The organism is Puniceicoccaceae bacterium, assembly GCA_040224245.1.
Taxonomy (GTDB): Bacteria; Verrucomicrobiota; Verrucomicrobiia; order Opitutales; family JAFGAQ01; genus JAKSBQ01.
Genome location: JBEGIR010000087.1, coordinates 1 through 57,671 on the forward strand (window position 1 = coordinate 1; position 57,671 = coordinate 57,671).

Below are 57,671 nucleotides of genomic sequence, written 5' to 3' on the forward strand. Positions count from 1 at the left end.
ATTTTGAGTCCTTTCGAGCTTATAAAAGCGAATTCTTTCTGGTTAAATTCTGTCATCGCTGGAGTTGTATTTTATTTTTCCTAACCACTGTTTATCAGTGACTTACACTCCATGCGATATTTTTTTGTGAGAAATCCGGGCTAGATGAATCCATTTGGGGCAGAAAGAAGCGTTTTCATCCTATACGTATTAGTGTGATCATCGAGTGACAACTCACAATCTCAGTGTTCAAAGCTGGATAGACCTTGAATCAGAGAATGGTACTATTTAAAATTCGCATGTTCCTTATATGGACCCGATTCCATTATTCGATCACCTCTATCAGGAGTTAATCCGCATTACCGGAGAACAATCATGAGCCTAGCAAAACTCATTCGACTTGCATTGGAAAAAGTTCTTCCGGGTTACCCTCGGCGAAACCCAGTACCCGTATGGAAACTTCCCGTCATCGATCTCGCAACCCGAAAGGACCCATTCGCCAAAGATGATTGGAGGGAAGCATTGCACATGGAAAATGCATTTGTCGAAGGCAAGGAAAAGCGATGATCACCTTCGCTACCCTCATACTTTCGAATTTCCCCGTGAAGGGTTTGCACACGCGACCACCCTGGAACGCACTCCCGATTCCTACAGCAAGCCGTGCACCTGCATCGTGCGCATCACATCGTGCAGCACATTGCGCCAGATGATGTAACCCAGGTCGTTCATGTGCAACTCGTCGTCGAGGAAGGTTTCCGGGATGGGTTTGCCGTCAAAGCCGAGTGAGGCGGTCCAGACATCGGCAAAATACACGTTTGGGTGCTGATGAGTCAGGACCAGCAAGGCGGTGTTGGTTGCTTCATATTCGGCCTTGAGGTGCCAGCGCTTGAGGCTGGGTTTGGGCGAAATGAAAACCACCGGAACGGTTGGATGGACCTCCCGTATCTTTGCCAGAAACTGCTCCGCCTCCTGCACGATATGCTTCGGCTCCTTACCGCTGGCGGTATCGTTGTCGCCTTCGTAGACAAAAATCGCAGCGGGCCGGTGCGGCGGCACAAGATCATCAAACCAATGCAGGGCATCGGAAAAATGGGAACCGCCAAATCCCCGGTTGATGGTGGCATGCCCGGGAAATGCCTGCTCAAGCGTCTGCCACATGCGAATGCTCGAACTGCCCACAAAGAGCAGAGAACCCTCCTGCGTCGGTTGCTGCGCATCGGCCTCACGAAAGGCGTTGATTTCCTCTTCGAAACGAAGTGCATCCTGCGCGCTGGCGTGAAGCATCAGAGAGCCGGTGAAGAGCGCAGCCATCAGGCGCAAAACTGGAGATAGATTTGGAGCTTGGGATATCGGTTTCATGATGAATGTAAAGGTTCAGAATAAGGCTTGTGACTCAAGGGCTAACGCTCAAGCGCAGTCGGTCATCCATGCGTCGTCTCCATAGACAACGCACCGCTGAAAATTAACTAAAGCGCTCTTATACTTTCGACAACACGCTCCTGCAGCTCGTACTGCTGGCGCTGAGCGACTAGGCGCGCTTTCGCAACAGCACCGTCAGCATCAGCACCGAGGCCAGCAGCATGGATGTGATCAATACCGCTGCAAAGCGCTTCGGTTCGCCCTCACTCACTGCCATCCAGGTAACCACGCTGCGCCAGCTGAAGGCTGCCAGCAGCAAAACCGTTGTTCCCGTTGCAGCCATCCATGCTGCCCGGCGGCCACCGCGAAGAAACCAGATGCCCCACAGGATCGACAGGGAACCAAAGGAACCGCCCGAAATAAGGGCGGTCTTCGCTGCTGCCGGATTCGAAAGGTAGCCCAGCAGGCCACAAACGATGAGAAAACTGCCAAAACACAAGAGTGCGATTCCAGGATGGACTGTGGGTTGCATGCACGGATCAAATGCCAATTTGCGAAGCCCGCAAGTGCTCGACAACGGATTTTGGCGCAAATTGCGCTGAAGCTGACGAAAGACATGAGCAGTAGCGGTTATCCCGGGCACAGTGGGAGTCGTCTGAATTTTTCCAAATTCAGCTACGGGAACGTTCACTCGATTCAGAAATGCGGTAACGAATAGCCAATGTTTCACCGAGTCTTTTGATCGTCAACATGCTGTCCTCTCTGGCACATCCAAGGTCAACAAACCGCGATCCGTCAAAAAAATCGGACGATGGGCATTGAACCCTCCAACGACTTTCCTTATCCTGAACGCGTTCTGTATATCCCGACCCTATGAATCGACGAACTTTTGCCAAAACGGCACTGGCCAGTGTGGCGTCTTCGGGCGCACTGCTTTCCAGTTCCATCGCAGCCAGCACTTCGAGTGCTTCCACCGCCAAAGGTGGCTCATTCAAGCTCAAATACGCACCAAGTTTTCACCACTTCCGGCACAGCGCCGGAAAGGACCCGGTCGAGGTGCTTCACTTCATGAAGGACCATGGGTTCGAAGCCATTGAGGACAATCCCATGATGGGCCGTCCGGTTGAGGAACAACTGCGCATCGGAAAGACTCTGGAAAAACTGGGTATGACCATGGGGGTCTTTGTCACAGGTTTTGACTTTGGTACTCCAATTTTCACGGGCAACCGCATGGATGCCAGCAAGCGCGACCGGGACCCGAAAGCCGTGCGTGAACACCTCAGGATGAAATGCGAAGCTGCGGTGGAAACCGCCAAACGCGTGAATGCGAAATGGACTACCGTGGTGCCGGGAGCCGAAGATCCGAGCCTGGAATACGGTTACCAGTTCCAGAATGTGGTGGACAATCTGCAATTCTGCGCATCGATCTTTGAACCGCATGGCATCATCATGGTGCTCGAGCCGCTCAACCACATGGATCACCCGGCCCTGTTTCTCAAGCGCATCCCCCAGGCCTACACGCTCTGCAAATCCGTGGGCAGTGCCTCCTGTAAGATCCTGAACGATCTCTACCACCAACAGATCACAGAGGGCAACCTCATCCCCAACATTGACCGCGCCTGGGATGAGATCGCCTACTTCCAGGTAGGCGACAATCCGGGACGCAAGGAACCCACAACCGGAGAGATTAATTACCTGAATGTATTCAAACACATCCACTCCAAGGGATTCACGGGCATCGTCGGCATGGAGCACGGCATCAGCCAGCCCGGTCAAGCAGGCGAGATGCGACTGATCGAAGCCTACCGTGAGGTCGATGCATTCTGAACCCCCACCTGAACACCTTTTCTACACCCAAACCCACACCCTACAGGAGATCCCATCATGTCATCCCTACCCCTGAACCGTCGCGAATTCATCAAACGCAGCGCCGCTGCCGGAGCCGGTACCCTGCTGGCCGCCCAACTGTTTGGGGCGCCCCATGTAGCGGGTTCTGACAAGCTCCGCTTTGGCCTCATCGGCTGTGGTGGCCGAGGAACCGGAGCTGCTGCAGATGCGCTCATGGCAGACCGCTCCGTTGAACTGATTGCCGTTTCCGACCTGTTTCCGGACCGTGTCGAAGCGGCACTGGACCAGATCCGTGAACGGTTGAAAGGCCATTTAGGGGGTGATAGCGCTGCGATCGAGCGCGTGATGAAGGAACAGGTAAAGGTGTCTCCATCCCATCAGTTCAGTGGTTGGGACAATCATGAAAAACTCTGCTCCCTCGCCGAGCTGGACTACATCGTGACTGCCACTCCGCCTGTCTTCCGCCCCCATGTGGTTGAAGCCGCTGTTCGCCATGGCAAACACATGTTCATCGAAAAACCCGTTGCCGTGGATCCGGTCGGTGTTCGCAAAATGTATGCCTTGGGCGAACAGGCACGGGCGAAAGGACTTTCGGTGGTGGCGGGAACTCAGCGACGCTACCATCCAGGTTACCTCGAAGCCTTCAAGCGCGTGCAGGATGGACAAATCGGCGAGATCGTCTCTGCACAGGCCTACTGGCTCGCTGATTATTTTGTCGGATTCCCGCTCCGCGGGGCCGAGGATCGACCCACCAACGACATGGAATACCAAGTGCGCAACTGGCTGCTCTACGTCTGGGGTTCGGGTGATCACATCGTGGAACAGCACATCCACAACATGGATGTGGTGAACTGGTTTGTTGGCCGCGTCCCTGAAACCGCCTACGGAGTTGGAGGACGTGCGGTTGAGTTTGACTCCCAGCGCTACGGTGACCGGTTCAGCCACTTTGCCATCGAATACGATTATGGCAAGGATCTGCTCTGCAGCAGCATCTGTCGTCAGGAGCCGGGTACCAAGTCCCGCGTGAGCGAGCGCATTCAGGGCACCAAGGGCACGCTCTTCCTGAATGACCGTGAGCTGGAAATGACGGGTTCCAAGCCCTGGAGTTTCAAGCGTACTCCCGGTTTTGTCAGCGAGTTTGTGCTCGAGCACAAGGAACTCATCCGTAGCATTCGCGAGGGCCAGCCTATCGATGATATTCCGGATGTCACCGATAGTACACTCACGATGATCGCCGGCCGCAGTGCCGCCTACACTGGCATGCAGTTACAGACAGAGTGGATCAAGCAGCGCTCCCAGGAAAACCTGACCCCCGACACTCTGGAGTTTGGCGAGGTTCCCGTACCCGAGCTGCGCATCCCCGGTCAACACAAGCTCGTCTGAGCCTTTTCACCCCCATACCCATGGCCCAGGTGACGATACAGGTCGTTCACCTGGGCCGTTATACCCGGATGTACCGATCCACTTCTTTTCCCCTTACGCAGAACCGATACCTGTAACCCCTATGAACCCATCCCTCGCTGCCCTGCTGGACCGACGCACTTTTCTAAAATCCGGTAGCCTGGCTTGAAGCTGGTGCCCTGCTCATGAGCCAACAGGAGCTGCTCGGTGCGCTTGAACACTACGGCAAAAACGGACCGGTGGACAAACTACCGCAGTTATGCCCACGAGTCCGACAGTCGCGACCATTGGGACATCACCCAAAATCCCGGACTCATGCGCATCGCGTTCAATGCTGAAGAAGGACGAATCGATGCGTGGCACGGTATCCCCTGGCAGCGGGGTGCGCATTGAGGAATTGACGATCTCAAATCTCATCCCACCCAACAGGCGTAGTGTCCGGATAAAACGATCTCTGGGAAAAACCATCCGGGTTGTACCACTTCCCGCCGACGGCTCACAGTGGTCCTACGACAACAGCCACTGCTTCATTTTCCAGTCAGACGCTCATTTTCCACCTGCACCCTGGCAGCCACACACCGGAACTTGACCTTGTGGAAAAACAGGACAACGATTGTCACTATGCCCCCATTTGCCCCAGAGGACCACCTGTGGTTCACGGAGAACCTGTACCCACACGAGCCGTTTTTACGGGCGTGGTTGAACAAACGGTTCCCTGAACTGCCTGACATTGACGACATCATTCAGGAAGCTTACCTGAAGGTGTATCTTGCCCACCGAAAACGCCCGATCCTGCGACCCAAATCTTATCTGTTCGCCACCGCGCGCAACCTTTCTATCAATGCGCTGCGCAGTGCGAAGGTTCGGTATGAAAATGTTTTGGTCAAATCCGAGTTCGACAATGTCAAAGACAACGGAATGGAACTCTTTGATATCGTACAACGCGAGAGTGATCTGGAGCTGCTCACGCGTGCGATTCAAAGCCTGCCAAATAAATGCAGGCGCATCTTTACATTGAGGAAGGTTTATGGGTTGTCGCAAAAGGAGATTGCGGAGCAGTTGGGTCTCTCGGTTCACACCGTTTATACCCAAGTAGCCATAGGCTTGCAAAAATGCTCCGAGTATGTTCGCCGTGAACGTGGGGAAATCAAATATGGAAATGGGAGACATCAGAAAACCCGGTGACCTGGAGGATCTTCGCGCGCAAGCGTCGGAGTGGGTGGCTCGCCACGATCTCGGCCTGACTGAGGCCGAGCAAGAGGCATTCCTGGACTGGCTTGCCATTGATCCCCTGCACTCGGAATTGTTCGAAGAACAGCTGGCACACTGGCAGGATTTTGACGTGCTGGAACAATGGCGACCCCGTCACAGCGAAGTTCCCAATCCCGACTTGCTTGCACTGCCCCACCAAAGCTTCCGCAGCCACCGGATTCTCTACGCAGCCAGCCTACTGGCAGCCATGCTGGTAATCGGATTTGGAGTCTGGTGGGCCATGTCTCCCGACACTCCTCTGGCAACTGACATGCACTTATTGGCCGACGGTGAGTATGCCATGGGATTTGAGCGTCACACGCTGGAAGACGGTTCACAGGTACAGTTGAACCGTGGCTCCCAGGTTGCTGTGCTCTACTCTCCCCATCAGCGCTCGGTCGAACTCCGTTCAGGCGAGGCCCATTTCACGGTTGCGAAGGATGTGACACGCCCATTTGTGGTGGAGGTCGACGGCATTGCCATCCGGGCCATCGGCACAGCATTCAGCGTCGACCGCCAGGCACAGGGCGTGGAGGTACTCGTTACCGAGGGGCAAATCCAGCTCGAATCGTTTCGCCCACACAGTGCAAACACAAACAGCCATGCGGAACAACGCACGTTTGACCTCTTTGCGGGGCAGCGCACGTTCATCGACTTGGCGACCCCAGTGATGGATCCCGTCATCGAGTCGGTTTCCATGGATCAGATCGAATCCGAACTCGCGTGGAAGGATAAAATCCTCGAGTTTAATGGCGCTCCTCTGTCTCGCGTGATTTACGAAATCAACCTGCGGCATGGGCTGCAGATCCAGATCATGGACAGTGAATTGCAGAATCGCCGCATCACAGCAGCAATTCGAGCCGATAACGTGGAGGGCTTCCTCGAATTGCTCGAAGTCGCTCTGGGTATTCAGGTGAAGCACGCTTCGGACGGAATCATCTACCTGCATCGTTAGCATGCTCAGTGGGAGCTAGCCACTCACAACCCACCCCTATAGAAGGAATCACTCTCTTTTCTACGGATTCCAACTCTCCGGTCCGAAGTTCAGAAAAAGCCAATCCATCGAAACCGACGTTTTTGCAGACTCCCCATCGAAAGGTAAATCCCTCTCGCCGCCGCATGTGCGCTGAAAGGACCCGGCAGGGCATCGCACACATCCTCGCCCGCCTGGAACATCAGCGGTCACTTGGCTTGTACTGGATAGCCGCGATGCTGATCGGTCTGTCGCTGAATGGCTCGGAGCCGGAGCGTCGCAACTTTGTGATCGAAGCGGGTTCCGCTGAAACAACCCTTCGCCAGGCGGCCATTGAGGCGGAGGTGGAAATCCTCTATGACCTGAGCACAGTACAGGGATTGACGACGCGGCCCATTGAGGGGAGCTTTACCCCTTTCGAAGCCCTCGAGGCCATGCTTGCAGACACCTTCTGCCGCGTGGTAGCCGTACACAACGGACGTGCCTATGCCATTGTTCGGGAGCCATCTGCCGACACCTCACAGTCAAGCGACAATGGCGATTCCCCAGTGAACAAAGAGGGTTCCCCTTCGGACGAAGCATCGGGATGGCTGGAACGCCTCACCCGTGGACTTTCCGCTGCAGTGGGCGCCGATGGCACCAGTGAACGGTACGGAGGAGACGGCTCCATCTTCGAACTCGCGCCTTTTGAGATTGAAGCCAGCGAAGAAGCCGGTTACCTGGCCACCTCTTCTCTCGCCGGAACCCGCATTCAGGGCAACCTGTCGGACATCGGCGCATCCATTTCAGTGCACACGGAAGCCTTCATGGAGGATCTTTCGATCACAGACAGTGAGACCCTGCTGCTCTACGGGCTGAATACGGAGGTTGGCGGATTCAGAGGGAATTTTGTGAACCCAAGTTCCGAGGGTGTGGAAACCACCAACCTGAGGGAACCCCAGAGCAATACCCGAGTGCGCGGGCTGACTCGTGCAGACAATACGCTCAACTACTACCGTACCGATGTGCCCTGGGACAGTTACATCATACGCCGGATCGATATTCAGCGCGGTGCAAACTCAGTGCTCTTTGGGCTGGGAAGCCCGGCTGGCATCATCAACGCCACCCCCATCGAAGCAGAGTTCTTGGATTTGACGCGCATGCGTCTGCGCGTGGACAACCACGGCTCCATGCGGGTAAATCTTGATTTCAATCGCTCACTGCTCGGGAACTCGCTCGCCGTTCGCATCGCACTACTGAACGAACAGCAAAAATTCCAGCAACGCCCCGCTTTTGAGGAAAAGGAACGAGGCTACGCAACATTGACCTGGAAACCTGAAGCGTGGAACCAGGGTTCACGCAGCTTTCAGATCCGGGCCAGTGTGGAGATCGGAAACACCCGTTCCAACCGTCCCCGTATGATGGTACCAGTGGATTACCTCTCGATGTGGCTGGCTCCCAAATCTGCCAGCGGATTTGAGGGAGAATTTTCGGATGTTGGGAATTTTGGACTCAACCAAACCCCTTGGGATCAGTATAACGACTTTCTTTCTGGCAGCGGAGAACCCAACCAAAATCCATGGACGACTACGTTTTTTGATGGAGTCTCACCGGTCATCCTGTTTGACGGAGCCACCATTGGCCACATCACGGAAAGAGGCAGCAACGACCGTGGTAGCTGGTTCTTTGATGGTGAGATGGCCAATGCAGGAGCGACCGAAGCCCTCCGCAATGATGGCAGTGCTTCGCTGGATGGCACCTCTGTACACCGTCACATCAAGCACCCGGAGCAGCGATCACTCAACGGATTGCAGCGTGCAGCAATCGAATCCAATCTTCCTTTTGCGGGGTTCTGGAAGGATCGCTCGATTGCAAACACCGAGGTCTTCGATTTTTTCAACAATCTGATTGATGGAGATTCGAAGCGTGAGTTTCGAAACTGGGAGCTTTGGCAGCTGGATCTTGCCCAGACCTTCTTCCACGACCGGGTGGGATACAGTTTCAGCGCCTTCTCACAGCACTATGATGCAGAAGACTACGCCGCTCTGGGGGTGCTCTCTCCTCCAGCACTCTCCGTGGACGTTGGCTTGTGGGATCGCACCTCCCAGCCCAATGCACGCGTGCCCAATCCACGCGTTGGTAGAGTGATGGTCCGCTCGGAAAATCCCGGTGGAAGTTCCTTGAATCGAGATCGCAAATCCCTGCGTGCCCAGGGATTTGTGCGCCTTGACTTCGCCCGCTCGCACGATGCCCTCTGGCGCAAGGCCCTCGGTGCACACGAATGGCTCGCCGTCATGCAAACCCGCAAACTGGACGAGCAGTCAAGCATCTTCCAACTATTGGGCATGGGGCGGGATTTCCTGCTCGAGCGAGGCGAGAATGTGTGGCCGCTCCATCAAATTCCAGCAGAGGGTTCGCGTTTTTCAGAATACAATCGAACTCTCGGGGAAATTCGTCCAAGCACGATCTTCTACCTTCACTTCCGCCCGGACTACACTGGCATCCATCGAGTTGCGGCCAGCCTGAATGATCTTCCATACGGACTTGTCTCCATCGCAGGATTTGATGCCACACCGTTGCCAGGTCTGGATGCACACACAGCTGCACTGCCATGGACTGGTAGTCCCTTTGCATCCGAGCAGCTGAACCAAGAGATCCGCAGGTTCCAAGCCAGTAACCCCGAGTACTACCGTGGCTGGGTGGACTCCATCGGAACCTACACCATTGCCAACGCGTACCGCAGTGAGGCGGATCGCGAGTATCTCACAACCACACGCAACTATTTCAGTGAGACCGTGGATTCGACCGCAGCGGTCTGGACGGGGCGCTGGCTTGAGGGCAGCATCGTGGGAATGCTCGGATGGCGCAAAGACCATGTCACGGAAAAATGGTATGAACACGATTTTCGGACGGATGGACCTCAGATCGATGTGCGCGCCAACGAGAACTCGCGCTCGACACGGGTTTCGAGTCAGAACACCTCGCTCAAGCTCAACCTCAGTTCCCTCCTGAAATGGAGCGAATCCCTACCCTTTGATGTGCACCTGCTCCATGCAAGGGGCGAGGTGCAGACGCCCGACCCCACCCGGGTGGATGTGTTTGGTCGCACCCTACCCAACTCGAGAGGCAGCACTGAAGACACATCCATCATGCTCACCTCCGCCGACAATCGCTGGTCGATGCGCGCAACCTACTACCAAACCGAGGTGAAAGATGCAGTCTCCGGGTCGAGTTTGAACAGCCAGAAGTTCCGCATTCAGCAGGTGCTTCAGCAGGGTGCCGTTCGCGCAGGTTACATTGAGAGCCACAGTCAAAGCTACACCGCAGACTGGCTGTCGCTCAGTGCTTCCGCCGCCAATGCAGGCTATGCCACCGAAGCCGACTATCGCAGGGAGGTCATGGCTCCGGCATGGCGTGCCTTTGAGAGGCACCTTTGGGAGCAATTTCCCATCACACGTGCCTGGTATCAGTCCGATTTCGAGCCAGGCGATCAGAGTCCCCCGGTCGTGTTGTTCCCCGACAATGCGACACTTGTGGAGGATACCCGTTCAGTGGGTTGGGAAATCGAATGGATCGGGAACCTGAGTTCCAACTGGAACCTCGCTCTCAATCTTTCCAAAACACGGGCGAACCGGGACAACCTTCCGGGAGCTGAGTTCCAGGCGGTGACCGACTACATCGCCGAGGCCATGCAGGGACCGGCTGGTGAGTTGCCCATCTGGTGGTACGACGGCCCCGGCATGGCCATCCATCTGGCTCCCTTTCTCGGAGAACTGGCCAAGGCCAAAGCCCTGAATGGATCGGCACAGCCGGAAATCCGCGAATGGAAGGGCAGTGTCGTAAGCAACTACCAGTTTCGATCCGGACACTGGACAGGATTTGGTATCGGTGTGGGATATCGCTATGAGGACTCTCAGATCTTCGCCTATGGCCTTTCGTTGGACGAAAGTGGCAACACAGTCGTCAACCTGGAGGAAACCTATCGTGATGATTCACGACACACTTTGGATTTGTGGGTTTCCTACACACGCTCACTCACCCACAGCATCGGCTGGAAGATCCAACTGAACGTGTTCAATGCCTTTGGAAACAACGAAACCGTACCCCTGCACCGCAACCCTGACGGCAGCATGGGTCTTCTTGGCATTCGCGAGGGCACGAGTTGGGCACTGACCCATACGCTCTCCTTCTGATTCTTGGCCATCGTAGCGTGACTGAACTCAATGGGGTCGGATGAATTCAGTCGTCCGGGCCAGACGAAGGTGCCCAAACCCATGACACGCTTATTCCTCCCCAAACGACGATTTCCGGACCTTTTATTCCTCTCCTGAACATTTCTTTCATGAATTCCGGAAGCTGACCTGTCACAGGGGAGTGCTGCAGTGCGGACAACGCGTGTTCGCCTTGTGGTACAGACCTTCGGATCGACCCCACCCAACGGATTCAACACCCTGCGGCTGATCCGGTTCGATGCCCCCTGGCGGATCGGGTGTTTGCATTCGTGCACCCCAAACCCGACCGCAAAAAACTGAATGATCAAACAAACTCAAAAACACAACATGTTCATAAACCCTAAAACGCTCAAGCATTTCACTGCATCCGCAGTGTTTGCAGTGCTCAGCCCAGTCATGGCGTTTGCCCAGGACACCGGAGCTGATGAAGAGGAAGTCTACATCCTCTCCCCATTCGAAATCACGGCAGCCGACGAAGATGGCTACCTGGCCACTTCCTCACTGGCCGGCACACGCATCAGTGCTGACCTCAGTGACATCGGTTCTGCCATTTCAGTCTATACCGAAGAGTTCCTCGAGGACGTCGGCGCAACTGACAACGAAACCCTGCTCTCCTACAGTTTGAATACGGAAGTGGGCGGATTCCGAGGGAACTTCATCAATGCCACATCTGAGGGCATTGAAAATCAGAACCTCGAATCCCCCAACAACAATACGCGAATTCGTGGACTGACTGCTGCGGACAACACGCTGAACTACTACCTCACCGATATTCCGTGGGACAGCTACATTGTGCGACGGGTTGATATCCAGCGCGGTGCCAACTCCGTTCTCTTCGGACTTGGCAGCCCTGCCGGTATCATTAACGCGACCACAGTCGGTGCGGAGTTTGATACCTTTGGCAAGATTGTTGCGCGGGTGGACGAGCACGGTTCGGGTCGCCTCAACCTCGACTACAACCGCGAAGTCATCGAAAACACGCTGGCGGTTCGCATCGCACTGCTCAAGGATGATCGCAAGTTCCAGCAGGACCCAGCCTTCGAGGACACCAAGCGTGGATTCGCGTCTTTCACCTGGGCACCCGAGGCGCTCAACAGCTCGTCTACGAGTTTCCGTGTGAAGGCTAGTTTTGAGTCGGGAGAATCTACTTCCAACCGTCCGCGCATGGTTGCACCCATCGACCGCCTTTCGATGTGGCTGGCACCGACCAGTTCCAGTGGATTTGGTGGAGAATGGGCAAACCTGAAGGATTACGGATACAACCAGACCGCCTACAATCAATATGACGACTATCTGGCGGGTGCTGGCGAAGTAAACTTCAGGCCCTGGAATGCGATGTTCTCTGATGGGATCACGCCCTTGGTGCTCTGGGAGGGTGATACATTCACTCACATCACGGAAGTATCCAGCAATGACCGAGGCAGCTGGTTTTATAACACGACAATGGCAGATGCGGGAGCGACGGAGGCGGTTCCCAATGATGGTAGTGCAGATTTCAGCAATGGAACCAGTGTGCAACGCAACCTCAAGCACCCAGCCCAGACCACGCTCAACGGAATTGCCCAGGCCGCATCAGGGTTGAATCTTCCCTACGCCGGGTTCTGGAAAGACAGTTCCCTCACATCCACGCATCACTTCGATTTCTTCAACAAGCTGATCGATGGAGATTCCAAACGTGAACTCAAGGACTGGGACTACTGGGAACTCGACATCACCCAAACCTTCCTGAACAACAAGCTCGGCTACAGCCTCGGCGCGTTCCAGCAGGACTACCAAACAGAGTTCTACGCCGCGCTTGGAAACGTATTTGCTCCTGGGATCACTGTGGACATTGGAGAGTGGGACCGCACCTCACAACCGGGTGCCCGGGTGCGCAATCCGAATCTGGGACGCGTCCTGGTTCGCGACGCAAATTCCGGTGGGCGCATGTCGAACAGCTCCCGCGAATCCGTGCGGCTGCAGGCCTTCCTGCGTCATGATTTCACCGAGAACAGTGAGTCCCTGCTCTCTCGCATCCTGGGCAAGCACGACCTTGTTGCCGTGGGTCAGAACCGCAAACTCGACCGGAAATCCTCGAGTTTTGAACTCTTGGGTATGAGCCGGGAATACCTGCTCAACCGCGCCGAATCCGTTCGTCCTCTTGCAGACCTTCCGCCCCCGGGATCACGCCTGGCGGAATACAACCGAACCCTGGGTTCCACCTCTCCCGATCATGTGTTCTACCTGTCGGCCAACCCGGACTACAGCAGCATTGGCAATATCGGCACGCATCTAAAGGATCTGCCACATGGCACCCACGCCATTGCCGGATTTGACGCCACACCCTTGCCGGGCTTTACCGCTGCAATGGCCGCCATGCCGTGGGCTGACAGCCCGTTTGGTTCCCATGAGACAGAGAGATTTCAGGCCGAAAATCCGGAATATTACCGTGGCTGGCAGAACAGCATCGGTGACTACTACATTGCCAACGCCTACCAGAGTGATGCTGACCGGGAATACCTGACCACAGTAAAGAACTTCTTCACCGAAGACCTGGACTCCATCGCAGCAGTGTGGACGGGCCGGTGGTTTAATGGAGGACTCGTGGGCATGTATGGATGGCGTCAGGATGATGTGACTGAAACATGGTATGAACATGATTTCCGCCTCGATGGTCCCCATGTCGATGTTGCCGGCAATCGCAGTGAACGCTCGACCACCGTCGAAAGCAACAATTGGTCGCTCAAGGCCAATCTCACCTACCTTGCGGGAATGAGCGGTCGCTTGCCTTTCGACGTGCATGTGCTCTATTCCGAGGGAGAAGTGCAGACTCCCGACCCAACACGGGTGGATGTGTTTGGGCGCACGCTGCCAAACTCCACCGGGAACACGGAAGACCTCTCGCTCATGATCACTTCTGCTGACAACAAGTGGTCCTTCCGGGCAACCCGTTATGAAACCATCGTCAAAAACGGCATCTCCGGTGCGAGCGTGAACAGTCAGAAGTACCGCGTGCAGCAGGTGCTCCAGCAGGGTGCTTTTCGCGCGGGTCTCATCGAAACAGGTCAGCAAAGCTACACGGCTGATTGGCTGGAGCTGAGTCCATCGGCTGAGGCAGCTGGATTCACCACCGAGGCAGACTACCGTGTTCAGGTCATGGCCCCCGCATGGCGCGAATTCGAACGCGGCCTCTGGGAGCAATTCCCGTTGACACGCAGCTGGTACAGATCGGAATTTCAACCGGGTGATCAGGTGGCACCCCAGATTCTGTTCCCCGACAATGCTACACTCGTCGAGGACAGCATTTCAAAAGGCTGGGAGTTTGAGTTCGTGGGTAATATCACGAAAAACTGGAACCTGGCGGTCAATGCCTCAAAGACTGAAGCGATCCGTGACAACCTGCCGGGAGACGAATTCGGAGCCGTGGTGGACTACATCGTGGAAGCCATGCAAGGTCCGGCTGGCGAAGTTCCAATCTGGTGGTTCACGGGTCCCGGCATGGGCAGTCATCTCGCACCTTTTCTGGGTGAGTTGACCAAGGCAAAAGCGCTGAATGGATCGGCTCAACCCGAAATCCGCAAGTGGAAGGGCAATGTGATCACCAACTATAACTTCCGCAACGGTCGCTTTGATGGTTTTGGGATTGGCGGTGCCTACCGCTACGAGGATTCCCAAATCTACAGCTACGGTCTGTCGCTTGATGCCGAAGGCAACACGAAAGTCCATCTCGATCAAACCTTCGAGGATGATGCCCGTCATACCTTCGACTTCTGGGTCACCTACAACCGCCCGCTCACCGATAAGGTGGATTGGCGCATTCAGCTCAACATCTACAATGCGTTCGGCAGTAACGAGCTCGTTCCCCTGCACCGCAACCCCGATGGCAGCATCGGTCTGCAGGGCATCAAGGAAGGCATGAGTTGGGCCGTCACCAACACCTTCTCCTTCTAAGGGGGTTCCCATTGAAACTGGAGGGGTGTGGTTCTGACACTCCAGCCTCCGGACTCTCTCACAGCAGGCTTCCCGGTTCCCACCGGGAAGCCTTTTTTGTGAAATAAAGACTCAACAACACCATGTTGCGAGGGTTGACAGGCAGCGAAATCTCACATCAAAGGGAAAGGAGCAGCGCAACTCAGCGCCCCGCAGCCCAGTCGGGCACCACGCCCAGCTCAACACCAAAGACCCAGTGCCCAAGCAGCAGAACAACGGTCAGCAGCAGGGGCACGAGCAGTAGGTTGAGCCAGAGTCCCGCTCGCGCCATCTGGGGCAGTGTGATGTTCCCACTGCCAAAAACGATGGCGTTTGGCGGCGTGCCAACGGGCATCATGTAGGAACAGTTTGCGGCAAGAGCGGCAGGCACTAGAAACAGCAGTGGATTTTGTCCCAAACTGATTGCCAGGGCAGCCATCACAGGAAGGAAAGTTGCCGCCGTTGCCGTGTTGCTGGTGAGTTCCGTCAGCATCAGGATTCCGAAGCAGAGCACGGCAAGCGTGAACACCACAGGCAACGCACCCAGCGAAGCGGAGAGTCCTCCCAGATACTGAGACAGCCCGTGGGTTTCCACCATACCTGCCAGACTCAACCCACCTCCAAAAAGCAGCAAAACGTCCCATGGCACTGCCTTCGCACTCTGCCAGTCGAGCGCAAAGCTTCCTTCTTTCAGGCTCACCGGGAGCATGAAAAGCAGCAGAGCCCCCGTAATCGCAATCAGAGTGTCTGAGATCCCCGGAATCACTTCGCCCAAAAGTGGTCGAAACACCCAAGCCATGGCGGTCAGGCAAAATACCACCGCTACCATGGCTTCCCCTCGGCGCAAAGGTCCCAGCTGGGAGCGCTCACGCTTCAACAAATCCGCCATCCCCACAACGGGTTCGCGTCCGAGCCGAAAGGAGATGCGCGTGAGCACCACCCAAACAATGGGCAGGGCAATCAGGGTCACTGGCAACCCAATCAGCATCCACTGTCCAAAACCGATCTCCTGTCCATACACATTCCCCATGTAACCTGCCAGCAGCGCGTTCGGCGGAGTTCCAATCAAGGTCGCCATTCCACCTGTCGTCGCACCGTAGGCAACCGCCAGTAGCAGTGCCGTCGCAAAGGATCGATGCTCAGTTGCATGGGGACCTTCGCTTGGCAGAAGCTGTGTCACCGAAAGCGCGATGGGCAACATCATCAGGGCGGTCGCAGTATTGCTCACCCACATGCTCAACAATGCTGCACTGAGCAGAAAACCCGCGATGATGTTTCGAGGACGGGTACCCATCGCTGCGATGAGCTGCAGGGCCAGCCGCCGATGCAGCCCCCACCGCTGCATCGCTGCAGCAATGAAAAACCCTCCCAGGAACAAATAAATGATCGGATTGGCATAGGGTGCCGCCGCTTCCTTTCCGGTTGCCAATCCCAGCAGGGGCAGCAGAACCAGAGGTAACAGAGCCGTTGCCGGAATGGGAATGGGTTCGCAAATCCAAAATGTCGCCATCAATAACGCCACACCTGCCGTACGCCAACCTTCCACGCTCAGTCCGTCAGGAGGTGGCAGCAGCAGGGTGATGATCAGGCAAAGCGGTCCCAACAACCACCCACTCCATTGCCTTAGGCCGTAGCCTGCGGGTTCCTGCAATCCCTTGCGCAAGGCTGAAGGGGATTTTGAGTCAGGGGAAGCATGGGGAAGAGACATGGGCAATAGGGGGTAATGGATCCGGAAACGAAGGACACACGGACATGAACGAGCCGCTTAGTGTCACAGACACCAGACAAACAATGTGACCCAAACTACCAAAAAATAACTTCGGCGGGTCGGATGAATCAAGGGATTGGCTGAATCGTTGATCATCTACCTTTCGAAAGCGATACAGGCTGTTCAGGTTCTGAATTTTCACAAATTCAGCTACAAAATCAATAGCGGGGGAACCTGTTGGGGAACCGCACAAAGGTCATCCATTCATGACATATCCGTCCCGGTAGGACTTGGTGAGATAGGCGTTGGCAGTGTCATGGTTGGTCACGCGCCCACTGTTGCCGTCATAGGTCAGTGTGGGTCGAACGCCTTGCTCCCCTTCGCCTTCGCCCGAACGGAAGCCCACGAGTCCCAGGCACATGGTTTCGATCATGTCGGCACTGTATTTGAAGTTGCAGGCAGTTTCCGAAGGGTTTCCGTTTCGGCAGGCATCGGTCCACTGTTTCTGGAAATTCGGAATCGGGTCCTCAAGGTCCTCCACTGATGGCGAGTCAAAATACGTCAGGTCTGCCTTGTCACCATAGGGAATGACCAGGCGGTTGCGGAAGTCGGTGACCAGAAAGCCGTGTTCTCCCTTGAACCAGGCACCGTGACCGATGCGGTTGAGATCAATCCATGGACTTGGCGACTGCGGCATCGCCCCACCCTGATACCAGGTCACGCGGATTTGATCGCGCCAACTGTTGGCGGGGAACAGGTATTCGGCAGTCATGTTCACAGGTGTGACATCCGGGTTGAACGACTCGGGAGATGACACCTTGATCTGCGTCGGCAGCTCCGCATCGATCACATTCCAAACGATGTCCATGGTATGGCTTCCCATGTCTCCGATCTGCCCAACGCCCCAGTCCCAGTACATGTTCCACTGCAGGCAGTTCATGCCAACACCACCTTTCAGATACTCAGAATGATAGGGATGGTAGGGTGAAGGTCCAAGCCAAAGATCCCAGTCGAGCGTTGAGGGTATGGGCATGCCTGCCAAATGACCCGGTTTGGGGATCTGTCGATCCCCCCATACCGCCACATCGCGAATCGCTCCGATTGCACCCTGGCGGATGAGTTCTTCCACACGCTGGAAGTTTGGATTCGCATGGCGCTGCATGCCCACCTGAGTCGCGAGCTTGTGGCGTTTTTTCAGGTAGTTATCCCGCACGATGCGTGCCTCTTCCACGGTAATCGTGAGCGGTTTTTCCATGTAACAGTGCAGGTCCCGATTCAGGGCCCAGTTTGCGATGAAGGCGTGGTGATGATCCGGAGTGCAGCAGAGCACGGCATCAAGTCCCGGATGATCCATGGCCTTGCGCCAGTCCTTGTAGATCTTCGCCTTTGGGAATTCCTTCACTGCATAGGGCAGGTTCAGCTCGTTGACCTCGCAGATCGCCACCACGTTTTCCTCGCGCAGCATCGCATAGTGGGCTTCGGCGCGCCCATAGGCACCGATCAGGAGAATGTTGAGACGATTGCTGGGACGGTTCTGTCCGAAGAGGGTGCCCGAGGGAAGGATGGTGAGTCCGGCCGCAGTCAGCACGCTCTGTTTCACGAAGGTTCGACGGGATAGATTGGGGTTCATAACAGGTCGCTTGTTCGATTGGGGTTATACGAATTTGCTCTGAACACAGAGTAGATCACCGAACGTAACCGAGAAAGGGTCCCGGTTGCAATCGAAAGTGCTTCTGAACGCAGCTTTGATGCCTCGATCCGGGTGATCAGGGATGAAACCGGTACCGACCGGAGGCCATGGACAGAACGACGGACTCTGGAGTGATTTCAACAACCTTCACGTCTGGATGATCCGTCACGGGGATACCGGATTCCTTGAGTTCGGCGCCGTTTGTCGTTGGAAAATGAAGCGTGGCAGTCGATCCAACCGGAACGGTGGTGGTGATAACGAGTGCCTCACCCTGTCGCTGCCAGCGGATACCCGCTTCTCCGAAGACCGTCTGGTTCGAGTATTCGACAAACTCAAGATCTGCCACCGGTTGCGGGCGGAAGACAATGTGCCTGTAGGCAGGCTGCTCAGGATCGATCTGCATGCCAGCCAGATTACGATACAGCCACACCAGTCCACCCCCAAACATGGGGTGATTGCGCGAACCCGTGCCATCCCATTTCTCCCAGGTCGTGGTCGCACCCTGTTCCAGCCACCAGCCAAAGCCGGGCTGTGTGGTCTTGGTGATCGCTGTGTAGGCCTGCTCGTTCAGGCCATGCTCCGCCAGTATTTCAAAGAAGTAGCGTGTCCCAAAAATACCGGTGTCCAGGTGCCCGTCATCGGCGATCAGATTTTGACGCACAGCCTCGATCACGCTGCTGCGCATGGGTTCATCAAGGCCCATGCGCAGGGCAAGGATATCGGCACCGGCATCTCCAAAACTTCCGGTGGGTCCGTCGTAAAATGCCCGTTGGAAGGCCGCTCGGCTCGACTCCGCCAGCGCGGCGTAGTGCTCTGCCTCATGCAAATGTCCCAACACCGCTGCGGTCTTGGCGGTCAGGTCTGCGCAGTGCCAGTAATAAAACGTGTGCACCAACGCATCATCGGGCAATTCGCCCGGTGCTACCCAGTCTCCCAGATTGAACCATTTCAGCACCTTGCCATCATTGCCAGTGCGCTGAGAGTGCACGATGCCCTCGGGAGTTTTCCAGGTTTCCAGATAGTCAAGGTAACCCTTCATCGCGGGATAGGTGTTTTCGAGCATATCGAGTGATCCGTAGTGCTGGTAGAACTCCCAGGGCATGATCGCAATCGCCGCCCCCCAGGCCACACCCCCACCACAGCCGGACTGCCAGGGTGCACCATTGGGCACATAGCCAGTAGAAACAATCTGTGCATCACGAATATCCCCGATCCACTTGTGATAAACATCACGCGCATCGTAGTTGTGAAACACGGTCGAACAGGCCACCTGTCCGTCACCCGTATAGCCCGAGCGTTCGCGGTGCGGGCAATCGCTGACGATTCCGCCATGCATGTTGCCCACCTGACTGCGTCGCCAGATGCGGTTGATCGCATTGAGCAGGGGGTTCGAAGTTTCGACGTGCGCAGTCGCTTCGAACTGGGTATTGACCACCTCGGCGGTCAGGTGGGTCGGACTCAGATCACCCGGCCAGTTGTGAATCTCGATTTCCCGAAATACAAACCAGTTAAAGCGCGGTGCGTAGTCTTCCGCTCCCTCTCCACGCAGGATGTAGCGGTTGTCCCCGGAATAATTGCTGCTGAGAAATTCGATATCGATGGCGTGACCCTCTGGTCCCGAAACACCGTGCAGGCGCACCCACCCGGAAATTTCCTCACCAAAATCCACACGGTAATGTCCCTCGCCCAGACGCTCGATTCGTTGGGGTTGCAGTACCTCCGTTATCTTGTCGGTGGAGGCTGTATGGGCCACCAGGCGTCCATCCGGGGCCTTCCGCAGAGCCACTGGCTCCCAATTGCTCGCATCAAATCCGGGTGTGTTCCAGCCCTCCTGCTCCAGTCGGGCATCGTAAGTCTCACCATAATACACCATGTCCATCAGGATGGGACTGCGCGCCGCCGTCCAGCTATCATCGCTCACGATGATCTCCTCCGTTCCGTCGGTGTAAGTGATGTGGAGTTGCGCCAGAAAACGGGGTGATCCGTAGGCATCGGCCCAGTATTTGGCAGGGTTGTAGAATCCATTTCCCAGGATGCTGCCAAGCACATTCTCGCCCTGCTGAAGCTGATCCGTGAGGTCGTAGGCGAGGTACATCACCTTGTAGTCGTGAAAATCGTCGGGCAGCGCGATGTAGGCCTGCTCAAGCTCAGGCCGCTTGCCATAGTTGGTCTGGTTGGGAATCAGCACACCATCCCCCACCTTTCGACCGTTCAGGGAGAGTTCAAAATACCCCAGGCCCGTGGTGTAGATGACTGCCTTTTCCACTGGCTTGCGAATTCCAAAGGATTTTCTCAGGAGCGGGGCGGGCGGACCAAACGCTTCGGGACGACCATCGGGGCCTCCCGACGGTTTGGGCAGTGCTTCCTCGCCCTGCCATGGGGCACCAATCCAGCTCGCCTTCCAGTCCTCTGCCCTGAGCAATCCCATGCGCCAGAATGCGGGTTCACTCCATTCAGAAACCTCATCATCCCCATTCCACACGCGAACCTGCCACCAGCATTCCTGACGGGACTGCAGTGCTTCACCGTCATAGGCGATGCGATGATTCCGGGACGATGTCACCTTTCCACTGTCCCAGAGGTCAGGATCATTAAGCTGCAAGGGATCGCTTGCCACGCGCACCTGCCATGCGCTCTGAATCACTCCCCGTGCCCCCGGACGGGCGGCATTGATCCAGCTCAGGCGCGGAGCTGGCACATCGACGACCTGAGGGTCGTGCAGATATTCGCAGCGCAGGTCGCCCGGTTGCAATGGGTCAGCACTGAGCATCAAGCTGAGCAGTGGGATTGAGATCAGGAAGGAGCGGAGCAAGGGGATCATGGGCTTAAGCGTTCGGGGATTCTTTTGTATCGGTTAACCGAAAAGGATGCGAATGAAATCACATTGAGTTGAAAGCATGGGGAGCCATCACAAGTTCAATTCATGCATGATATTGCACGATCCATTATAGCGTCTGAACTGAAGTCCGTGCCGGGATGCGAATCAGGGCAGGAAGTGGATTCCTGAGGTCGCTGAAAGAGACACATCCTCACGGGTTGCGTTGCTATTGCGAAACGTCACATCGGTCGCCTCATGAAGCTGTACCCATGAGTTTTCTCCCACCGGTGCGAGAAGCTCCAACCCCTGAAATACCACATCACGAGCCTGCTCCACCCAAAGTGCATGTCGCTGCTCCATTCCCGTATAGGACAGGCGAACATTCTCCAGGCGCAGGTTCTCCACGTGCCGGAGAAAAAGTCCATAGGTCGGCAAATCCGTCTTGAACATGCGATTGAAGGGATAGTGGTTGCTATGCTCTGGCACCGGTTCCATCGCCGAACCAGCAGGTCCTTTGCCCCGCATGGTGATGTCGATGTTGGAAAGCCTGACCCCGCGAACCGGATGCCCGGGGTATCCGGTAATCGCACTACTGATGGGGCCACAGTCACGGGCGGTTAGATTCGAAATCACAATGTTTTCAACCCGTCCAGGGGTGGCATCTGGCTTACCCTCCCACTCACTGTGACGATTGCCAAGTTTGATGAAAAACGGAGTTTCCACACCGTGCATGATCACATTATCGATCTGAATATCCTGCAGGATGCCACCGTCGACACTGAGCAGATCGATGCCCGAGAGACCACCCCACGCCTCATGCACATGGATCATCTTTGGCGATTTAGAGGACCGGATCACGATGTTGCTGATCGCAACACGCTTGTATCCTCCCACAGAACCCGTACCCAGTTTAAGCGGCGTGGCATGGGAACTGAGAATGCAGTTGGAAATGACGACATCCTCTACGGTGCGCAGTCCCTCCGATTTGAGCACAAGCGCGTCATCACTGGAGTCGATAATGCAGTTGTCAATCACCACATCATGGCACCCGTCAATGTCGATGCCATCATTGTTCAGATTGCAGTGATTGTAGATCGTGAGGTCACTGAGGCGCACATGATCACAGAGGAAATAGCGCTGCATCCAGAACGCAGAATTTTCCATGCGAATTCCCTCAACCGTAATGTGCTTCGACTCCACCAGATGGATGCCAAAGGGACGCTCGTGATAGCGCACGTTATCACGGTCGCTTTTCCAGATGGCATGTTCACCGCCCGGGGCGATCATGCCGCTTCCGTAGATACGGACATTCTCCACGCGATAGCCGTAGAGAAACGCCGGACGCGGCTCAAGATCCTCCCGTGACTTCACCCGAGGTTCGATGGGAGGAAAGGCTTCTGCAGCATTCACACCCCGCCAGATTGCCCCGTTTTCGAGGTGGATGCTCACATTGCTTCGCAGATAAACGGTGCCCGAATGCCAGGTACCAGCCGGAAAGTTCACAGTGCCTCCACCCGCAGCGGCGCAGGCATCGATCACTTGCTGGATGGCCACTGTGTCATCCCCATCATCATCAGGAATCGCTCCCTGCGAAGTGATGTCATGGGTGAGGGCCTGAAGCAGGGTTGTCAGGCCCATGCTGAGCCAGAGAAATGTGTATATCTTGTTCATAAGTTGAAGCGGGTGAACGGCCAGAGTGGCGATTTTCACAAAGGGAGAAATTGCGGTGTCATTCCCAGACAGATGAACTGACCCTGCTTACTAAAAAAATCTGTGATTTTCTTTTAGTGGTGATGGTGCAACTGGTTGTCTCAGGGATGTCGGCTATGCTTCAAGCTCACACAACACCCATTGACTCCTGCCATTCGCACTGTTGCAAATTCGGAGCAGGGTTCTGAATATGAACTCACTCACCATTTGATTTTTCCCCATGATGATTCCAGCCAATCCCTTCATTCGCCAATCGCTCCTGTTGCTACTGACGGCCTTTCTCGGACTCAGCCCGTCGGTGGCGTTGGAGGTTTCCAATGTGTTCTCCGACCACATGGTACTGCAGCAACAGCAACCCATCCGCGTCTGGGGACGTGCAGCTCCGGGGTCTGTGGTGACTGTAACCTTCGCAACTGTAAATGAAACGACCCGAGTAAATGCAGAGGGAATGTGGCAGCTCAGTCTGCCCGCTCAGGAGGCATCGTTTGAATCCCGGACACTGACGATCAGTTCGGGTGAACATGAACTTCGCTTCAGCGATGTGCTGGTGGGTGAGGTTTGGCTGTGCTCCGGTCAATCCAACATGGACTGGACCGTCGACCGACTCAAAGATGCCGACATGGAGCGTCTGGCAGCCCGTCATCCCCATATCCGGTTCTATAAGGTAAACCACGTCACCGCACAGGAAGCACGCTTCAGCGACAATGCCGTATGGAAAGTCTGCGCTCCCGACACCGTCGGTGATTTCAGCGGCACGGGTTATTATTTCGGGCGGGATCTCCAGCAGGTCCTGAATGTTCCAGTCGGCCTAATTCACTCTGCCTGGGGAGGAACCCCGGCGATCGCATGGACCCGCATGGAAGCGATGCACCGTCATCCGCAGCTGGTCGGCAAGGTGGCCGAGTGGGAGGCGATGGTGCAGGATTCAGCGGAACGGCTGGTCGAATGGCAGAAGGAGCAGGATGCGCTGAACGCAGCCGGCACGCCCGACCCAGCTCCCTGGCGTTCGCGTCCGAAAGAACGCACGGATCCGCACTTCCCCGCAAACCTTGCCAATGGCATGCTTGCACCGATTGCCCCCTACACGATCCGCGGAGCGATCTGGTATCAGGGAGAAACGGATGCGGGGTGGAACCCGAGCGATTACGATGAGCGGCTGCAGGTGATGATCGAGGACTGGCGCGAGCGCTGGGGACAGGAACAGCTGCCCTTTGGCATCGTGCAATTGGCCGGATTCATGGACTACCGCACGGAACCTTCGAATGATCCCTGGCCACAGCTCAGGGAAGCCCAGCGCAACCTGGCAAACTCCATGGAGCACGTCGGACTCGCCGTCACGATTGATATCGGCGAAGCCAATGACATTCATCCACGCAACAAACAGGAGGTCGGTCGCCGCCTCGCCCGATGGGCACTCGCAGACGTGTATGAGGAAATTGAGCTGCGCGGCGGACCCGAACTCGCGACGGCACGGGTAACTGGCAACCAGGCCGTGCTCACGTTTACCCAGACGGGTTCGGGCCTGCACATCCTCGATGACCGCAAACTCAGAGGGTTCACACTTGCCGGACTGGACGGCGTGTTTTATCCGGCGGTCGCAACGCTCGATGGGAAGGATACCGTCATTGTGACCAGCACCGATGTCCCCAGCCCTGAGCGCGTGCGCTACGCCTGGCAGAACAATCCCAAAGATGCCAACCTGACCAACGCGGAACGCCTGCCCGCCAGCCCATTTGAAGCATGGTTGAGATAGTCCTGCGGTCGAAGCAGGTGGATCTGAAACAGCCTTGCCTGGCTGTTCAATTGCAGACGCATCTGATCAGAATGTTCACAAGTTTCGCTACAGGGATGAAATGCGTTTCACTTCTGCGATTCTGTCCGATCCCATTCCCCCGCTGGAAAAGATCAATGATGATGGTGAGCATCAGTTGCAGCTTCGCCTGACTGAGCGGCGATTTCCTTCTCGATGCTTCCACAGCGCAGCATACTGGCACCGTAGTAGGGGTTGGAAACGGTTTTTCCGTCCTGAAGCCAACTCGCACCTTCGTTACCAAATGCCATGGGACATCGGACCACATAGAGGGTCTTTGCACCAATGGAACCGTCCTGTTCCACCCATTCCAATAACTCCCCGGACAGCTCGCGGAATGCAACCCGCGCAGATTGAAGGTCACTGGAGTCCTGGATCTTCATCGCAGATTCCGACACCACTGCCCCAGGCTGATGCGATGATCCGGTATGTGTTTGACTGGCCAACGCCTCGAGCAGGATCTTTGCTTCAGCTTGCGCTCCCGACAGGTCATCAGCAGCCAAGTGCTTCTGGACCTGGAGGTAGGGTTCGATGAGATGCTCAAGCCACGAAGATGCAGGGTCTTCAGATTTGGCAAATGAGGTGATTGCGCTCATCAGTAGCGCAAGGGTGAAGACTATCTGGTATTTCATGTGTGTATTTCCTTTCGACTGGATTGGATTCGGTGGGTGAGTTCGGTCATCCCGCAAAACAGAACGGGGACCACAAAAATAGTGAGTACTGCCAGCATCATGCCGCCGAAAGAGGGTATTGCCATCGGCACCATGATGTCGGAGCCGCGTCCCGTTGATGTCAGAACTGGAAGCAGAGCGAGGATCGTGGTGGCACTGGTCATCATGGCGGGACGAACCCGTCTGGTGGCAGCTTCGATGACACGCTGGCGAATTTGCTCAACCGTGCTTGGGGGAGCCTCGGACATGCGTTGATGGATGTAGGTCATCATGAGTACACCATCGTCGGTCGCGATGCCGAACAGGGCCAGAAATCCGACCCACACCGCTACGCTGAGGTTGATGGTTCCCATTTGGAAGAGATCCCGCAGGTTCTGGCCGAACAGGCTGAAGTCGAAAAACCAGGGTTGACCATACAACCAGAGCAGAATGAATCCGCCCGACCATGCAAAGAGGATGCCGGAGAAGATCATGAGCGTGGTGGATACGCGCCTGAACTGGAAGTACAGAATCAACCAGATGGCAAACAGCGCAAGGGGCAGCACAACCCGGAGTTTCTTCTCCGCCCGGATCTGATTCTCATAACTGCCCGTGAACTGGTATCGTACGCCTGTGGGAATGTGCAGCTCTCCTGATTGAATCTTTTGCTCAAGAAATGCCTTTGCCTGTTCCACCACTTCCACTTCAGCAAATCCATCGTGATGGTCAAAAATCACGTACCCCACCAGAAACGTATCCTCGCTTTTGATGACCTGAGGGCCTCGCAGGTAGCGAAGCGTAGCGAGTTCGCGCAATGGAACCTGGGTTCCATCGGGGGCTGCCACCAGGATGGCTTCGATGGCCTCAAACTGATCGCGCAATTCCCGCAGGTAGCGCACCCTGACGTGGTAACGCTCGCGCCCTTCAACCGTCTGCGTGATGGGTTTTCCACCCATCGCGACTTCGATCACATCCTGCACCTTTCGTACACTGATACCATAGCGTGCAATGGCATCCCGATTGATGTCGATTTCAAGGTAGGGTTTGCCAACGATGCGATCCGCAAGAACAGCCTCAGATTTGATCGATGGCACTTGTTTGAGCAATGTTTCGATGTCGAGCGCTACCTGCTCGAGCGTCTCCAGGTCGGGACCAAATACCTTGAGTCCCATCGGTGCGCGCATGCCACTTGACAGCATGACCAGACGTGCGGCAATGGGTTGCAGTTTGGGTGCCGATGTGGTGCCGGGGATGGTTGCAGCACTCACAATCTCATCCCAGATGTCGTCAGGACTCTGGATATGCTCACGCCACTGTCGGAAGGGTCGGCCATCAGGATCGAAAACCAGTTCCCCATCCGCATCCCGCTCAAACGAGTTCATAGCATCGTCATATGCGAAGGTGAGGATGCGGCCTGCTTCATCGGTGATAAACTCGGATTTGTAGTTGATCACCGTCTCAATCATGGAGATCGGCGCAGGGTCCAATGAACTCTCGACACGGCCCAATTTGCCCACCGCAGTTTCAACCTCAGGGATCGCATGAATGGCCATGTCCTGTTTACGAAGCACATCCATCACTTCTCCAATCGAGGCATGCGGCATGGTGGTGGGCATCAGGAGAAAGGATCCCTCATCAAGATCGGGCATGAACTCCTTGCCAAGCCCGGGCAGGGCATGGGCCAGAGTCACAAAGGGTTTGCTGCTCTTTGCGGCCTGTGGTAACCATCCGAAAACACTGCTCCAGCCCAACCAGATGATGAACCCGAATGCGATAACGCACAGGTTCAGCCCAAGGAAGGCCAGTTTGAAGCGCAGCAAAAAGGCCAGTATACGCGCATAGCTGCGAATGAACAGCACTACCGACCCGAGCAGCCCGCCAATGGCGACCAGAACAAAAACCAGGTTCTGGACAGGCAGTTCGGGTCCCAGAGGCTTCCAGTCCCGCGCCAACCAAATGGCAACCGCCATCGCAACGATGACGTTGAATCCGATGAACAACAGACGACGCACGGATGCAGGGATGCGATTCGAACACAGGTGAAAGGCCGCAACTGCCATCATCAACACGCCGAGCCACAGGGGAATGTCTTTTACAAAAACCATACCCGCCATTCCCACAACCGCGATGCCAACCCAGAGTCCATAGCGAACCCATTGGGCCTTGAACCGCCCCGCAATGAGCCAATGCGCCAGAGGTGGAATGATCGTCAGTGCCACAAGGATCGAGCCGATCAGTGCAAAGGTCTTGGTATAGGCCAGCGGACGAAACAATTTCCCCTCTGCTGCTTCCATCGTGAACACCGGGAGGAAGCTGATCACCGTCGTCAACACTGCAGTCGTCACGGCTCCTCCCACTTCCGAACAGGCACGATATACCACCTCGAGCCGACTCTCCTCTGGATCAGCGTTGTCGAGGTGTTTCAGGAGGTTCTCAATCAGCACCACTCCCATGTCCACGATGGTGCCAATCGCGATGGCAATGCCCGAAAGCGCAACCACGTTGGCGTCCACACCAAACAGTTTCATTCCAATGAATGAAAACAACACTGCCAATGGCAGGATGCCGGATATCAGGGAAGCACTGCGCAGGTGCATCAACATCAGCACCACCACAATGATGGTCACCAGAATCTGCTGCCGCACCGCATCTTCCAAAGTGCCGAGCGTTTCATAGATCAACCCGGTGCGGTCATAGAACGGTACGATTTCCACTTGACTCACCGTTCCGTCGTCAAGGGTTTTACGCGGAAGTCCCGGGGAAATTTCGCTGATCTTTTCCTTCACCCGCTTGATCACAGCCAAAGGATTCTCCCCAAATCGTGTGACCACGACGCCACCGACTGCCTCAGCTCCGGCCTTGTCAAGTGCTCCTCGGCGCAGTGCAGGTCCCAATTCAATTTCCGCAACGTGTTCAAGCGTGATCGGTACTCGATCACGCTGTGTGATCACAGTCTTGCGCAGGTCCTCGAGATTCTTGAGAAAGCCCAATCCCCGAATGACGTATTCGACGGAATTGATCTCAATGGTGCGAGCCCCCACATCGACATTGCTTCCCCGCACCGCATCAAAAACCTCCTGCAGTGAAATCCCGTAACTTCGCAAAGCGGCAGGATCCACATCCACCTGATATTCTTTGACAAAGCCACCGATGGATGCGACTTCAGCCACTCCATCCACTCCCTGGAGTGCATAGCGCACATACCAGTCCTGCGTGCTGCGCAGCTCATCAAGATCCCACCCTCCCGCAGGTTTTCCATCCGCAGTTCGACCTTCCAGTGTGTACCAAAAGACCTGCCCCAGTGCAGTTGCGTCAGGTCCGAGTTGCGGGGATACGCCTTCGGGCAGCGTGCCCGCTGGCAGGCTGTTCAGTTTTTCAAGAATGCGACTTCGGGTCCAGTAGAACTCCGCACCCTCCTTGAAGATGATGTAGATCGACACAAACCCAAACATGGAATAACTCCGGATGGTCTTGACCTCCGGCAATCCCAGAAGCGCACTGGTGAGCGGATAGGTGATCTGATCCTCAATGTCCTGCGGTGAGCGGCCAGCCCACTCCGTAAACACAATCTGTTGGTTCTCACCAATATCGGGAATCGCATCCACGGGCACCGGATCCCTTGGGAAGATGTCGCTCTCCCAGTCAAAGGGTGCAACCGCAACACCCCAGATCACCCATACCAGGATGAAAAGAACCACAACGAGTTTCTGCTCCAGGCAGAATCGAATGAGTCTGTTGATCATTTCAAAAGCATCCAGATGGCCATCGCCATCATCATCAGGTTTTCAGTGAGGGAAATAAATCCTAGTGGAACGTCACTGCCCCCTCCGACACAGGCACATTTCAAGTCACGTTTTTCGATGTACACCGCTTTGACGATGGAGATCGCTCCGACGCCGGTCGCCACGAGCACAATCGGCGCAATGATCGATGTCAGCACTCCCGCGATCATGAATACCCCACCAAGGGTTTCGATGAGCGCATAGAGAACCGCATACGGCACATAGCGCTGGGCCAGTAGGTCATACTGGATGAATCCGTTGGTGTACGATTGCAGGTCCCGAAGCTTTTGAATACCAAGAACACACATCGAAAACGCGATGAACCACTCGACGAAGCGAATCAGATCAAACCCGCCCAGACTGGCCCAACTTGCAGAGAGTGCCATTGCGAAGGTAACCGCGAAGATGGCAATCACAGGCTGGTAGGTTTCACCTTCACGCGGGTCGGGGCCGAGTCCCAAATACTCGCGCAGGGCATCATAACCGCCAATGTGCTTTTCTCCGATCCAAATCTGGGGAGTCTCATCGACCTTGTGCTTTTCCTTGAATTGCCGGTCTTCGTCGCGGGTGCGAAGTGCTCGATCCTCGACGGAATAACCGTGGCGTTTCAACAAATCGACTCCTTTGATCCCCCATGGACAAAGGTGGTCGGAGGTCATCATGCGATAAATAACTGCTTTTTCTTTCATGGTCATAGGTCTGCGTTCTATTCCTGCTTACAGTGTTTCAGGATCCGTGCTCTGCGTGGGATGCAGGATGTTGCGGGATGGTTTCAATCACCTCACCACACCTCAGCATCATGGCACCAAAATAAGGGTTTTGAAGGGGTTCTTCAGCCTGTAGCCAGTCGGCACCCCGATCCCCATAAACCATGGGGCAATGCATCACCAACCATTCCCCCTCAAAAGCTTTTGGATTTTCCCTGACGGCAGCAATCATCGCGTTTGATAGCCGCTCAAAGTGGGGTTTGCGGAATCGATCCAAACTGTCGGCAGCCAGCATTTCGTGCAGCAGCATCGGAAGTGCTCCATCATGACCAGTAAGCTTCATCATGGCTTCAGCCTGGTTTTGAGCGCTCTGCAACTCATCTGCAGCCAGTGCCGACTGCATGGCCAGATAGGCTTCGATCAGCTGCGGTGCCAACTCGCCTGCAATCTCCACCTCAGGCATGTCCGTCTTCGATGGTTCCGCTTCAAGGTGCCTGTCTCCGGCATCGCTGTGTGAATGACCCGGTGCAGAGTCGCCGCCAGCCGGATTCATCATGCTGGGCTTGGCCTGGATTTGCAGCGCGCTGTCAATTTTGAACGCACCCTTGGTGACGACACGATCACCCACCTGCAGTCCGCTCGCCACTAGAAAGACTTCCCCTGCTCGCGGACCCAAAACAATCTCCCGCCCCTCATAGGTAGGTCGATCCGCATCGGGCTTTTCCACATATACCACCGCCCGCCTGCCTGTGCGCAAGACCGCTGAGGCAGGAACCAGCAAGGGGGCTTCAGGCCTCTTTTCATCGACAAAACCGAGAGTCTCTGCAGGAACCAGATCCATACCGCAAACATCGCATTGCCCCGGTTCATCCTTCACGATCTCCGGGTGCATCGGGCTGATCCATTTTCCGGCAAACTCCGGAGCATACACCTCACCCTCACCGGCCAGTCGCACGGCAACGCTTGCACGGATCAACATGCCCGGCTTCAGTTTCCCCTCTGCATTTGGTACGTTCACCCGTATGGGCACGGTGCGGGTGCGACGATCCACTTCGGGTTCAATAAAGGCAATGCTGCCATGAAACGTATCACCCGGAAACGACTCCACGCTGAAATCCACGTTCTGTCCATAGCGCAGCCAAGGCAGGTCCGATTCAAAGGCATCCAACTGCGCCCACAGGGTCGAGAGGTCGACAATGCGGAACAACGGCTGCCCGAGCGTCACATAGTCACCCTCTTTCACCTGCTGCTCTACCACAACGCCCCCAATGGGTGCCTTGAGCACAAAATGATCCGACGCTTCTCCGCGCTCAAGAATCTCCTCGATTTGCCCCGGTAACAAATCCCACAGGCGCAACTTCTCCCTGGCAGAGCGCGTAATGGAACTATCGGGATCTGCGCGATGGGCGACCAGCAGTTCGCGTTGGGCAGCAAGCAGATCGGGGCTGTAAACCTTGGCCAGATGCTCCCCTGCCTTGACTCGCATGCCCGTAAAATTGACGTAGAGTTCCTCGATCCGGGCCGGGAAACGGGCAGAAAGGGATTGTTCGCGGGTTTGATCATACTCCAGTTTCCCGACCAGTTGCGTTTCGACCTCAGGAAAATCCTGTACAATCGCAGTGGTCTGGATCTCAGCCAGAGCGCGGGATGCCTCACTCATTCGCAGGACGCGAGGTTCGTCGTGCGAATCCCCATCCTGCTCCAATGGAATCAGATCCATGCCACATATCGGGCAATCCCCCGGCTCCGGTTGCTGAATTTGGGGGTGCATGGAACAGGTCCAGATGCTCGGTTCATCACCGAGACTGGCAGAGTGGGTCGTCTGCGCTTCGGATTGATTCGAATGGCCCGAAAAGACAAATTTGCCGATGGCCAGACCCAGAACAAGCGTCATGAGCGCAGGCAGGGTGGTGAGCAGAATGATTTTTTTATTCATGTTGATGCGTTGCGTCAAAAGTTCCAAGGATGGGTTCGTTCGCCAGGGTTTGAAGCATGACGCGATGTTGCCAGACATCCGCAGCCGCTCTCCAGTAGTACAGCTGGAATTCCAGAAGGGAGCGTTCACTGTCGATCACTTCAAGGATGCCCATGATTCCACCCTCGTAAGCGGCCCTGCTGTTCTCAGCGGCCTGCTCGGCAAGACCCAACAACTCGTCTCCATACAGGATGAGCTGGCGCTGGGCATTCTCCAGTTTGGCCAGAGTCGTGTTCAGCAGGGTGATGAGCGCATTCTCCTGCTGGATTCGTTCATTTTCACTGGAACGCTGAACCGCAAGGGCTTCAGCCTCGGCGGCATTGTTCTTCTCGGTCCAGATTGGCAGGTTGAGGGATAGCGAGACTCCCCAGGCATCCTTACCCGCAGATGCCGGAACTGGACTGACCGAAGGATCTCCAATCCTGGCGTAATTCAATCCTACAGAAACGTCGGGGTATCGCTCCAGTCGTGCGCGCTCCCGACGGGCGTCTGCACTTTGGATTCGAAGCTCCATTGCTTTCAGCCGAGGGTGATTGGCACGCACCGCTGCCTGCAGGTCATCGCGATTCACCTGCAACGGGGAAGGTGCCTGCCACTCTGGCCAGGATATCAGGGATCTCATCTCCAGGGTCAACAGCTCAGCAAGTTGTGCAGACCGGGTGATGCGCTCCTGCCTGAGGGATTGCAGGCGATCCTCCATTTTTCCGATTTCGACCTTGAGGCGTAAGAGTTCGTTGATGGCAGCACCACCCTGAACCTTCGCTTCCACAACCGGTTCAAGTTTCATCAGCAGGTCGCGATTCTCACGCGTCAAGTCGATGGCTTTCCCGAGGTAGGCATATTCATAAAACGCCTGGGATACGCGTTGAACGAGCAACAATTGCTGATCCTGATACAAATGGTGCAAGGCCTGCGCATCGGCAAATGCAGCACTGCGCTGGTATTCCCGTTTCCCAAACCATGGCAATCGCTGACTGAGCATGAACGTGCTCTCTTGCGGGCCATTTCGGGTCTGGATGGACTCCACAAAGTGGGTCACCTGCAAGGTGGGGTCTGGCAATGCGGACGCTTGTGGGATGCGTTGTGCTGAAGCGCGATAACGCTGCTCAACAGCGTGGAGTTGTGGGTTCGTCGAAAGGGCCTGCTCGAGGTAGTCGACCAGGGATCGATTTGTCGATTCCCAATCGCTTTCTGCAAAACTGACGTTGACGGTACTCACGCCCCCGCTCAGGAGTACCAGGCAACACAAACGCATGATCGTTGAGGTCATAATCCCTTCAACGCGGATTTTTGGAAAAACCCTCAAAAAAGAAAAATCGTATCGCAAACAGCCTAGCTCATCGCACTTGCGGTGCGCGTTCCCTTCCCTCTCAGCATGTCAATGGAACAAAGACGATAGTTCCTTTTTCAAGTGCATTCGGGCGCGATAGATGCGGGTCTCGATGGTCTTGCGGCTTGTCCTCAACACCTCAGCACATTCATCATGCGAATGCCCCTCCAGAACACAAAAGACAAAGGGAAAGCGCAATTTTTCCGGAAGGGTGGTCACCTTTTGATGGAACAACCCCAGCATCTCACGGTTCTCTGTCGACTCCGAGGGTTGCGGCAACTGCGATTCGATGACATCGATGAGCGCTGCCGTATCCTCCTGCTTCGAATCACCGGAGTGCAGCGGCACCCATACGCGGTGTTTTCGATTGCGACGCAGGGAGTCCATAGCAAGGTTGCGCGTGATGGAAAACATCCAGGTCTTCACCGCTGCCCGTGGAGTAAAACGTACCGCGTTCTGATAGACACGCAAGAAGGTCTGCTCGGTAACTTCCGCAGCATCCGACTCGTGGTGCAGATAGCGGTAAGCAAATCGGAACACCGCATTTTTGTGGCGCTTCATCAAGCTGGACAATGCCGCAACATCGCCCGATGCCATTCGTCGGAGCAGCACTTCATCTGAATCTCCATCCTCCATTCAACCCTCATTGAGGCGTGCTCAATGCCTCGCTCGCGATGTCTCTCAGTTTTTCCTGTTTGTCCGCAGGCAACACCTGAAGCATATCGTAATAATGGCGAATCGACAGCTCCTGCAACGCCCCATGCACCACATGCAACTCATGGATCGCCTGGCGTGTGTCATCCGTGAAACTCTCCGATTGCACAAGGTGTTGGCGCAACTGCTCGATGCGATTCTGAAAATCCCGCTGCAACTGCGCCCTTTGCTCCCGGTAAGTCGGTTCGAGTGCATTGACCCTTGTCGCCTGCTCTGGAGTCAATTCGAGTGTTTCCTGCAACCACTGGTGCCCATCTGCCTCATCATGCCGATCCCAATTGCGCTCTTTCAACAATACCTTGGTCGTGAAAATCGAAATGACCGCACTGAGCACCATCAACCCAATGACCATGAGCAACTGCGGGGGGAAAGGGCGGGAATTACTCATGACTCCTGGGGGTTGGGATCAATAGATCTGTTGCCTGAAAGACGTCAAACCCGAGTGCCAGGGATGCAATCTCACGAGTAGCTGTCGCATCATCGAGGTAACGGGACGAGAGAACCGTCACCCCGGAACTTACCGCAACCGTCAGCACCACCATGGCAATGGCCAGACCCGGTTGCGCAAAGGCGAAACGGATCTGCTGCCACAGAGAAACCCTTCCCTCCCGGTCTTGCAGCACGTTTTGCATGACACGCGCTTCCAATGACTCGGGACAATCTGGCAAGGCTTCTGTCTTCGCACATTGGATGAGGGCATCAAACTGGAGATCATTCATAGTGGATATAACGCAAAATAGAGTGGCAAACCCTCAAAAAAAAGCAACACAGCAACTGGCCGATCCCATTCCCCCGAGATCAGCGTCCCTCTTTGCGGTCTGGCGACAGCAGGCGAAAGTAGATCGTAGCGCGAAAGTGCTGTCCTCCGCGATGGGACCAGCTGGGTTGACCCTCGGGTCCATGGCGAGTTGCGGGCTTGAACTTGGTGCCAATCGGGGGAAAGGCGTGTAGAAAGGAGAGATCGCCCGGAGGGAAGGTGACGGTGGTGTGGGCGGGTTCGGCGGCCTCTGCTGGCGTGAACAGGCGCAGATTGACAGCGGGTGTTGGGATCAGGATCTCCAGGTCGATGCGCGCATCGCTGAGCCGGGCCAGTGCCACATCATCGTGAAAGCCCTTGAATTCGGGGTAGTCCCAGGAGAGTCCAGTGATCGTGTCGTTGTAAGCCTTGTCCCACAACCCGAACTCCACGCCTTTGCGCCGGTTTTTCCAGACACGATAGGGACCCTTGCCCAGCCACTGGATTCCCGTTACTTCGCTCTCGTCATAGTCAAAGCTCACACCAATCGCATCGTAGAACTCCTGATTGTGGAGCCGGAAGTCGTAGTGCAACGCAAGATATCCGGCATCATCGAGTGTCCACTGCAACTGGCGCAGGATAGCGTTGTCTGATGCAAAACGCACCCCACCCGGAACGGACTCTGCCGTCAGGTTGCCAACCGGAAATCCAATGGGTTGAACGCCGTTGGTGAGCGGACTGTTTACCCCATTTCGGCTGAATTGCACCAGTCGACCCGATTCCCGGTCGATCTGCACCTCAACTCCGCGATTTTCCATTACAATGACCTCCGCATGCTCGCTCACTTGAGTGTATGCAAACTGACGTTCCGGCATCATCCGGGTGACTACCTCCGATGGCAAAGTGATGGACCACGTCCAGGTGTAGATTTCGTGCCCATTGGCGTCGTGCGCGCTGAGCGAAAGCACATCGGCACTGCGGTACCAGTGGTCTGGCATATCGAGGAACAGGCGACCCTTGTGCCAGGGGGCCACCGATGGGGATTTGACTTGCCCCTGTGCGATGGTTTCCATCTGCAATTCGGCAATGGAATTCCCACTCAGGCGCTGCAGTTCCCACCGAAAGGACACCGTGTTGAGATCGGTGAAATCATAGCGATTCTCCACATCCAGCCAACCGTCAAAATGCTCCGTAAGTGTGTCGAGTTCGCTTTGCCGCACATAAACCGGTGACCAGATTTCCTTGATTGTGAAAAAGCTTGCCTCGCGTTCGCGATAGGGACCCACGATGCCATCCGGAGCGCGGTTGCCCGCCACATCAATGGCTCCACCCAGATCCTCCCGCACGATGCCTTCGTCTGCAAAAGCCCAGAGAAATCCTCCCGCCCCCAGCGGATGGGCAAGCATGCGTTGCCACCAATCATTCAGTCCCGCGCCGTGACCACCGTCGTAGAGTCCGTGCAAAAATTCGGTCGGGAGGATGAGGTCCTGTCCGTTGAAGAACCATTCCACTCCCGAATTGTAATCCTCATAGTGGCTGGTGTTGATGCCGTTGAACAGTGACCAGGGGTGAATGACCACGCGCTGCTGCGGGTCGTGCTTTGCGAACTCTGCATCCAGCTCCGTATTCCAGCCGCCTTCGTTTCCGTTGGCCCAGAGAATGATGCTCGGGTGATTGACATCGCGCCGCACGGTTTCGCGCACGAGTTGTTTCCCGACTTCGGTATCGTAGGCCTTTTGCCAGCCTCCAAGTTCGTCGATCACATAGAGTCCCAGTTCGTCACAGGCATCAAGGAAGTGGGAGTCGGGTGGATAGTGACTCATGCGCACCGCGTTGAGGTTCATTTCCTTCATCAGCTTCACGTCCGCGATGCTGAGTGCGGCATGGGTGGCTCTTCCCGAATCTGGCCAGAAACTGTGCCGGTTCACGCCCTTGAGCACGATGCGCTGGCCGTTGACAAAAATGCCTACCCCCGGTTTCACCTCAACCGTGCGAAAGCCGATGCGCTCACGCACCCGGTGCACCAGCGCATTTCCCTGCTGGAGTTCCAGCACCAGTTCGTAGCGATGCGGGGTTTCGGCGGTCCAGGATTTCACGTCAGGAATCGTGCCGCTCAGGTGCAATGCAGTCTGACCTGGGGCCACGTCAACGGCAGAAAGGTTACCCAAAACGTTGCCACCAAGCTCCTGTATCGTTGCGTTCACCACGCTCTCCGATGTGACACCCTGCAGTTCCACCTGCACCGCAATCGAACCGTCGTGCCGTGCATCCACCGCAACGTGATCGATGTGAGCGGAGGGTCGACTCTCGAGCCAGACGGGTCGGTAGATGCCGCCAAAGAGCCAGTAGTCCGCCTCGCGCTCGGCTTCGTTGACGGAGACATTGGAGGAGAATTTCTGCACCTCGACACGCAGTTCATTGCGCCCTCCGATGTTCAGGAATGGTGTCACATCGTAGGAAAACTCATAAAACCCACCCTGATGGGTCGGACCGACCTGCTCCCCATTGAGAAAGACGGTCGCATCGGTCATCACCGCACCAAACACGAGTTGGATCTGGCGCCCATGGAAGGAGTCCGGAACCGTGAATGCATGGCGGTAAACCGCCTCGCTGTCATCGGTGGCATCCTCTCCCCAGTCCCGCCAGTAGTGATAGGAACCAAAGCCCTGCATTTCCCAGTTGGAGGGCACCGGGATGCGCGACCACTGCTGCGCGTTGCGTCCTCCGCTGACCCAGAAGTCCCACTCGACAGTATCATCACTGCCCGTGCCCGAAAGCATCAGGATCTCGGTCTCAGGGGACGACGAGGGTTTGGCCTGCAGGGTCGGCAGGGGAAAAATCAGACACAAGGTGAGGGTCAGCAGATGTTTCATGATGGGGTGTGAGTTGGGTTGATTTGGGTGGATGCGAACATCCGTAGGGTGGTAAAGGCTTACATCAGGTTGAGCAGAAAGGCGAACCTGTTCTCAGTCGGTCAGGGCGAGCGTTCAGGGAATGAAGTTGGAGATGACGAACCCCGGAAACCAAACTGCATGAGCAACAGGACAAGCATCAGCACGGCAATCGATCCTGCAACCACACTTCCAAATCCAGCCAATTCGCCTTCGTTCACCGAGATCAACAGCCCACCAATCGCAGCTGCGCTCGAAGCTCCCACATGCATGAGTGCGGTATTGACGCTCTGAAAACCGCCCAATAGTTCGGGATGAATGTATTCCATGATGAAGCGGTTCATCGGAATCATGCGCACGATCAACAGGGCATTGCCCAGTGCAAACACAGCAACCACTGCCGCACGCGGCATTGAAGTTGTGAGTGCCAATACCAGCAGCGGAAGCACACCCAGCAGTCCGAGAACCGTGAATCCGAATCGCCCGTCGCCACGCTCTGCCAGTTTGCCGGCCAACAGGGATGCAACAAAAGCCACCAACCCAGCCACCAGGTAGACCCCACTCAGTTCGTTCTCGGGTACACCAAAGCGATAGACCAGCAACAGCGGTAGGAAGGGAACAACCAAACTGCCCGCCAGCATGGTGAGCAGGGTGCATAGCATCGCCTTGAAATGATGACGTTCGCGCGTGATGCGCAGCATTTGCGAACCGAAGGGTTGTTTTGAAAGGGCTTGTTGTCCGCCAGGTGTCAGTCGCAGCAATGGGATGAGCACCAGGAGCGCCAAAACACTGTTGAGCAGGAATGGGGCCTTCCAGCCCAACTTCGCCATCAGGAACAGTCCAGCGGGGATGCCCACGATCTGGCACACCGAGGTCGCGCTCAGCACGATGCCGATCACACGTCCCCTACGGTTCGAAGGGAAGGTTTGAGTGACCACAGACATGACCAGTGAGCCGATCAACCCCGCAACTCCACCCGCCAGAAATCGCAGCAACCCCAATAGCCGGAAGTCATCCACCAGCCCATGAAGTGCACTGATCCCAAGAAAACAGATCAAAGCAGCCTGAAGGGACCGCATGCGGTCGATCCGGTCGAGCCAACCCGCCGTCGTAAAGGCGATCACGATCGCTCCAATCGAGTAGATCGAAATCAGGCCCGCAAACTGCCCGGTCCGAATCGAAAAGGTTTCCATCAGGATCGGACCCATCGGCATGACCACCAGATAGTCGGACAGGATGATGAACTGCAGGCTCGCCAGCAGCAGCACGAGCCATTGTCTCTCGGAAAAGCGTTTCATGGGGAAGTGAACTGCAAGGAGGGAACGGCTGAGCCTTCGAACAAAACCCAACCCCACGGTCTCAAGAGAAGCACATGCCTCCCGACGTCCTCCCCGTAGCAGTGGCCATGCTTGCCACTCCATCGATGTCAGTTCGAACGGTTTCTGTTCGATGCGTCAGATTCCTTCGTTTTGCAGCGTATGCGATCAGGTGTCCGCACTCAGTCCAGATGCACGATGCCGTGGCGGATGGCGGCGACGGCAGCTTCGGTGCGGTCGCTGACGTTCAGCTTCGCAAAGAGGGTCTTGAGGTGGGACTTTACGGTCTGTTCCGAGATGAAGAGACTCGTAGCGATTTCCTTGTTGCTGCGGCCTTTGATCAAGGACTCCAGCACCTCGCGCTCACGCTCAGTCAACTGCTCCCGCTGCAGGCGCTCGGCCAATCGCTTTTCCACCTGTTCGGAGAGTGTTTTGTCACCCTCGTGTACGCGATGGATGGTATAAGCAATGTCCTCAACGGAAGTGTCTTTGAGCAGGTAGGACTTTGCACCCGACTGGATCGCGAGGTGGATGTCCTCGTCCCAATCGTAGGTCGAAAGGATAATGATGCGCGCATCAGGGGATTTTTTGAGAATGGCGAGTGTGGCCTCGACCCCACCCAGACCCGGCATGCGCAGGTCCATCAAAACGACATCGGGCTGCACATCTTCGAAGACCTCGATCGCTTCCTCCCCGTCACTGGCCTCTGCCACGACTTCCATGCCCGGCTGACCGTTGATCAGGGCAGTCAACCCCATGCGCATCGACGGATGGTCATCCACGACCAGCACGCGAATCAGGGTTTCTGGGGTTGCACGGGTCACCACGGGTTTTGTGAAGCTTGGGACGGAATCCTTTTTCATTTTTCAATCAATTGCAAGCACGCCCGCACCGGTGAGGATTGAAGTTGGCGCAAGGTACATTCTATCACGAAGCGGTGCATTCGGCTCTCACCCGTTCGGGTGATTTTTGTGCTTCAGAACGGGAAGGTTTCGCAAGCCAAACTCCTGTAGGGGAATGGCAACTACACCTGTACCGTAACGCAAATGGTGGTACCGGAACCGGGCGAACTTTGCATGTCGACACTGCCTCCGAGCAGATGGACCCGTTCGCGAATGCCCACAAGGCCGAAGCTGCCGCTCTGTGGGCGAGTCTGCTTCGCAGCCTCAAATCCGATGCCATCATCGCGAATGTAAAGGCGCACTCGTCGGGGTTCGTAGGCAAGCGTGAGTTCGATACGGGAGGGCTGCGCGTGCTTGATCGCGTTGGTGATGCCCTCCTGTCCGATCCTCAACAGATTGTTCTCCACCATGGGCGAGAGACGGCGACGGTTTCCTTCTGCTCGGACCTCCGCAATGACCTCAAGACCCTTGGTGAGCTGATCCAGAATGCGGCTGAGTGCATCCACCAAATCACCCTTTTCGAGCACGTGTGATCGCATATTCCAGATCGAGTTGCGTGCTTCGGCCAAGGCCTCACGTGTGAGGCGATGTGCGGTCCCCAAGTGATTGCGCACCTCACTGCTCAACTCATCTGCATGCGTGCGCGCAAGTTCAAGCTGCATCGAAATCGAACCCAGTCCCTGAGAGAGCGTATCGTGAATTTCCCGTGCGACGCGGTTGCGCTCATTGAGAATGGCGGAAAATTCCGCTTCGGCCATCGCGCGCTGGTGTTCCTGATCCCGCATGTGCTGTCGCGAAATCCAGACAATTGCAGCGATCATGACCAGTGCCGCAACCAGAAATGCCGAGAGCATCCAGGCGATGCGTTCGGCATTCCACCAGGGGGGAGGTTCAAGCACACTCACGTCAGTTGGGGAACGCAGTAGAATCTGAAAGGAACTCGGAATCCACAACCCGCCCAGCGGGCCGGGTTCGTCGGCGAGCACAGCACAAACACCCACCACCCGCACAATGCTGTCGGGCAACCATTCATCGGTCGGGGCACTCTCACCCGGGTGATACCAGTGCGCGCGAATCACCTGCCCCTGCCAATCCAGCGACAACTCCCATCCCCCCGGAACTGGCCGCACCTCCACGAGTCGCGCATCCAGCTGGACAAGATTGGCGTCATTGCGCAAGGCATCTGAAACATTGTAAATGACCAGCGGAGCCGGTGAAGACTGCGTCGTGCGCTTGCGAAAGACCGCATCCTCCAGAACCGGACTGTATTCCCCTGGGACCGGAAATCCCAGCACATCCACGACATCTCCGGGCTGCAGCTCTTCGATTTGCAAACTTTCCACACGCAGGCAATGCTCTCCATCTCGCACCCAAAGTCCCACGCCCGGACGATAGTGCACCACCACACCCTGCAGGTGTACGCGCCGACCCTGACTGTCATTCTCGGGACCAAAGCGCAACAAGTTCCCAATGCGTTCGGGTTCCCGCTCAAACAAGTTCTCAACTGGCGCTTCCAAAATCGTAATGTGCGCACCTTCGGGCACCTGGATAAAGGGTTTTACATACTGGCGATTGCGGTTGTGCAGGTTGAAACAAAGCCCGCGAAGGCACACGCGCGCATCCACGTACTGCTCGGGATCGAGCGGACCGTCGACCTCCACCATCACGCGTGCGAGTCCGGATGCCAGTTTGAGTTTGACCTTGTTGGAAAGGGTTGGATCTGCAGACGTCGGAACCGTATAGCGAGTGCCCGGAGGAGGTGGGGGCGCATCCGTCAATGCCTTGGGCTGCACGCTGCGCACGATGCCACTGAACTCCACCCACTGCGCATCCAGCTGACCCGCATGCAATTCCTCAAGCGAGACTTTGCGGGGTTCGGGGATCGCACGGGTTCCACATTTTTCCACCCGCTGTGCCAGCACGATTGGCGCAAATCCTCCCGGATGCGACACCCCCTCAATGCGCAACAGATCGCCACGCCCAATGTCCGTCAACTGCTCCGCTGGTGCCTGAATGTAAATGCCTTCGCTTTCATCCTGCAGGATAAACGCAATGCCCTGGGGATCCGCACTGCCCATGTAAACTCCCAGCAGCTCGACCGGCAGTGCCTGGCTCGCTGCGGCTTCACTCAATGCCCGCACCTGCGCCGCCGTCGTGAGTGGAGTTGCGGACTGTGAAGCCAATTCCTCCGAACTCGAGGCGGTCATCGCAAACAGAAACAGTAAGCAGACAAAAATGTGATGAATGTTGGTGAAGATGTGCAGGGATTGGGGTTGTTTCGGTAGGCCCAGCTTAGCGATTTTACACCGCAGGACAAGCGTCGAGAGCATGAGATCCAGTTATAGGGGGTTCATGGAATATGAAAGAATGTAGCACCTACCAAAAGATCAGAAGAAAGACTCCAACAGCGAGGATGACGGTGCCGCCCAACACCTTGACATAGGGTTCCGACTGCAGGTCCAGTTCCTCCCGCACGGGCAGGGACCGGGGTTTGTCAAGAGGGCGGATCAGGGTAATCAGTGCCATGATCGCAACAAGGATGAAAAAGGTGATGCAAACATGAATGAGGAAGTGAATCCCCGGTGTGGCAACCTGAAAAATCCCATAGAAAATGGGACCGGCTATCAGTGCAAACACGCCAGCCGAAGCGGGCGTCCTTTTCACGATCATTCCAAACAGAAACGCAGCCACTACCCCGGGCCAGATGTAGCCCTGAAACTGCTGAATGAACTGGAAGACCCCACCAAACTTTGGATCTGCGAGCATGGGTGCGAGCAGACAAGCGATACAGACAAACACGATGACGGAGATGCGTCCCAGCCATACCATCTGTGCATGGCCCGCGCTGCGGTGAAAGAGGCGTTGCACCACGTCGAGGCTGAAAATCGTCGATGCAGAGTTGAGCATGGAAGCAAGGGAACTGGTGATCGCCCCCGCCAGTGCCGCAAGCAGGAATCCCCTCATCCCGGCGGGTAGCAAATTGGAAATCAGTATTGGATAGGCTTTATCGGGGGTTTCTGCGAGGGATCCCGGATAAAGCTGAAAAGCCATGATGCCAGGCATGACGATGGCGAAGGGCACCAGCAACCACAGCCCACCGGCAAAAATCATTCCCAGTTGTCCGTCCCGAAGCGTCCTTGCTGCCAAATTCCGCTGCACGATGAACTGATTCAGTCCACAGTAATACAGCAGTACGATCCACATACCGGAGAGCACGCCGGTCCACGGTAGATTTGGGTCATTTGCAGGAAGGACCATATGCAGTTTGTTTGCATTGGCTTGAGTAAACCCGCTCCAACCGCCGCACGCGGCGAGTCCGAGGAAGAAGACCACCAGGCCTCCGGCCAACAGTGCAATCCCCTGAATGAGGTCGGCCCAGGCAACGGCCTTCAGCCCACCCCATGCGGTGTAGAGTGCTGCCGCCGCACCAATGAGCCATACCGCGATTTTCAGATCCATCCCGAAGATCGTGTGCAAGGTCAATCCGCCCGAAAACAAGACGGCCGTCAGCAGTACAACCACGTAGATGATGACAGTGAGAATTGCAAAAATCGACCGTGCCAGAACATTGTAGCGGTATTCGAGATACTCCGGCATCGTGTAGATACCAGCCTTCAGAAACCGGGGCAATAAGGTGAAGGCAATGATCACAATGCCAATCGATCCCATCAGCTGCCACCAGCTCACGGCCAATCCGACAGAGCCAGCACCCTGACCTGCCATACCGACAAATTGTTCCGTGGAAATGTTTGCGGCTACAATGGAAACCCCAATCAACCACCAGGGAAGACCTCTGCCGGCCAGAAAGTAGTCTTCTTCGCCCGATGCGCTTCCACGGCTCTTGAACAGGCTAATACCAATGACCACGGCAAAAAAAAGCAGAAACAGGCTCCAGTCCAGAAACGACAATACCATGGGATTTTAGGGTTAGGGTTGATGATGTGTTTGGAGTATCAGGGGGTAACTGAGCGAAGGAACCATCATGTGTCCTTCAGAAATGACTTGATCTGGTCCGGGCTGAGCGTGGCATCGGGGTCGAACGCATCCGATTCCATGTATTGCAGGAGGCTTGTACGCAGTTGCGCGGCCTCCGGCCTCGATTCGAGATCGGACACGAGGTCCATCGAACTGAAAACGAGCTTCCCTTTGCCGACCTTGACTTCGAAGAGGTTGGTCAGGTTGCGGTTTTTGAAAAAGTTGTCGACGACCCGAATCAGCGGTTGGATGTTGAGGTTCCCAAATTCGAGGGTCTTGGACGTTTTGCAGAGGTCCCACCACTGCCAGTTGGTGTGAAATTCGGTGGGGAAACTTTGGAAAGCAGGGTGTTCCGGATCGATCAGCAGCCCCATGGTTCCGGGTTGATCTGGAAAATGGACCGGACTCCAGAACACCTGCACAAACTTGCCCTCCAGGCCATTGAGTTTCTCCAGTTCAGGGCTTAAAACAACGCTTGCCCCAGCCCCGAGAGCTTGCATCGCTTCCTCATAGTCACGGGTCACCAGAACCCCATTTTCCAGTTGCTGCGCTTCGGCATCCGGGTAGATCCAGATCTGCCAGTGGTTTTCGTGGCCGCTTTGAGGCATGGACAGCCGCAAGCGCAGGCTTGCAGGGGTGCGGAAGTCCGAGAGATCGATGGATACGTTACCCAGGCGGGACGTTTTGCCCGCTGGGATACTGCGGGGTTCTGTCTCCTTCGAAAAGTGCACCTTGCCTTCCGCGTCCAGCAACTCCACCCGCAGGGCTTGTTTCATGGCTTCGGGGAGGTGGTTGGCAACGCCAAATTCGAGTTCCAGAACTTCCGAGCTACGGTAGACGGCCTTGGGCATCCAGATCAGAGGGACCAGCTCCGAACAGAACTGTCGGAAGGCTGCACCATCAATGATGCCTTTGGAGTCCCAGAATGCATCCAACAGTCCAACCAGTGCGGTGCCCTGACCTGGGAAATCGTGCAGGTCCAACAGCTGGAAACCACTGATGCCCTCGGTTTTCAGGGCGCGTTCAATTTCTTCCTTGTAGAGGATTTTGGCAAGCATTCCACTAGCCATCAGGTAGTCCTCGGCAAGGTGCAGCAGACCCTTGTGTTCCAGGTCCAGGCGGATCGCCTTGAAATTGACCGGGTCCAGCACACCCGTATACTTGTCGATTTCCTTGAGATTCGGATACACGGAATACTGACCGATCTCATGGGTGATCAGCGGCACTGGCAAATGCTCCACTGCTGCGCTGTAGTCGGTTTGGAAATCGGGATACTGGCTGTCAAAGACTCCCTGCCCCCTCACCCATCCCTTGTCGGTGTACTGGGTGATGAAGAAGTCGTCCACGGACTCCGGGAATTTTCCGTGTCCCTTTTCAAATGTGAAGGAAGTGGTGGTGTAGAGCCGACGCCTGTCCTTTGCTTTCAGTGCTTCGACCAGGTGGTGCATGCGGTCGAAGTCACCCTGCAGCTCATTGCCCATGGACATCAGGCAGAAGGATGGATGGTTTCCGTAGGTTTCGATGATGCGACGGGCTTCGGCCTCAATGAATGCGGCTGATGCTTCGTCGGACCCGAAGGTAGTGCTCCAGTTGGGAGGCTCCACCTGGAGGTAAATCCCCACCGCATCTGCAGCTTCAAACGCTGCCTTGGGTGGACACCAGGAGTGGAAGCGCAAGTGGTTGAGTCCATAGTCTTTTGCGGACTGGTAGAGCTGTGTCCACTCCTCCACCGAGACGGGCGGATGTCCTGTCAGCGGGAAAATGCAGCATTCGAGCGTGCCGCGCAGATAGAGGGTTCGGCCGTTGATCCGAAGTTCTTTTCCGCTTGTGACAAGCGAGCGAAAACCGAAGCGTTGCGTGATGGATTGCACGGTGCTGTCGGCATGGATCAACTCAGCCTCAAGGGAATACAGCGCAGGTGAAAACTCATCCCACGGGATGACATGGCCGGGCACCTCGAACGTGTAGCGCTTGTCCGGGTTCGCCTGAAACACCTGACGAACGATCTCCGAGGACTGAGGATCGGTGAGTGTTAAGCGGATTTGATGCTCCGCTGGCAGGGTGTTGGAAGTGATCACTTGCACCACACGGGTCTCCGGATCGGCGTCAATCCGCAACGAACCAAGCCCGGTTGTGGGAAGGAAATGGATGGCAAAATCCCCCAGCACACCGTTCCACATGATTTGGGTCTGTTGGGTGTAACCGTGGGCCATGTCGTGGCTGTTGAGATCATACTGCCGGGTGTTGTCCACCGCGATGACCAGCTCATTCGCCCCGGGTTTGAGAACATCGGTGAGGTCATGCTCGTGTGGAGTGGAAAGACTGTCGGCTTCGCTGACGAGGGTTCCATTGACAAAAACGGATGATTTCCACATCACCCGCTCCATGAGCAGCACGGCGCGCATGGATTCGGCATGTGCTGGCACGTGGATGGTTTTGCGGTACCATGCGGTGCCTACAAACTCATGTTTTGCTTTGAGAAACAACATGACCTCCCGCACCTTCTCTGGCTTCGTTTGGTCGGGTTCGCCGATGCCTGCACGGTTGAGCGTTCCCGGCAAGTCCACCTGCTGCAGAAAGGCCAGTCCTGCGGGGGAATGACGACTGCTCGATCCTTCTTCCAGCGCCAGTTCCCATTTTCCTTGAAGTGGAAGGGAAAACTCCTGTGCATGGATGCAGAGAACGGGAAAGCAGGTCATCAATGCCAGCTGGCAAACCAACAGTGCTGCGCACCAGGGAACGCCGTATCCAAGGTTCCGGAATTTGAAGGTCAAGGTCATGTCATGGCTTCAACTCAGGGTTGAAAATGCTCTCGCACCCGCTCCAGTTCTTCCTGGGTGATCGCAAGAACGGAGCCGTGTTTGGGGCTTGTGAAGTTTGTTGCTTTCATCGGTGAACCCACCTCGTTAAATCGACCCACGTTACGGAACGTCTCAAAGTCTGTGGTTTCTGAAAACCCCATGTTGTGGGGATCCACACCAAAAATATCATACATCAGGATGTAGGAGTTGGTTTGCTTGCGATACCAGAGGTTGGGACCCTCGCAGGCAACGCCTGCCGCATCCACACGCTCGGGAAGGTATTGATAATCACGATGCATGGTCTCCGAAGTTGCATGACGGATTCCGCCCGGAGGTTCATGCGCCACATAAAAGAGATGGTAGGTGTCCCCCACCCGGGTGATGTCGGCGTCAATGGTGTTGATCTTCGGATTCGGGTAGTGCAGCAGGACTTCCGGTTTGGAGACCAGCGTCGTGAATGCCTCATCGGCGTAGGCGTAGACCATGAAGTTGGGACCGCGTCCAATGCGAGTGGTGAAATAGACCATGAGTTTGCCTTCATCCTCATCCCAAACGGTTTGGGGAGCCCAGAAGCAGCCAGCGTCCGCGAATTCCGGAAACAGCTCACCCACATGGACGAGCGAGTGCGTCCAGTGCACCAGATCCCACGATTTCATGAAAACAAGCGCACGGTTGTTGCCCCAGTCGTAAAGCTCACCCGGACGTTCCCACTGGGTGTTGCGCAGCCCTTCGCGCTGCGCGTAAATGTGCAGATCGGTCAGGCAGAGGTAAAAGGCACCATCGGGACCCCGTTGGATGTGCGGGTCCCGCACCCCCTGCTGTTCCGCAACGTGCCTGCCGAGCAAAACGGGTTCGCCTCCATTGACATCGGTGAAGCTGAACCCGTCACTGGATGTCGCCAGGTAAAGGGAGTGAGTTTCGTCCTTGAAATACGTCATCAGGTAGGCGGTGCGCTCCGCTTCCGCAGGCACACCATGCTGCTCGGGTTGTGTTAGCGCGGGCACGACTTGCAGTTGCGCGGGCCGCGAAGCGACTGATTTCAAGGTCAATTCCACCGACTCGAACCCCTGCGCCGAAAATCGAACCTTCACCTCACCCGGTTCTCCGGTCGCTTCAACGTAGGCGAGGATGCGACCGTGATAGACGTTGTGAGTGGCATCGGTGTAGTCACTCATGTCCTGATTATTGCTTGCCTCAAGCCCGAGCAACCGGGCCGGACCTTCGATATGACAGGTGACTTCGTGAGTGGCATCCATGATGCGATTCCCGTCAGCGTCGACAATCTGCAGTTCCACCATCGCAAGGCCGCGCCCGGCATCGATGGTGGTGGTGTCGCTGCGAAGCTGCAATGCCTCTGCCTCACCGTGGGTGAGGATTTGGTCGCGACTGACCTCTCTGCCCTGCTTGTCATAGCCAACCGCCTCAAGCGTTCCGGTCGCAAAGGACACATCCCAGTGCAGGATGCCCGTCTCAGGGTCATAGGGTTTGCGCTCCCCCACCGGTTCGCCGTTGAGCAACAGCTGAACCTCCGAAGCATTGGTGTAGCAGAGTACCCGCACCCTTTCTCCGGGCTGGTAATTCCAAATCGGCCAGGCATCGACGGAAAGATAATCCCGCTCGGGCACGGGCATGGTACCCAGATGCAACACGGGTTCATCCGACCACAGCGCTTCGCGGAAGTGACCGCGTGGCTTGAGGAAGCCTCCAAAATCCATCAGTCCCGAATAGAAGCCACGGGAAGGCCAGCGGCCCGATTCACCGAGGTAGTCGATCCCGGTCCAGAGAAACTGTCCGAAGATGTAATCATGATCCATCACCGCGCGCCAGGCCGGGTAGTCATGGCGGTTTTCACTGCCATAGATCACGCGATCCGGATAGGTTTCGTGATCGATAGCGTAACGGTCCTCGGAGTAGTTGTAGCCCACAATATCGAGCGCAAAGGGGTAATCGGTCTGGTTGGACATCACAACCCCCGCCAGTGCTGCGGTAACGGGACGGCTGGTGTCGTGCTGTTTCACCACTGCCACCAGTTTTTTGGCGATGACGCCGAGCCGGTTGGCGTCGGGTTGATCCGGTTGGTAGCCGCCGAACATGGGTTGACTGATGGCACTGCCGTCGAGTGCGGGGTGCGAGTAGGGATCGTTCGGATAATCCACCTCATTGCCGATACTCCAGGTGAAGATGCTGATGTGATTGCGGTCCCGCCGCACCATGTCCGCAAGGTCACGCTCAGCCCACTCTTCAAAAAAATCGTAGCTGCCTTCAAAGCCGGGTTCTCCCACATTCCAGCCATCGAGCCACTTGCGCTTGGGAAATTCCCACTCGTCAAAAGCCTCGTTCATCACCAGCAGTCCCAGCTCGTCACAGAGTTCGTATAGGTCGGTGGCCTGTGGATTGTGACTGGTGCGAATGGCATTGGTGCCAATGGATTTCAGAGTTTGCAAACGCTTGCGCCAAACTTCACGTGGCACAGCGGAGCCGAGCACACCGGCGTCATGGTGCAGGCAGACACCTTTGACCTTGAGGTTTTGCCCATTGAGGCTGAATCCATGGTCCGCAGAAAACTCCAGGGTGCGAAAGCCCGTTTTGAATTGTGTTTGATCGAGCAGGGTCGTGCCACTCTCAATGCGGGTTTCCAGCTCATAGAGGTAGGGACGCTCGAGCGTCCATCGAATGGCATGTACCACCTGCAGATCCATTTCAGTCTGCACGCTTGCACCTGCTGCGACTTCAACCGCCGTCGAATCGCTGGCAACGACTTGTCCCACTGCATCCCGCAGTTCGTGCACCACGGTCACTGTAGCGGGTGCTTCGGAGGCGTTGACGATTTCCGACTGCACGCGCAGAGTCGCACTGCGCTCGGCAATCTCGGTTGCGTGGGCAAACACTCCCCATTGCGCAAGGTGAACGGGTTGGGCACGGACCAGCCATGCATCCCGATAGATGCCCGATCCGGTGTACTATCGCGAGTCAAACTGACGGCTGTGATCAACCCGGACTTCGATGGTATTGGGTGCATTAAACTTCACGTAGGGAGTGGCGTCGTACAGAAAGGAGATGTAGCCATTGGGTCGGTGACCGAGGTGATGTCCGTTCACGTACACATCACTGCGATTGTAAACACCCTCGAAGTAGAGGAACACCTGATCCCCCGCTGTGGTATCTGACGGGATCGTCAGCTGCTTGCGGTACCAACCCACTCCTCCCGGCAGGTAACCTGTGCAGCTGGCGAGGTCGGGACTGAGCTGTCCCCTCACGCTCCAGTCGTGGGGTAACTGCACGGTCTGCCAGTGCTGCGGATCGGAACTGAGGTCACCAGGTGCATCCACCTGCTGCTGACTCAGCGAGAACTGCCAGTCGTCATTGAGCGATAAGGCCGTGCCAAAGGAGGCTTGCGCCGAGGCAATCTGTCCCATGCAAAGGCACCCGAGTACCACAGCACTGAGGGTGAGCAAGGAACGGAAGGGTTGGAAACGTGGGTGATGGCTTTGCATGATTCGCAATACTAGCGGGATTGAAATGGAAACAAATGAAAAACAACAGTGGAGCCGACTGCGGGAAACCCCATCAGTCGACTCCACCGGATAGAGAGCACAAGAAATTGCGCTGATCAGAACCGGAAGGTATTGGTCAGTGCCCAGGTCCTCTCACTCGGGATGCGCACCTGCGCGATCGTGCCATCCGGGTTTGCCTGGATGGGGATGAACGCGTCATCGGCGAGCAGATTGTACACATTCAACTGAACGGACCAAAGGATGCCTCGCGGCAGCTCACGCTCGTAGGAAACCCAGACATCCAGATAGTCTTCGCTCGGTCCCTTGATGGGCTTGTCGAGATCGTTGACCCAGGCATTTGCCTCGGCATTGTACTTCGGGTAGTAGCCGATGTTGGAACGGTCCATCCAGCGGTAGGCACCACCGATGCCCATGCCCTTGAGTCGTCCCTCTGTGAACGAATAGTTGGTCACGAAGTTGAAGTGCCACTTGCGCAATTCATTGACCAGCTGGTCCTCTGTGGCCTTGGCCTGGTAGTAGGGATTGAGAATTTCCGACCCATATCCCGTGCCAAGACGACCTCCGGTTCCCAGTGTGCTTCCTGGAGTTTCCGGGATATCGTAAAACCCACGGAAGGACCAGTAGTCCATGGCCGGAACATCGTTGAGGGAGTATCCGCCGTCGAACCAGAAATCAACGTTCTCTTCAATGTAGTCATCCCATGAACTCAACACATTCGAACGAACCGCTTCCGCACGGGAGGCGTTGAACGTGATGCGCCAGTTGGGCAGGGGATTGGCCGTGATTTCATATTCGACACCCGTCGATTCGAGATCGTTCAGGCTGCGCATGTTCTGGGGAACTTCCCATGCGGTGAGTTCCCAGAAACCACCCCAGGCGGCATCGATGCGCTCGAAGTTCATCGCATCCCACCACTCCTGATCGACCGGGCGCGACCACTCGGCATCCGAGCGTGCATTGAACCACTCCGTGCGATAGGCGATTTCCTCATCGGTCAACGGTGGTGCCACATACTCCAGACCCAAATCCGGATTGATGTCTCCCTGTGCCACATAGTTTGCCGAGCCGGGAACGGCAGCCTGGCGAATGCGCAGGGGTTGGTCCAGAATTCCCGGAATTTCCCGCCAGTTTGCGGGCAGCGGCTGTTGTTCAACCGATTTGTCGTAGCTGTCGCCAAACATCCACTTGTTCACGACCCACTCCGGAGTCGGTTGGTAACGGTCCGCCGCAGGCACACCGCCCTCGGAAGGAAGGGCACCGAAGTGCGGTCCGATCTCCCACATCATGCCATCCATGGCCCGGCCTAATACCGATTTGTTTCGGTTGAACGGTGGAGTCGTTCCAATGAAGGGCGTGTTCTTCTGAACGGTCTTGTATTTGGTCACACGGAAGGAGAGGCGGTTGTTGAATGCCGACACCAGTAGACTCACATCCTTGGTGTTACCCGAGGGCGTAGCTTCCTGCCGATTGTAAACATCCACGGCAACATCCGAGGGACGGAAGCTGCTGGAATCGTTGTAAAGCAGGGTGACGTCCCAACCTTCCGGCAGGGGGTGCCCGATCAGTTCCATGAGTTCGCGCCCGTGCAGAGCCACGCTCCAGCTGCGCCGTTGCTGCTTGGCGTAGACGGGTTCCTGATCGTCGTAGTTCCACTCGTCGCTGTAGGGCAGCACGTAGTTATAGGTGGCATCACGCGCGAGCGACGACGGCTTGTTCCAGCGCTCGTATTCATCTTCACGCCATCCAAAAATCGGAACAATCACACCGTCGAGCAGACTGCCCTGCCAGACAAACACCGTGGAGGTGGTTTCATCATGGCCCTGGGAAGCGCCGTCATAGAGTTTGTTCTTGTCGTTTTCCCAGCTGAGCAGGTTATAAGTGCTCTGCCCCCAAACCCACTCGTCATTCGCATTCTGTGTCACCGCGAGCACGTTCTGAGTCAGCGTCGGATTGTGATGGGTGCGCACCCCGGTCACTCCGCTGATCTGGTCCATCGAAGTCGTATTGAGCATGCTGTCGCTGAGGTAGTGAATACCGCGCCAGGTCGCATAGCCCGGGTTGTTCCAGTTGAGAGCAGCACCATACTGCTCATCCCAGCGATACAGGGCGAAGTAGCGTTCAAAGTTTTCATACTTCTGGGATGCCCTCACCCCCGTAAAGGTGTGCTCTCCCAAAATTCGCTCCAGCCAGCTTCCGGATTCCAGGAAATCCTCCGCTTTAAGTTCGACATAGCCAGTGAAACGCCAGTTCTCACGATGCCGTTCGAAGTTGCCTCCGCGACCCTCTCCAAAAGTATAGAGGCGTCCGATATTGGGGTTGTTGGGTTCGGCACTGTTGCGAAGTGCTGCATTGATGTCGAGCGACACCACGTTATTTCCCCAGAGACCTTCCATTTTGTTGGTATAACCCGAACGGTAGGACTGCTTGTTGTAAGCAAAGTTCCAGCCCAGGCGCCCATCGAGATAGGATTGGGTGATGCCCAGGTTGTAAGTGTGAAAGCTGTTGTACTCGCGTTTGTTGGGGCCGATCAGATTCTGATCGCGCATCAGTTCTGCGATGGGGCCGTCCACAATCATCTGGGTCGGCCAGGCACCCTGACCAAATCCACTGAAGGAACGTCCGGTCTGCGCCTCAAAATCACTGATGATCGAGCTGACCATTGCATTGTTCGCATAGTAGGCAGCGGTGTTTTTGATGTGGCGAGGATTGTTGATCTCCCAGTTGGGATTGAGCAACCCCACCCAGCTTCCCCAGCCACCGCCATTCACATTGGACCAGCCACGGGCAAGCATGGCATCCGGCCCCCCGTTGAGGCCGACGGTTCCAGTGTTCGGACTATTGAAAAAACTGACGGGATGATCATCCCACAGCTGTCCACCCAGGGTCTGAGAAGCGTAGATGTTTTCAATGTCCGCTCCAAAACGCGGCGGGCTGGCCCAGTACTCATCATTTTCAACAATGATGCGGTCCGTCGGTCCATACCAGTTGGAGAGAAAATCCCCAGGCGTGCCCGCAACTGGGCGGTTGGCGCGAATCTTGCCCCACTCGGCATTGGCGTCGATCTGGGTAAAGATGCCCTTGCCAAGCTTGGGTTGGTAACGCAGCGCAGCGTAGAGGCGTCGATCCGTGTTGAACGTAAAGTCCTGGCGGAATCGCGAGTCATCGTAGAGTCCGACTACACGCACAGCGAGCACATCGGGAATGATGGCCTGATCAACGTCGATGGATTCCCGCATGGACCCGTAGTTATCCACCCGCGACTCCACCACGTACGAACTCTTGCTCATGATGGGCACCTTGAGCGTGTTGTTGATCAACCCTGCCGGACTTCCCAGACCAAAAAGCACCGCATTGGGTCCTCGGCTGATGTCCATACGGGAGAGGCTGAACCAATCGATCGGAACATCGGTCGGGAAAAAATCACGCGTGATGTCAGCGTCGTTCAACCCGCGAATGCGCGTCGTGCGGTGGGGTTCCACCAGCATGTCACGTGTGTGTCCCTTGCTCCAGGCATCCCCGCCGTAGAAGTTCCCTTCGATACCAGCCACTTCGGTATTGGTGGTGTAGAGCAGCACTTTTTGCAGATTCGTTGCGCCAAGGTCTTCCATGAACTCGGGCGTGATCGCCTGAACAGCCGCCGCAATATTGCGAAGGTCTGTGTTCAGTCGGGAGCCCGCGAGAGAAGAGGTGGCAAGGTAGCCCACGTCGCTGGTTGTGGAGACTTCGAAGGGTGAGAGTTCATAGAAGTCGTCATCCTCTTCCAATTCCTCGAGCTGTGCATGCAGCACGAGCGGGCTGGCAGCGAGAAGTCCTGCAAGCATCCACGCCACAGGTGGCCTCCGGAAGCGCAGGAAATGCGTCTTGAATGTAGTGTTCATAGGGTTAGCAGATGTTCGTTCAGTTTTGTTGGTAGTTTGGTTTTGTTGTCAGAAAGGGAAGTAGTGAAGCTGGCGGTTGCGGAAAATTCCACAACCGCCGAACTCCACCATGATGGGATTGTCAGATTGGGATGGATCAGAATTTGAAGGTATTGGTCAGGGTCCAGACGGTCTCGCTCGGAATGCGCGCCTGGGCGATGGTGCCATCGGGATTGGCCGAAATCGGGATCAGTTCGTCGTCGGAGAAGAGGTTGCGAACGTTGAGCTGGATGCTCCAGTCGATACCGTTCTTGAGCACGCGCTGGTAACCGATCCAGGCGTCAATATCGGTCTCGCTGGGTCCGTAGATCGGGTTGGCCGCATCGGTTACCCAAATCGCAGCGTCTTCGTTGTATTTGGGATAATAACCAATGGCTGCCTTATCCTGCCAGCGAACCGCACCGCCGATGTTCACGTTCTTGAGCCGTCCGGTCTCAATCTTGTAATTGGTGACCAGGTTCATGCGCCACTTGCGCAACTCGTTGACGGACTGCCCGTTGCCCGCAATCGCGTTCTGATACGGACCAAACACGTTCTGCATCATGCGACCGCCAAAGGTGTCGCCGACCGAGGAGTAGGTTGTATTACCACCCCAGTGACGCACATCGGCAATCCCGTCAATCGTCCAGTAGGTCAGGTTGCTGGGTCCGCCGGGATTATTGTCATACCCGTCAAACCAGAGGTCCTTGTTGGCTTCGATGAAACTGGCCCAGTCGGAGAGCACGTTGCTGCGCTCGGCCTCGGCCTTGGCGGCGTTGAAGGCAATGCGCCAGTTGCTCTTGGGATTGAGGGTGAGTTCAAACTCGATGCCCTTGGACACGAGATCGTTGGTCAACTTCTGCCCGGCAGGCGAACCCTCACCCCAGATGCGGTAAGCGTCACCTTCGATTTTTTCGAATTCCTTCGAATCCACCCAGGTCATGTCGAGCGGGCGGAACCACTCCGCATTGCTGCGCGCGGCAAACCATGCTTCACGATAGGCAATCTCCTCGGCATCCAGTGGCGGAGCCAGATAAGGTTGATCGGTATCGGGGTTGATGTCTCCTTCATCGACAAAGCTTGCCGAACCGGGAACTGCAGAGCGCCGAATGCGCAGCGGCTGGTTGACCAGTGCACTGAGCTGTTCCTGCCAGTTGTCCGGAAGGGGCTGGGAGGCAACGCTCTGATCATAGGAATCGCCAAAAAACCACTCGTTGACGAGGAACTCGGGGGTGACTTGTGTCGGATCTGCCTTCTGGGAGTCCCACGTCTCCTGCGCAAGTGTATTCATCGTGCGGACGATGCCCGCCTTTGCCCAGTAGATCATGCCGGACGGGTCGCTGAGCGTCGTATTCTTCTGCACGGTTTCATACCAGGTGACACGCAGTGCAACCTTGTTGTCAAAGGCCGTCACGAGGAAGCCGTAGTCCGTCGTCTCTCCGGAGGGGGCTGCCAGTTTATTGCCATACACATCGGTCCCCACTTCCGACGGACGGAAGCTGTTGGACTCGTTGTAATTGAGGCTGAGGGTCATGCCTTTTGGCATTTCATAGCCAAACATCTCCAGAATTTTGTCGGCATGCACCACTAAGCCCCAGCTGCGGCGCTCTTCTTCGGCGACGAGCGGTGTGACACCGTCATAGTTCCAATCGGAGCTGTAGGGCAATGGAACACGGTATTCATCCCGCACGAGCACGTTGGGCTTATCCCAGCGCTCGTATTCATCGCGACGCCAGCCAAAGAGTGGAACAATCGCATCATTGAGCAGTTTGCCCTGCCAGACCACCGACATCGAATCGGTCGTATCATAGCCCTGTGAGGTGCCCGTATAGAGGCGATCCAGGTCATCACGGTAGTTGAGCAGGTTCAACTGGGCGTTGTGCCAGGTCTGGGTGTTTTCATCCCAGAGCAGCGTATTGTTGGTCGTTCCGGGATTGTGTTTGCTGGTCACGCCATGAATCGCTGAGGAAGGAATGCTGTCGAAATCCGACACGTTGAGCAGGCTGTCGCCGATGTAATGAATGCCCCACCAACTGAAGTAGTTGGGAGAGTTCAGGTACGGATTGCCGTAGCTATCCACATCCCAGTTGTAGAGATCATAGTTGCGGTGAAAGTTTTCGTAGCGCTGACTGGAGTAGGTCGCCGTCACGGTTTGTTCACCAAACAGAGTGGTCAACCAACCTTCATCGATATAGTTGGAGAGGTCGAATTTCCCGAAGGCAGTTGCGCGAAATGCACGACGGTCCTCTTCGTTGTTCTGTCCCGAACTGGGACCAATGAGAACTGGACGACCGACATCCGGATTCGGCTCTCCGTCCCGCAGCACGGTGTTCACGTCAACGGTCACGCGGTTGGTGCTGATGGCGTTGTGATATCCCGAATCATAGTTCTCCCGGTAGTAGGAGAGATTCACGCCTGCCAATCCGTCGAAGTAGGTCTGGGTCAGCGACATTTCGATGGTATCAAACTCATTCCACTCGCGCTTGTTGGGTCCCTGGATCGTGCGATCAATGAACGCCAGCGGTCCGCTCAGGATCATCTGCGTGGGCCAGAGGCTGGAACCAAACCCGTTGAAGGTATTCCCAGTCTCACTTTCGTAGCGTGATATGATGTCCATGACCAGCGCATTGCCAGCGTAGTAGCTTGCACTGTTTTTGTTCCAGACGCCCGTGCCGCCTTCATCGTAGTTGGGATTGGTCACACCGCTGAGTCCTCCCCAGGGCGAACCATCGCGCTGCCGGTAGGCATCCATGCGTCCGTTACCGATGGCGTTGCTGTTGGGTTGCTGAAAGATGGTTCCCGGTGAGGAGTTCCACCAGTCCCGCGCCGGTGCGCCTGAAAAGTAGTGCGACAACTCACGATGCTGCACGCCATCCGGGTCCGTCGGGATCCCGTTGCTGGTGAGCGGATCATACATGAGGTATTGGTTGAGCGGACCAAACCAGTTGGTGATGAAGTCCGCTGCGGTCACGGGGACCGGTCGGTTTCCGCTGAGTTTTCCATACTCCGCACGCACATCGATCTGGGTGTAGATGCTGTCTGCCAGTTTGGGTTGCCAGCGCATGGCCGCATAGAGGCGACGGTCGTCATCGTAGGTGTGATCCTGGCGAAATTTTTCCTCATCGTTGAGTCCGACCACACGCACTGCGAGTGTATCGTCAATGATGGGCAGGTTGACATCCACCATCTCACGATGCGAACCGTAGCTGTCCATGCTGATGCGCACCTCGCCCATGAATTTGCTGGGCGATGCATCGCGCAGGGTCGCATTGATGATGCCAGCCGGACTGCCCAATCCAAACAGAATCGAGTTCGGCCCACGCTGGATGTCCAGGCGTTCGGTATTGTAAGCATCCATCGGCAGGCTGGTCGCGAAAAAACTGCGCGTCAGGTCGGCCGTATTGAGTCCGCGCAGGCGGGTGCCTGTCTGCGGATTCACCAGCATGCGGTTGCGGTAACTTCCGTCATTGGCATCGGTGCCGTAATAGTTCCCGCCGATACCCGCCACTTCCGCACTGGTCTGGTAGATGAGGATGTCCTCAAGATTGACCGATGCGGTATCGTCAAAAAACTCACGGGTGACGACCGAAATCGCCGAGGCAACGTCCTTGAGATCGGTATTGATTCGGGAACCAGCGAGCGATGAAGTCGCCAGGTAACCCATGTTTTCATCGGTTAACACCTCGAAGGGAGACAGGGTATATACTTCACTTTGCTCAGACTCAGATGACGCATCTTCCAGATCCGATTCCCTCTCTGTCTGAGCGACAGCGAG

33 protein-coding genes (1 of these 33 running past the window's edge) are annotated in these 57,671 nt (G+C 56.0%); 9 read left to right on the forward strand and 24 right to left on the reverse strand.

All coding sequences use genetic code 11. The features are described 5' to 3' along the window. The first annotated feature begins 354 nt into the window (after positions 1 to 354). On the forward strand, positions 355 to 546 hold the full coding sequence (locus ABQ298_14580; protein ID MEQ9825609.1) for a hypothetical protein: 192 nt from the start codon (positions 355 to 357) through the stop codon (positions 544 to 546). Between the two features lie 81 nt (positions 547 to 627). On the opposite strand, the gene ABQ298_14585 is transcribed toward ABQ298_14580, so the two are convergent. Further along, positions 628 to 1,338, reverse strand: coding sequence for a GDSL-type esterase/lipase family protein (locus ABQ298_14585; GenBank protein MEQ9825610.1), 711 nt, complete (start codon positions 1,336 to 1,338; stop codon positions 628 to 630). Between the two features lie 169 nt (positions 1,339 to 1,507). Continuing rightward, positions 1,508 to 1,870, reverse strand: coding sequence for a hypothetical protein (locus tag ABQ298_14590; protein ID MEQ9825611.1), 363 nt, complete (start codon positions 1,868 to 1,870; stop codon positions 1,508 to 1,510). 341 nt (positions 1,871 to 2,211) lie between these two features. On the opposite strand from ABQ298_14590, the gene ABQ298_14595 reads away from it, so the two are divergent. The 7 genes from ABQ298_14595 (at position 2,212) to ABQ298_14625 (ending at position 14,952) form a co-directional block, all read left to right on the forward strand. Continuing rightward, entirely contained in the window at positions 2,212 to 3,165 is a 954-nt protein-coding gene (locus ABQ298_14595) for a TIM barrel protein (GenBank protein ID MEQ9825612.1), read from the forward strand. Positions 3,166 to 3,222: 57 nt separating this feature from the next. Next, the gene (locus ABQ298_14600) at positions 3,223 to 4,569 is read left to right on the forward strand and encodes a Gfo/Idh/MocA family oxidoreductase (GenBank protein MEQ9825613.1); all 1,347 of its coding nucleotides are present in this window, start codon (positions 3,223 to 3,225) and stop codon (positions 4,567 to 4,569) included. A 231-nt stretch (positions 4,570 to 4,800) separates the two neighbouring features. Then, on the forward strand, positions 4,801 to 4,980 hold the full coding sequence (locus tag ABQ298_14605; GenBank protein MEQ9825614.1) for a hypothetical protein: 180 nt from the start codon (positions 4,801 to 4,803) through the stop codon (positions 4,978 to 4,980). Between the two features lie 228 nt (positions 4,981 to 5,208). After that, entirely contained in the window at positions 5,209 to 5,772 is a 564-nt protein-coding gene (locus ABQ298_14610; protein ID MEQ9825615.1) for an RNA polymerase sigma factor, read from the forward strand. Continuing rightward, entirely contained in the window at positions 5,747 to 6,793 is a 1,047-nt protein-coding gene (locus ABQ298_14615) for a FecR domain-containing protein (GenBank protein MEQ9825616.1), read from the forward strand. Before ABQ298_14610 ends, ABQ298_14615 begins: the two co-directional genes overlap by 26 nt. A 164-nt stretch (positions 6,794 to 6,957) precedes the next feature. Beyond that, positions 6,958 to 10,983, forward strand: a complete 4,026-nt coding sequence (locus ABQ298_14620) for a TonB-dependent receptor plug domain-containing protein (protein ID MEQ9825617.1) — start codon at positions 6,958 to 6,960, stop codon at positions 10,981 to 10,983. Positions 10,984 to 11,349: 366 nt separating this feature from the next. Continuing rightward, a complete protein-coding gene (locus ABQ298_14625; GenBank protein MEQ9825618.1) occupies positions 11,350 to 14,952 on the forward strand; it encodes a TonB-dependent receptor plug domain-containing protein in 3,603 nt (1,200 codons plus the stop codon). 181 nt (positions 14,953 to 15,133) lie between these two features. On the opposite strand, the gene ABQ298_14630 is transcribed toward ABQ298_14625, so the two are convergent. The 4 genes from ABQ298_14630 to ABQ298_14645 form a co-directional block, all read right to left on the reverse strand. Next, positions 15,134 to 16,678, reverse strand: coding sequence for a DASS family sodium-coupled anion symporter (locus tag ABQ298_14630; protein MEQ9825619.1), 1,545 nt, complete (start codon positions 16,676 to 16,678; stop codon positions 15,134 to 15,136). 256 nt (positions 16,679 to 16,934) lie between these two features. Continuing rightward, on the reverse strand, positions 16,935 to 18,308 hold the full coding sequence (locus ABQ298_14635; protein ID MEQ9825620.1) for a Gfo/Idh/MocA family oxidoreductase: 1,374 nt from the start codon (positions 18,306 to 18,308) through the stop codon (positions 16,935 to 16,937). A gap of 136 nt (positions 18,309 to 18,444) precedes the next feature. Then, positions 18,445 to 21,189 carry a family 78 glycoside hydrolase catalytic domain gene (locus ABQ298_14640; protein MEQ9825621.1) on the reverse strand — a complete coding sequence of 915 codons (2,745 nt, stop codon included), beginning with the start codon at positions 21,187 to 21,189 and terminating at the stop codon, positions 18,445 to 18,447. A 162-nt stretch (positions 21,190 to 21,351) separates the two neighbouring features. After that, complete coding sequence (locus ABQ298_14645) at positions 21,352 to 22,857, reverse strand: glycosyl hydrolase family 28 protein (GenBank protein MEQ9825622.1); 1,506 nt, start codon at positions 22,855 to 22,857, stop codon at positions 21,352 to 21,354. A 259-nt stretch (positions 22,858 to 23,116) separates the two neighbouring features. On the opposite strand from ABQ298_14645, the gene ABQ298_14650 reads away from it, so the two are divergent. After that, entirely contained in the window at positions 23,117 to 24,649 is a 1,533-nt protein-coding gene (locus ABQ298_14650) for a sialate O-acetylesterase (GenBank protein ID MEQ9825623.1), read from the forward strand. 152 nt (positions 24,650 to 24,801) lie between these two features. On the opposite strand, the gene ABQ298_14655 is transcribed toward ABQ298_14650, so the two are convergent. The 18 genes from ABQ298_14655 to ABQ298_14740 form a co-directional block, all read right to left on the reverse strand. Further along, positions 24,802 to 25,338, reverse strand: a complete 537-nt coding sequence (locus ABQ298_14655) for a DUF3347 domain-containing protein (GenBank protein MEQ9825624.1) — start codon at positions 25,336 to 25,338, stop codon at positions 24,802 to 24,804. Beyond that, entirely contained in the window at positions 25,335 to 29,099 is a 3,765-nt protein-coding gene (locus ABQ298_14660) for an efflux RND transporter permease subunit (protein ID MEQ9825625.1), read from the reverse strand. Before ABQ298_14660 ends, ABQ298_14655 begins: the two co-directional genes overlap by 4 nt. Then, positions 29,096 to 29,827, reverse strand: a complete 732-nt coding sequence (locus tag ABQ298_14665; GenBank protein MEQ9825626.1) for a glutaredoxin — start codon at positions 29,825 to 29,827, stop codon at positions 29,096 to 29,098. The genes ABQ298_14660 and ABQ298_14665 overlap by 4 nt, the downstream gene beginning before the upstream one ends. 37 nt (positions 29,828 to 29,864) lie before the next feature. After that, complete coding sequence (locus ABQ298_14670) at positions 29,865 to 31,781, reverse strand: efflux RND transporter periplasmic adaptor subunit (GenBank protein ID MEQ9825627.1); 1,917 nt, start codon at positions 31,779 to 31,781, stop codon at positions 29,865 to 29,867. Next, positions 31,774 to 33,090: a TolC family protein gene (locus ABQ298_14675; protein MEQ9825628.1), complete on the reverse strand. Its 1,317-nt coding sequence runs from the start codon at positions 33,088 to 33,090 to the stop codon at positions 31,774 to 31,776. Before ABQ298_14675 ends, ABQ298_14670 begins: the two co-directional genes overlap by 8 nt. A 108-nt stretch (positions 33,091 to 33,198) precedes the next feature. Beyond that, complete coding sequence (locus ABQ298_14680) at positions 33,199 to 33,786, reverse strand: RNA polymerase sigma factor (GenBank protein ID MEQ9825629.1); 588 nt, start codon at positions 33,784 to 33,786, stop codon at positions 33,199 to 33,201. Positions 33,787 to 33,793: 7 nt separating this feature from the next. After that, positions 33,794 to 34,252: a periplasmic heavy metal sensor gene (locus ABQ298_14685; protein MEQ9825630.1), complete on the reverse strand. Its 459-nt coding sequence runs from the start codon at positions 34,250 to 34,252 to the stop codon at positions 33,794 to 33,796. Then, positions 34,245 to 34,583, reverse strand: coding sequence for a hypothetical protein (locus tag ABQ298_14690; protein ID MEQ9825631.1), 339 nt, complete (start codon positions 34,581 to 34,583; stop codon positions 34,245 to 34,247). Before ABQ298_14690 ends, ABQ298_14685 begins: the two co-directional genes overlap by 8 nt. 79 nt (positions 34,584 to 34,662) lie before the next feature. After that, a complete protein-coding gene (locus tag ABQ298_14695) occupies positions 34,663 to 37,473 on the reverse strand; it encodes a glycoside hydrolase family 2 TIM barrel-domain containing protein (GenBank protein MEQ9825632.1) in 2,811 nt (936 codons plus the stop codon). A gap of 101 nt (positions 37,474 to 37,574) precedes the next feature. Next, the gene (locus tag ABQ298_14700; protein MEQ9825633.1) at positions 37,575 to 38,789 is read right to left on the reverse strand and encodes an MFS transporter; all 1,215 of its coding nucleotides are present in this window, start codon (positions 38,787 to 38,789) and stop codon (positions 37,575 to 37,577) included. A 200-nt stretch (positions 38,790 to 38,989) separates the two neighbouring features. Then, the gene (locus ABQ298_14705; GenBank protein ID MEQ9825634.1) at positions 38,990 to 39,670 is read right to left on the reverse strand and encodes a response regulator transcription factor; all 681 of its coding nucleotides are present in this window, start codon (positions 39,668 to 39,670) and stop codon (positions 38,990 to 38,992) included. Between the two features lie 161 nt (positions 39,671 to 39,831). Continuing rightward, the gene (locus ABQ298_14710; protein ID MEQ9825635.1) at positions 39,832 to 42,039 is read right to left on the reverse strand and encodes a sensor histidine kinase; all 2,208 of its coding nucleotides are present in this window, start codon (positions 42,037 to 42,039) and stop codon (positions 39,832 to 39,834) included. 46 nt (positions 42,040 to 42,085) lie between these two features. Next, positions 42,086 to 43,624: a sodium/solute symporter gene (locus ABQ298_14715; GenBank protein MEQ9825636.1), complete on the reverse strand. Its 1,539-nt coding sequence runs from the start codon at positions 43,622 to 43,624 to the stop codon at positions 42,086 to 42,088. A 65-nt stretch (positions 43,625 to 43,689) separates the two neighbouring features. After that, entirely contained in the window at positions 43,690 to 46,464 is a 2,775-nt protein-coding gene (locus tag ABQ298_14720) for a sugar-binding domain-containing protein (GenBank protein MEQ9825637.1), read from the reverse strand. A gap of 14 nt (positions 46,465 to 46,478) precedes the next feature. Next, positions 46,479 to 49,373 carry a glycoside hydrolase family 2 TIM barrel-domain containing protein gene (locus ABQ298_14725; protein MEQ9825638.1) on the reverse strand — a complete coding sequence of 965 codons (2,895 nt, stop codon included), beginning with the start codon at positions 49,371 to 49,373 and terminating at the stop codon, positions 46,479 to 46,481. A 72-nt stretch (positions 49,374 to 49,445) separates the two neighbouring features. Beyond that, the gene (locus tag ABQ298_14730) at positions 49,446 to 49,979 is read right to left on the reverse strand and encodes a sugar-binding domain-containing protein (GenBank protein ID MEQ9825639.1); all 534 of its coding nucleotides are present in this window, start codon (positions 49,977 to 49,979) and stop codon (positions 49,446 to 49,448) included. 116 nt (positions 49,980 to 50,095) lie between these two features. Continuing rightward, positions 50,096 to 53,878 carry a TonB-dependent receptor plug domain-containing protein gene (locus ABQ298_14735; protein MEQ9825640.1) on the reverse strand — a complete coding sequence of 1,261 codons (3,783 nt, stop codon included), beginning with the start codon at positions 53,876 to 53,878 and terminating at the stop codon, positions 50,096 to 50,098. A gap of 136 nt (positions 53,879 to 54,014) precedes the next feature. Further along, a protein-coding gene (locus ABQ298_14740; GenBank protein ID MEQ9825641.1) for a TonB-dependent receptor plug domain-containing protein crosses the window boundary here: on the reverse strand, positions 54,015 to 57,671 show its 3' portion. It continues 54 nt past the right edge of the window; 3,657 of the gene's 3,711 nt are visible here — the last part of the coding sequence; its start codon lies off the right edge, out of view; the stop codon is at positions 54,015 to 54,017.

Bases quoted from the DNA above. Each gene is read 5' to 3' on its own strand.
- ABQ298_14580 (MEQ9825609.1), top strand. From the start codon at position 355: ATGAGCCTAGCAAAACTCATTCGACTTGCATTGGAAAAAGTTCTTCCG.
- ABQ298_14585 (MEQ9825610.1), bottom strand. From the start codon at position 1,338: ATGAAACCGATATCCCAAGCTCCAAATCTATCTCCAGTTTTGCGCCTG.
- ABQ298_14590 (MEQ9825611.1), bottom strand. From the start codon at position 1,870: ATGCAACCCACAGTCCATCCTGGAATCGCACTCTTGTGTTTTGGCAGT.
- ABQ298_14595 (MEQ9825612.1), top strand. From the start codon at position 2,212: ATGAATCGACGAACTTTTGCCAAAACGGCACTGGCCAGTGTGGCGTCT.
- ABQ298_14600 (MEQ9825613.1), top strand. From the start codon at position 3,223: ATGTCATCCCTACCCCTGAACCGTCGCGAATTCATCAAACGCAGCGCC.
- ABQ298_14610 (MEQ9825615.1), top strand. From the start codon at position 5,209: ATGCCCCCATTTGCCCCAGAGGACCACCTGTGGTTCACGGAGAACCTG.
- ABQ298_14615 (MEQ9825616.1), top strand. From the start codon at position 5,747: ATGGGAGACATCAGAAAACCCGGTGACCTGGAGGATCTTCGCGCGCAA.
- ABQ298_14620 (MEQ9825617.1), top strand. From the start codon at position 6,958: ATGTGCGCTGAAAGGACCCGGCAGGGCATCGCACACATCCTCGCCCGC.
- ABQ298_14625 (MEQ9825618.1), top strand. From the start codon at position 11,350: ATGTTCATAAACCCTAAAACGCTCAAGCATTTCACTGCATCCGCAGTG.
- ABQ298_14630 (MEQ9825619.1), bottom strand. From the start codon at position 16,678: ATGTCTCTTCCCCATGCTTCCCCTGACTCAAAATCCCCTTCAGCCTTG.
- ABQ298_14635 (MEQ9825620.1), bottom strand. From the start codon at position 18,308: ATGAACCCCAATCTATCCCGTCGAACCTTCGTGAAACAGAGCGTGCTG.
- ABQ298_14640 (MEQ9825621.1), bottom strand. From the start codon at position 21,189: ATGATCCCCTTGCTCCGCTCCTTCCTGATCTCAATCCCACTGCTCAGC.
- ABQ298_14645 (MEQ9825622.1), bottom strand. From the start codon at position 22,857: ATGAACAAGATATACACATTTCTCTGGCTCAGCATGGGCCTGACAACC.
- ABQ298_14650 (MEQ9825623.1), top strand. From the start codon at position 23,117: ATGATGATTCCAGCCAATCCCTTCATTCGCCAATCGCTCCTGTTGCTA.
- ABQ298_14655 (MEQ9825624.1), bottom strand. From the start codon at position 25,338: ATGAAATACCAGATAGTCTTCACCCTTGCGCTACTGATGAGCGCAATC.
- ABQ298_14660 (MEQ9825625.1), bottom strand. From the start codon at position 29,099: ATGATCAACAGACTCATTCGATTCTGCCTGGAGCAGAAACTCGTTGTG.
- ABQ298_14665 (MEQ9825626.1), bottom strand. From the start codon at position 29,827: ATGAAAGAAAAAGCAGTTATTTATCGCATGATGACCTCCGACCACCTT.
- ABQ298_14670 (MEQ9825627.1), bottom strand. From the start codon at position 31,781: ATGAATAAAAAAATCATTCTGCTCACCACCCTGCCTGCGCTCATGACG.
- ABQ298_14675 (MEQ9825628.1), bottom strand. From the start codon at position 33,090: ATGACCTCAACGATCATGCGTTTGTGTTGCCTGGTACTCCTGAGCGGG.
- ABQ298_14680 (MEQ9825629.1), bottom strand. From the start codon at position 33,786: ATGGAGGATGGAGATTCAGATGAAGTGCTGCTCCGACGAATGGCATCG.
- ABQ298_14685 (MEQ9825630.1), bottom strand. From the start codon at position 34,252: ATGAGTAATTCCCGCCCTTTCCCCCCGCAGTTGCTCATGGTCATTGGG.
- ABQ298_14690 (MEQ9825631.1), bottom strand. From the start codon at position 34,583: ATGAATGATCTCCAGTTTGATGCCCTCATCCAATGTGCGAAGACAGAA.
- ABQ298_14695 (MEQ9825632.1), bottom strand. From the start codon at position 37,473: ATGAAACATCTGCTGACCCTCACCTTGTGTCTGATTTTTCCCCTGCCG.
- ABQ298_14700 (MEQ9825633.1), bottom strand. From the start codon at position 38,789: ATGAAACGCTTTTCCGAGAGACAATGGCTCGTGCTGCTGCTGGCGAGC.
- ABQ298_14705 (MEQ9825634.1), bottom strand. From the start codon at position 39,670: ATGAAAAAGGATTCCGTCCCAAGCTTCACAAAACCCGTGGTGACCCGT.
- ABQ298_14710 (MEQ9825635.1), bottom strand. From the start codon at position 42,039: ATGCTCTCGACGCTTGTCCTGCGGTGTAAAATCGCTAAGCTGGGCCTA.
- ABQ298_14715 (MEQ9825636.1), bottom strand. From the start codon at position 43,624: ATGGTATTGTCGTTTCTGGACTGGAGCCTGTTTCTGCTTTTTTTTGCC.
- ABQ298_14720 (MEQ9825637.1), bottom strand. From the start codon at position 46,464: ATGACCTTGACCTTCAAATTCCGGAACCTTGGATACGGCGTTCCCTGG.
- ABQ298_14730 (MEQ9825639.1), bottom strand. From the start codon at position 49,979: ATGCAAAGCCATCACCCACGTTTCCAACCCTTCCGTTCCTTGCTCACC.
- ABQ298_14735 (MEQ9825640.1), bottom strand. From the start codon at position 53,878: ATGAACACTACATTCAAGACGCATTTCCTGCGCTTCCGGAGGCCACCT.